Below are 56592 nucleotides of genomic sequence, written 5' to 3'. Positions count from 1 at the left end.
GGTTTCTACGGTCAAGCCCAGTACTACATGGGTGAAAACCTGAGCAACACGGCCAACAAGAAGGACGGCAACGGCCTGGCAGCTCGTGTTGGTTACGCTAACGGCCCCATCAACGCAGCTCTGGCTTTCTCTGAAACCAAGTACCTGGCTGGCAACATCAAGTCCTGGAACCTGGGTGGCCAATACGATCTGGGCATGGCCAAGATCATGGCTCACTACAGCGAAGACAAGATCAGCGGCGGCAACGACGGCAAGGGCTTCCTGATCGGTGGTCTGGTGCCCGTGGGCGCTGGCGAAATCCGCCTGGCTTACTCCACCTACAAGGTTGACACCGTCGGTGCCGATCCCCGTACCAACAAGATCGCTCTGGGCTACGTGCACAACCTGTCCAAGCGCACGGCTCTGTACGCTACGTACGCTCACGTGAACAACAAGAACGGCGCTGCTCAAGCTCTGAACGGTGCTGTGACCGGTGTGAACGACAACTCCAACGGTTACGACTTCGGTATCAAGCACAGCTTCTAATATCGATGGCTGGCTCACGCCAGCTGTGGATACCAAAGCTTCAAAAGCCGCCTTCGGGCGGCTTTTTTTATGGCCGTTTCATGGGTGATCGGAACGCAAGCCATGCTTCGGCGCGCTTGAGAGGGACTCTGTATGGATGTAACCCGGGAAACATGCGTGCAGCGGTGTGGGCACTTTTCCCTTCGGTGCGAGGGTTTGGCGGCGTTGTACGTTCGCCGCTTTGGTGCACGCCGCCTGGCACCATCCTTGCGTTCCCGGAAGCCCTGGCCGCCCTGGAGGGAGGCCCTTCGCACTGTCCGGGATTCAGGGATTTCCCGTTGGTTAGGGTGCAACGTTTACTGCATAGTAAAACTTTCAACCGAGAGGGCTCCATGAAACTCAAGTACAGCTTGCTGTCTGTAGCCGCAGCCGTGGCATTGCTCGCAACCCCGGTGGTTTATGCCAAGCCCTTCAAATGGGCCAGCCAGGGCGAAATTTCCACCTGGGACATCCATTCGCAGAACAATGCGCTGCAGAACGGCCTCCATGCCAACGTGTATGAGAGCCTGGTGTACTACAACAGCAAGACGTTTGAAGTGGAGCCGGTGCTGGCGACGGCCTGGAAGGAGATCAGCCCGACCCAGGTGCGCTTCACTCTGCGCCAGGGGGTGAAGTTCCACGACGGATCTGCGTTCACCGCCGACGATGCAGTGTTCTCCATCCAGCGTGCCATGGCCAAGACCTCCAATTTCACGCCCTACACCGTGGGCATCAGCAAGGTGGCGAAGGTGGACGCCAACACAGTGGACGTGTTCCTGTCCGCGCCCAACCCGGTGCTGCTGCGGCAGATGACCGAGCTGCGCATGATGAGCAAGGCCTGGGCCGAAAAGAACAAATCCGTGGAGCCCAAGGACATCAAGGGATCGGACGAAAACTTCGCGCACCGCAATACCATGGGCACCGGGCCGTACACGCTTGAATCGTGGCAGCCGGATGTGAAGATGGTCTTCAAGCGCAACCCCAACTGGTGGGGCAAGATGGACGGCAACGTCACGGAAATCGTCTACACCCCCATCAAGTCTGCCGCCACCCGCATCGCGGCTCTGCTGTCGGGCGAGGTGGACATGGTGCTGGACCCCACGCCCCAGGATCTCGGACGCTTGCGGTCCAACCCGGACCTGAAGGTGATTGACGGTCTTGAGAACCGCACCATCTTCCTGGGCATGGACCAGTTCCGCGAGGAACTACCCGGCTCCAACATCAAGGGCAAGAACCCGCTCAAGGACGTGCGCGTACGCAAGGCCCTGTACCAGGCCATCGATGCCGACACGATCTCGCGCAACATCATGCGCGGCCTGGGCAAGCCCACCGGCACCATCATTGCGCCGCAGGTCGCCGGCTACACCGAGGCCGTGGGCAAGCGGTTTCCCTACAGCGTGGACGCCGCGAAAAAGCTCCTGGCCGAGGCCGGCTATGCCGACGGGTTTGAAGTGGACTTCGCCTGCCCCAACAACCGCTACATCAATGACGAAGCCATCTGCCAGGCCGTCACGGCCATGTGGTCGCGCATCGGGGTGAAGGCCAAGCTGCGCACGCTGCCATTGGTCAACTACTTCCCGATGATTCAGCGCTACGAAGCGAGCATCTACATGCTGGGTTGGGGCGTGCCCACGTTTGATGCGCTGTACAGCCTGCAATCGCTGGTACGCTCCGTGGGCCAGGGTGGCGACGGCAACTACAACGTCGGGCGCTACAGCAACCCGCGCATGGACTACTTGGTGGACCGCATCAAGGTGGAAACGGATGCGCCGGTCCGCAGCCGCATGCTCACGGAAGCGCTTCAGCTGTCCAACGACACCGTGTCGCATATTCCGTTGCACGACCAGGTGATCCCCTGGGCCATGAAGAAGAACATCGAGGTCGTGCACCGGGCCGACAACCGCGTGGACATGCGCACGGTCAAGGTGAATTGACGGTTTCCAGACACACTGGCAATCTGTGCGGAGAGCAAGGGCGCACAACCTTTGCTCTCCTTGGTTTTTTTCAACCGTTTGACGTATCGTTGACTGGCGCTCCGCCATCACAAGTGGCACACACGCTTTTTCACCGAACCCTTAGCTGACTTTCCGAATGCTCGCCTTTATCCTGCGCCGCCTGATCCAGGCAGTGATTGTCATGGTCACGGTGGCCTTTATCTCCTTCATGCTGTTCCAGTACGTCGGAGACCCCGTGGTGTTCCTGCTGGGCCAGGATGCCACCCCCGACCAGATCCGCGAGTTGCGCACTGCGTTGGGGCTCGACAAGCCGTTCTTCGTCCAGTTCTGGCATTTCCTGGTGAACGCCGCCCAGGGCGAATTCGGCCTGAGCCTGCGCCAGGGCGCCAAGGTGTCCCGCCTCATCGCCGAGCGTTTCCCGGCGACGCTGGAACTCGCCCTGGTGGCCGCCGTGCTGGCCTTGGTGATTGGCGTGCCCATGGGGGTGTATGCGGCGCTCAAGCGCGGCACGTTCACCAGCCAGGTCTTCATGACCTTGTCGCTGCTGGGCGTGTCGCTGCCGACGTTCCTGATCGGCATCTTGCTGATTCTGGTGTTCTCCGTCACCTTGGGCTGGTTCCCCAGTTTCGGCCGTGGCGAGGTCGTGCAAGTGGGGTGGTGGAGCACCGGCCTGCTCAAGGCCAAGGGCTGGTACCACATTACGCTGCCAGCCATCACGCTGGCCATCTTCCAGCTCACGCTCATCATGCGGCTCGTGCGCGCGGAAATGCTGGAAGTGCTGCGCACCGACTACATCAAGTTCGCCCGTGCCCGCGGCCTGTCCAACCGGGCCATCCATTTTGGGCATGCACTCAAGAATACGCTGGTGCCGGTGATGACGATCACGGGGCTGCAGCTGGGCGGCCTGATTGCCTTTGCCATCATCACCGAGACCGTGTTCCAGTGGCCTGGCATGGGGCTGCTGTTCATCCAGGCCGTCACCTTTGCCGACATTCCGGTGATGGCGGCGTATCTGTGCCTGATCGCGCTGATCTTCGTGGTCATCAACCTGGTGGTGGACCTGTTGTACTTCGTGGTGGATCCGCGCCTGCGGGTCGGCAAGGCGGGAGGCCACTGATGCAGGCGCCTCGACTGAAAGCGGGCGGACGCGCCTTTGCGCACATCGCGCAGTTCCATCCGGAGTTGACCGCCCTGCGCCGGGACTTGCATGCCCACCCCGAGCTGGGCTTTGAAGAGATCTACACCGGCAACCGCGTGAAAGAGGCCCTCAAGGTGTGTGGCGTGGACGAGATCCACGACGGCATCGGACGCACGGGCATCGTGGCGGTGATCCGGGGCCGCAGCACCTCCAGCGGCAGCATGGTGGGACTGCGTGCCGACATGGACGCGCTGCCGCTAGCGGAGCACAACGATTTTTCCTGGAAGTCCTGCAAGTCCGGGCTGATGCACGGCTGCGGCCATGATGGCCACACCGCCATGCTGGTGGGCGCGGCCCGCTACCTGGCCGAGACGCGCAATTTCGACGGCACGGCCGTCCTGGTGTTCCAGCCGGGTGAAGAAGGGCTCGCGGGCGCGCGGGTCATGATGGAAGACGGCCTGTTCGAGCGCTTCCCGGTGCAGTCGATTTACGCCATGCACAACTGGCCCGCGATGAAACCCGGCACCGTGGGGCTGAACTCCGGGCCCATGATGGCCGCGGCAGACCGGTTCACCATCGAGATCACCGGCCGTGGCGGACACGGGGCCCATGCCTACCAGACGGTGGACGTGGTGCTGGTGGCGGCGCACATCATTACAGCCGCGCAGAGCATCGTGTCGCGCAACGTGCGGCCCATCGAGAGCGCCGTGCTCAGCATTTGCGCCGCGCAAGCGGGGGACCTGGGCGCCTTCAGCGTGCTCCCTGGCACCGCGACGCTGGTTGGCACCGTGCGCACCTTCGACCCGCAGGTGCAGGAAATGGTGGAAAAGCGCCTCAAGGAACTGTGCAACGCCATCGCCCTGGGTTTTGGCGCCACCGCCACGGTGCACTATGAGCGCATCTACCCCGCCACCATCAACAGCGAGAGCGAGGCGCTTTTCGCGGGCAACGTGGCCGAGTCGCTGGTCGGCGCCGACCATGTGGTGCGCGACCTGGAACCCAGCATGGGGGCCGAGGACTTTGCGTTCATGCTCCAAACCCGGCCGGGCGCCTACCTGCGCATCGGGCAGGGCACCGGCGCAAGCGGCAGTGCGTTGCACAACAGCCGCTACGATTTCAACGACGACATTCTGCCCCTGGGCGCGGCGCTGCACGCCAGCCTTGTCGAGCAGGCCATGCCGCTGCCGGCCGCGTGAGGGCGCGGCTTCGTCCTCATCGTTCTTTTCTTGCATTTCACCTTGCGTTGTCGCACCCGTTTTCACACCAGGAGAGTTCCATGAAGATCCAGAGAAAAGTTGCCGTTACCGCTTTGTTCGCCGCCATGGCCACGGCCAGTCTGGTGGCAGGCGCGCAGACCATTCGGGTGGCCAACCAAGGTGATGCGCTTTCCCTCGACCCCCATTCGTTGAACGAATCGCTGCAGCTGTCCGTGGACCTCAACGTCTACGACGCGCTGACCGAGCGCAACAAGGACCTGAGCCTGGCTCCGGGGCTGGCCACTTCCTGGAAGCAGACGTCGCCCACCGTGTGGCGCTTCGAACTGCGCAAAGGCGTGAAATTCCATGACGGTACGCCGTTCACCGCCGATGACGTGCTGTTCAGCATCACCCGCGCGGCGGGCGATGGCTCGGATGTGAAGGCCAAGGTCAACGACATCAAGGAAGTGCGCAAGGTCAACGACTACGCGGTCGACATTGAAACCAAGGGACCCTTCCCCATCCTGCCGGATGTGCTCTCCGACCTGGCCATCATGAGCAAGAAATGGTGCGAGGAAAACAAGGCGGAGAAGCCTGTCGACCGCCGCAAGGGCATCGAGAACACGGCTTCGTTCAAGGCCAATGGCACGGGCCCGTTCCGCGTGCGTGAGCGCCAGCCCGACGTGCGGACGGTGTTCGTGCGCAACCCCAGTTACTGGGGCAAGATCGAGGGCAATGTCCAGGAAGTGATCTTCACTCCGATCGCCAACCCCGCAACGCGGGTGGCGGCACTGCTGTCGGGTGAAATCGACGTGATGGAGCCCGTCCCCGTGCAGGACGTTGCGCGCCTGAACGCCAGTGGCAGCGCACGGGTGGTGACCGGCCCCGAGCTGCGCACCATTTTCCTGGGCATGGACCAGAAGCGGGACGAACTGCTGTACTCCAGTGTCAAGGGCAAGAACCCCTTCAAGGACAAGCGTGTGCGCCAGGCGTTCTACCAGGCCATCGACATCAACAGCATCCAGCGCACCGTCATGCGCGGCGCATCCCGCCCCACGGGCCTGATGGTCGGCCCCGGCATCAACGGCTGGACCGCCGAGCAGGACAAGCGCCTGCCCTACGACGTGGAAGCCGCCAAGAGGCTCATGGCGGAGGCGGGTTACCCCAACGGTTTCGAGGTGGCCATGAACTGCCCGAACGACCGCTATGTGAACGACCGCCAGATCTGCGAGGCCGTGGCCGCCAACCTTGCTCGTATCAACGTGAAGATCAACCTGCAGGCGGAAACCAAGGGCACGTACTTCCCGAAGATCCTGCGCCGCGATACGAGCTTCTACATGCTCGGCTGGACGCCCACCACCTATGACTCGCACAACGCCCTGGACGCGCTGATGCGCTGCCCCAACGACAAGACGGGCGATGGGCAGTTCAACCTGGGCTCGTATTGCAATCCGAAGCTGGACGAGGCGATTGCCAAGATCAAGTCCAACACCGACCCGGTGCAGCGCAATGCCTTGATCAAGGAAGCTTTTGCCATGCACGCGGACGACGTGGGCCACCTGCCGCTGCACCAGCAATCGCTGGCCTGGGGCGTCAGCAAGAAGGTGTCGCTGACCCAGCGCGCCGACAACTTCATGCCGTTCAAGTGGATGAGCATCACCAAGTAGGCGCCGCAAGCCAAGACGCTTCGAACGTGGGCCGCGCCCACCGGCGCGCCCCGCCCGTTCCTTGAAAGACGCCCCAGCGCGGGGCCACCCGCCCTGGGGCTTGTTCCCCTCCCACGATGAAAACTACCCTTGCCCGCTGGCTCGACAGCGACATTGGCCACAGCTTCCGCACCTCGCCAGTGGCGATCCTGGCCGCCGCGATTGCGCTGGTCTGCGTGTTTTGCGCCGCCTTTGCCGGATGGGTTGCTCCGCACAACCCTTTTGACCTTGCCACGCTGGAACTGAGCGATGCGCGGCTGCCGCCCGGCTGGAGCGCCGAAGGCTCCTGGAAATACCCCCTGGGCACGGACGACCAGGGGCGGGACATTCTCTCGGCCTTGATTTATGGGGCCCGCATCTCGCTGGTGGTGGGGGTGGCGTCGGTCGTGCTGTCGGTGGTTTTCGGCGTCGCATTCGGCCTGCTCGCGGGCTTTCGCGGTGGGTGGGTGGACGCAGTGCTCATGCGCCTGTGCGACGTGATGCTTTCCTTCCCCGCCATCCTGGTGGCCCTGCTGATCGCCGGCGTGGGCCGGGCGCTGTTTCCCAATGCCCACGAGTCGCTGGCTTTCGGGGTGCTGATTCTCTCGATTTCGCTGACCGGCTGGGTGCAGTACGCCCGCACGGTGCGCGGCTCCACGCTGGTGGAGCGCAACAAGGAATACGTGCAGGCCGCCCGCGTCACGGGCGTGTCGTCGCTGCGCATCATGCGCAAGCATGTGCTGCCCAATGTGCTGGGGCCGGTGCTGGTGCTCGCCACCATCCAGGTGGCCACGGCCATCATCACCGAGGCCACGCTGTCGTTTCTGGGCGTCGGGGCGCCGCCCACCTCGCCCTCACTGGGCACTTTGATTCGCATCGGCAACGACTACCTGTTCTCGGGCGAGTGGTGGATCACGGTATTTCCGGGCGCCATGCTCGTGCTGATCGCCTTGTCCGTGAACCTGCTGGGAGACTGGCTGCGCGACGCCCTGAATCCCAGGCTGCGCTGAACAAGAACCTGTGACTACCCCATGAGCCTTCTAGAAGTCAAAAACCTCGTTGTCGAATTCCCCGGCCGCCGCGGTACCCTGCGCGCCCTGGACGACATCTCCTTCTCCATTGCGCCCGGCGAGATCCTGGGCGTGGTGGGGGAGTCCGGCGCGGGCAAGTCGCTCACGGGCGCGGCCATCATCGGCTTGCTGGAGCCGCCGGGCCGGGTGGCTTCGGGCCAGATCGTGCTGGAGGGACAGCGCATCGACAACCTGGACCATGAGGCCATGCGCCACATCCGCGGCCGCCGCATTGGTGCCATCTTCCAGGACCCGCTGACCTCGCTGAACCCGCTGTACACCGTAGGCCGCCAGCTGACCGAGACCATCCTGACCCACTTGCCGGTCACCCCGGCCGAAGCGCGGCAGCGGGCCATTGACCTGCTCAAGGACACGGGTATCCCTGCCGCGGAAGAGCGCATCGACCATTACCCGCACCAGTTCTCGGGGGGCATGCGCCAGCGCGTGGTGATTGCCCTGGCTCTGGCGGCCGAGCCCAAGCTCATCGTGGCCGACGAGCCCACCACGGCGCTGGACGTGTCCATCCAGGCGCAGATCATCACGCTGCTCAAGAACATCTGCAAATCGCGCGGCGCTGCCGTCATGCTAATCACGCACGACATGGGCGTGATCGCCGAGACATGCGACCGTGTGGCCGTGCTGTACGCGGGCCGCGTGGCCGAGATCGGCCCCGTGCATGACGTGATCAACCATCCCGCGCACCCCTACACGGCCGGGCTCATGGCCTCCATCCCCGATATGGAGCAGGACCGTGAGCGCCTGAACCAGATCGACGGCGCCATGCCGCGCCTGAACGCCATCCCCCGCGGCTGCGCCTACAACCCGCGCTGCCCCAAGACCTTTGACCGCTGCATGAACGAACGCCCTGACCTGATGGACGCAGGCACCACCCGCGCTGCCTGCTGGCTGCACGCGGACCGCTCGGAAAACGCCGGGGTGCCCGCATGAACGCCGCCACTGCCATCGCCTCGGCAGCCCCCGTGGCTGCCGCTGCACGCCAGCCGCTGGTCCAGGCCCATGACCTGGCTAAGACGTTTGACGTCTCCGCCCCCTGGCTCAACCGCGTGCTGGAACGCAAGCCCCGCACGCTGCTGCACGCCGTGGACGGCGTGAGTTTCGAGATCGAGAAGGGCAAGACGCTGGCCCTGGTGGGCGAGTCCGGCTGCGGCAAGAGCACCGTGGCCCGCCTGCTGGTGGGCCTGTACGAGCCCACGCGGGGCGGGCTCACGTTTGACGGCCAGGACGCTCACGGTGCCTTCAAGGGCAGCAATGCCAAGGCCATGCGCCGCCGCATCCAGATGATTTTCCAGGATCCGTACGCGAGCCTGAACCCGCGCTGGCTCGTGGAAGACATCATCGGCGAGCCGCTGCGCGAGCATGGGCTCATCACCGACAAGGCGCAGCTCAAGCAGCGCGTGGGCGAATTGCTCCAGTCTGTCGGCCTTTCGCCGCTGGACATGGCCAAGTACCCCCACCAGTTCTCGGGCGGCCAGCGCCAGCGCATCTCCATTGCCCGCGCGCTGGCCACCGAGCCGGAATTCCTGGTGTGCGACGAGCCGACCTCCGCGCTGGACGTATCGGTGCAGGCCCAGGTCCTCAACATCATGAAGGACCTGCAGCGCCAGCGGCACCTCACCTACCTGTTCATCAGCCACAACTTGGCCGTGGTGCGCCACGTGAGCGATCAGGTGGGCGTGATGTATCTGGGCCGGCTGGTGGAACTGGCCGACAAGCACCAGCTCTTCGAGCGCCCCCGGCACCCGTACACGCGGATGCTGCTCGACGCCATTCCCAAGATGCACGACACGGGGAAGGCCCGCACGCCGGTCCAGGGCGAAGTGCCCAACCCCCTGAATCCCCCCGCCGGCTGCGCCTTCAATCCGCGCTGCCCCCATGCCAACGAGCGCTGCCGGGCCGAGCGCCCGCAACTGCTCAGCCTGGGAGGCATCCGCATCGCGTGCCATGCGGTGGAAGAGGGCCGCATCTGAACCCATGGGGATGCCTCTTCAATAAAGCAGAGAGATAGCGCCGGGGCCAGGACCCAAGCTCCGTGCGAAAGCCTGGCGGGTGGCGCTGGACTGAGGGTTGCAGCGCCGCCGGAACCCTCACCTCCGGTGACTGAGCTCGGCCGTGCATTTCAGTGGCTGCAGCGGCGGTGAGCCCGTGTTGCGCCGCTGTGGCGCCGCAGGCGCGCTGGCCAAAACTTCCTTGGTGAAAGTGCACCAAGTTTGTAATATCCGCCGTTACAACCGCAACGGGCCGCAACCGGCCCGGCTGTGCAGCCGCGAACCTTGGCGTGCTTGGCCGCGTCAGCCTCTTCTTCTTTGTGATCCATGCCTGCCCTTTCGATTCTGGAGAGCCTGGCTTCTCCGCTTTGCCTGTGTATCCGCCGCAGCGCCCTGGCGCTGGCCTGGGGCGTTCTTGGGCTGCTCCTGTCCACCACGGCCGCGCACGCGGCCGTCGAGTTGCGTACCCTGATTGACAGCGACAACAACCCGGCCACCGGCTGCTCCGTGGTGACCCCCGCGGGCGCCTTCGCTGGCGTCGACCAGGTGGCCGTCACCCGCGTCGACCTTACCGTGGCCGACCCCGTGGGCGACGTGTCGCGCGAGATCTGCCAGGGCGGCGTGCTGGTGCCCGACCCCAGCTTTGTCCCCCTGGCGCCGATGCGTTGGCCGGTGGGCGTGGCGGGAGCCGGCGTGCAGACCGATGTGGTGGAGAGCTACACGCAACTCCTCACGCCGCCGTCAGTGCTCCGGCTGGGGTTTGTTTCCCAGACGACGGATGGCAGCGCGCCCCCGAGCGCCGTGCTGACGCCGGATGGCAGCGGCAGTGGAAGCGGTGGCGGCAGTGGTATCCAGATCGTTGCCCCGACAGCACCGCCCGCCGCCTTGCCGGTGCCCGGGCTGGGCCGGGCAGGGCTGCTGCTGGTGGCCGCCCTGCTGGTGGCCGCCACCTACCGGTTTGCACGGCTGCGCCGCTATGTGGCGAGCTGCCTTGCACTGGGCCTGCTGTTGGCCGTCGGCTACGCCTGGGCGGCCATCGTGCGCGACGGGGTGCCTACCGATTGGGGCGGCACCCCGCCCATTGCCACCGCGCCCACCACGGGGCCCTTGCAAATCTCGGCCGTGTATGCGCAGCTGGAAGGCAACGTCTTGCACCTGCGGTACGACCTGGACCTGGGCGTGCGCGGCGGCTCCACGCAGGACGACGGCCCCTTCAATGCCACGGTGGGCAGCGCCCTGCCGGTGGCGGCGCCCGGCGTCCTGGGCAATGACACGCTCGGCACGCCACCGATGGAAGTGCGCGAGTTCCGCGCGCAGGGCGCTGCCACCAATACGCCAGCCGGCGGCACCATCGCGTTTGCGGGCAGCACGCTCACGGTGCGTCCCGACGGCAGCTTCCTGGTGGGCGCGCCGACGGCGGCGGGCTCCTTCAAGTTTGAATACCGGGCCCACAACCTCCTCACGCCCGGGGGCTGGAGCGTGGCCACCGTCGACGTGGCCCAGGCCCCGGTGTGCGGCGACGGCGTGCGTGCCGGCGCGGAAGTCTGCGATGACGGCAATACCGTCACGGAGACCGCCTGTCCCTACGGGCAGACCAGCTGCACCGCTTGCAATGCCACCTGCACCGAGGTCCTGCACCTGACCGGGGCTTTCTGCGGGGACGGCATCCGCAACGGGGCCGAGGTGTGCGACGACGGCAACACCGTGACCGAAACCGAGTGTCCCTATGGCCAGGCGAGCTGCACCCGCTGCAACGCCAGCTGCACGGCCACGTTGTCGCTCACGGGTGGGTACTGCGGCGACGGCGTGGTCAGCGGCTCGGAGGTGTGCGACGACGGCAATACCGTCACCGAAACCAGCTGCCCGTACGGCCAGGAAAACTGCACACGCTGCAACGCCACCTGCACCGAGGTCCTGCACCTCACCGGGGCTTTCTGCGGGGACGGCATCCGCACCGGGGCCGAGGTGTGCGACGACGGCAACACCGTGACCGAAACCGAGTGTCCCTATGGCCAGGCGAGCTGCACCCGCTGCAACGCCAGCTGCACGGCCACCCTGTCCCTGACGGGCGCGTACTGCGGCGACGGCGTGGTCAGCGGCTCGGAGGTGTGCGACGACGGCAATACCGTCACCGAAACCGGCTGCCCGTACGGCCAGGAAAACTGCACGCGCTGCAACGCCACCTGCACCGAGGTCCTGCTCCTCACCGGGGCCTTCTGCGGGGACGGCATCCGCAACGGGGCCGAGGTCTGCGATGACGGGAACACCGTCAACGAAACCAGCTGCCCCTACGGCGAGGCGAGCTGCACCCGCTGCAACGCCACCTGCACGGCCACGTTGTCGCTCACGGGTGGGTACTGCGGGGACGGCGTGGTCAACGGCGGGGAGGTATGCGACGACGGCAACGCCATCACCGAAACCGTCTGCCCGTCGGGCGAAGCGAGCTGCACGGTTTGCAACGCCACCTGTAGCGCCACGGTGCAGCTGAACAACTGACGCACCGGCTTGGCCGGTCGCGCCAGCCGGCCTCAGGCGTACCGTTTGGCGCGCAGGTTCTCTTTCATCTGCTGCAGGATGGGCTGCAGCGAGCTGCCGATGCGCAGCGCCACGCAGGTGGCCAGCACATCGATGATGAGCAGGTGCATCAGGCGCGACACCATGGGGCTGTAGCGGTCGTAGCCCTCAGGGTGGTCGGCCGCCAGGTGGATCTGGCACGTGCTCGCCAGGGGCGAGCCGCTGGCCGTGATGGCGATGGTGGTGGCGCCGTTCCGGCGCGCAATGTCGGCGGCGTCCATCAGGTCGCGCGTGCGGCCGGAGTTGGAGATGATCACCGCGCAGTCGCCCGGCCCCAGCAGGGTGGCGCTCATCACCTGCATGTGGCCGTCGCTGGTGGCGATCGACGTCACGCCCAGGCGGAAGAACTTGTGCTGGGCATCCTGCGCCACGATGCCGGAGTTGCCCACGCCGTAGAACTCGATGCGCTTGCCCTTTTTCCAGGTGTCTGCAATGGCCTCGGCCGCGCGCTCCAGCGCCACGGTGCTGGCGGCGTTGCGGTATTGCAAAAAGGCGGCCACGGCGTTGTCCACCACTTTCACCAGCACGTCGCCCGTCTTGTCGTCGGCATCCACGCTGCGGTGGATGAAGGGAACGCCCTCGCTCACGCTGCCCGCGAGCTTGAGCTTGAAGTCGGCCAGCCCGTCATAGCCCATGCTGCGGCAAAAGCGCACGACGGTGGGCTTGCTCACGTGGGCGCGCTCGGCCAGTTCTCGCACCGGCAGGCGCGCAAACGCGCGAGGGTCGCTCAGCACCAGCCGGGCGACCCGCTGCTCGGCGGGGGCCAGGGACGAAAGCGAAGCGGTGATGCGATCAAGCATGGAGCGGGTTTCCTGGCAGTGGCGCGGGGTGGCAAGGGCACGAAGGCAAGAAATGGTAACTGGGTTCCATCGCCGTGGCACCGGGCAGCCCCAGGGACCCTGCGCGTTATCCCCCTGGTCGGGCCGGCGGCGCCGAGGATAGGATGGTTGTAACTAAACTGTCATATTCAGAGCCTCCGGAAAGGACATCCCTTCATGCGCAAGCCCACAACGATCACCCTGGCCGCTGCCTTCCTGGCGCTGCTGTCCTCTGGCGTGCAGGCCCAGGGCCAAGTCAACATCATCTGCTCGGTGCAGGCCGAGTGGTGCAACCTGATGTCCACCGTGTATGCCAAGACCACCGGCACCAAGGTCAACATGACGGCCAAGGGCTCGGGCGAGGCGCTGGCGCAGCTCAACGCCGAAAAGGCCAATCCCAAGACCGACCTGTGGTTCGGCGGCACGGGCGATCCACACCTGCAGGCCGCGGAGCAGGGTCTGACGCTGGAATACAAGTCGCCCCAGTTGCCTCAGCTGTATCCCTGGGCACAAAAGCAGGCATCTGACTCCAAGTACCGTACCGTGGGCGTGTACCTGGGGCCGCTGGGTTTTGGCTACAACAAGGAGCTGCTAGCCAAGCGCAAGCTCAACCCGCCGCAGTCGTGGGCCGACCTGCTCAAGCCCGCGTTCAAGGGCGAGGTGCAGATGGCCAACCCTGCCTCCAGTGGCACGGCCTACACGATGATTGCCACGCTGGTGCAGCTGATGGGCGAAGAAAAGGCGTTTGACTACCTCAAGGCGCTGCACCCCAACATCAGCACCTACACCCGTTCGGGCACGGCACCGGTCAAGGCCGCTGCGCGCGGCGAGACCACGGTGTCCATCAGCTTCGTGCACGACGTGACCACCGAGGCCGTGAACGGCTTCCCCGTGGGCTCGGCCACGCCCTCCGAAGGCACGGGGGCTGAAGTGGGCTCGATGAGCATCGTCAAGAACGGCCCCAACACCGAGGCGGCCAAGAAGTTCTACGAGTGGGCGCTCACGCCCGGCGGCCAGCAGTTTGGCCTGGCGGCCAAGCAGTTCCAGCTGCCCAGCAACACGCAGGTGCCCAAGGACCCGCGCATGACCGACCCCGCCAAGATCAAGCTCATCAATTACGACTACGCCAAATACGGCGCCAGCGCCGAGCGCCGCCGCCTGATTGCGCGCTGGGAGAAGGAAGTCCAGAACGCACCGCGCTAGGCGTTGATTTTTTGATGATGGTTTCCGCACCGAACCGGCCTCTGTGGGCCTGGGTGGCCCTGGGCGTGCTGGGCTACCTCGCCTTTCCCTGGTATCTGCAGCAGGACGGCAACGGCCTGCTAGCGCTGGGCCAGGTTTTTGCGGACGCGCCAACGGCCAACGGGCTGCTGCAGGCCGCGGCGTACGGCCGCCCGTGGCTGTGGGCGGGCCTGCTGGGCCTGGCGTTGGCGGGCGTGGGGGCCGCGCTGCCCGCGGGCCGCCGGCAGGGCGCGGTGCTGGCCGCGGGCGGTGCGCTGGGGCTGGCCGGACTGCTGGCCAGCGGCTTTGCCATCGGCGCGCGCGGCTGGTCGTATGACTGGATGAACGCCGCCTGGGGCGAGCTGGGCGCGCGCCAGCCGGGCATGGGCTGGGGCGGCTTCGTGGCGCTGTCGGCGCTGCTGGTGCTGTTGTCGTTCGGCATCGCGCGGCGCGGCTTCTTCAAGGGCGACCTGTTTGTGGCCGCAGCCGCGCTGGGCTGTGGCAGCCTGCTGGGGCTGTTCATCGTGTTTCCGGTGCTCAAGGCCCTGTCGGCCGCCGTGTTCACCGAAGACGGCGCCCTGTCGCTGACCGTGCTGTGGGATCGCGTGGCGCACGAGCGCAACTTCGGCCTGGCCTGCCTGGGCGGGGGGCAGCGCTGCGGCGTGGCCTGGAACACCTTGTTCCTGGGCCTGATGACGGCCACCAGCACTACGGTGCTGGGCTCGTTCATGGCCCTGATAGCCGAGCGTGCCTCGCGCCGGTATGCGCGCCCGCTCAACGTGGTGGCCATGTTGCCCATCATCACGCCGCCCTTCGTGGTGGGGCTGGGGCTGATCCTGCTGTTCGGCCGCGCGGGCGTGTTCAACCAGTTCCTCGAGTACGCTTTCGGCATCACGCCCACCCGCTGGTTCTACGGCTGGCTGGGCGTGTGGGTGGCACAGACCTTTGCCTTCACGCCCATCGCCTTCATGATCATGCGGGGCGTGGTGCAGGGTGTGGCGCCCAGCCTGGAAGAGGCCGCGCAGACCCTGCGCGCCAGCCCGCACCGCACCTTCATGACGGTGACGCTGCCCTTGCTCAAGCCCGGCCTGGCCAACGCCTTTCTGGTGGGCTTCATCGAGAGCATGGCCGACTTCGGCAACCCCATCGTGGTCGGCGGGCAATTCTCGGTGCTCTCCACCGAGATCTTCTTCGCCATCGTCGGCGCGCAGTACGACCAGGGGCGTGCGGCCTCGCTGGCCTGCATCCTCACGCTGTTTGCGCTGGCCGTGTTCGCGCTGCAGCGCGGGCTGCTGGGCAAGCAGGGCTTCACCACCGTGTCAGGCAAGGGCGACGCGGGCCTGGCCATGCCGCTGCCCACTGGCGTGCGGCGCGTCGTGCAGGCGGTGGCGCTGCCCTGGATGGCCTTCACGCTCGTGGTCTACCTGTTCGCGCTGGCCGGCGGCTTTGTGCAGACCTGGGGGCGCGACTACACCGTGACGCTGCGGCACTTTCACACCGCGTTTGCCGTCGAGTGGGGGCCGTTCGGCATCGTGTGGGCGGGCACGGCATGGAATTCGTTCTTCACCACCCTCACGCTGGCGGCCATTGCGGCGCCCCTGACGGCCACGCTGGGCATCGCCATCGCGTGGCTGCTGGCGCGCACCGAGTTCCGGGGGCAGGGCGCCTTTGAATTTGCGGCGCTGCTGGCCTTTGCCATCCCCGGCACGGTGCTGGGCGTGAGCTACATCCTGGCATTCAATGTACCGCCCTTCGAGCTGACGGGCACGGCGCTGATCATCGTGCTGTGTTTCCTGTTCCGCAACCTGCCGGTGGGCGTGCGCGCGGGCACGGCGGCGTTCAAGCAGCTGGACCGCTCGCTGGATGAAGCCTCGCTGATGCTGCGCGCGGGCAGCGTGCAGACGCTGCGCCACGTGGTGCTGCCGCTGCTCAAGCCCGCCCTGGTGGCGGCGCTGGTGTACAGCTTCGTGCGCGCCATCACCACGGTGAGCGCGGTGATCTTCCTCGTTACGGCCGAGCACGAACTGGCCACCACCTACATCATCGGCCGCGTCGGCAATGGCGACTACGGCGTAGCGCTGGCTTATTGCACGGTGCTGATCGTGCTGATGTCCGCCGCCACCGGCCTGATCCAGTGGCTGGTGGGCGAGCGCCGCCTGGGCCGGCGGCCGGGCCATTGAACAAGAGACGCCTCTTCCTGACCATGCACACCAACCCTGCGGGCATCGAGTTCCGCCACATTACCAAGCGCTACGGCTCCGACCCCAAGGCGCCGCTGGCTGTCCAGGGCATCAGCTTTGAGGTGCCGCGCGGCACGCTCACCACCATCCTGGGCCCGTCGGGCTGCGGCAAGACGACCACGCTGCGCATGATCGCGGGCCTGGAGTCGCCCACCTCGGGCCAGATCCTCATCGGCGGGCGGGACGTGACCACCCTTGGCCCGGCGCAACGCAACGTGAGCATGATGTTCCAGAGCTACGCGCTGTTTCCGCACATGAACGTGGTGGAGAACGTGATGTACGGCCTGCGCATGTCGGGCCAGCCCAAGGAGGCTGCGCGGGCCAAGGCCGATGATGCCTTGCGCGGCGTGGGCCTGGTCGGGCTGGGCGAGCGCATGCCCAGCGAGCTGTCGGGCGGCCAGCAGCAGCGTGTGGCGCTGGCGCGTGCGTTGGTGCTGGAGCCCGAGGTGCTGCTGTTCGACGAGCCCCTGTCCAACCTCGACGCCCGCCTGCGCCGCGAGATGCGCGAGGAGATTCGTGCGCTGCAGCAGCGCTTGTCACTCACGGTGGCCTACGTTACGCACGACCAGGCCGAAGCCATGGCGGTGAGCGACCAGATCATCGTGATGAACCAGGGCCTGATTGCGCAGAAGGGCTCGCCCCGCGCGCTGTATGAAACCCCGCACAGCGAGTTTGTCGCAGGCTTCATGGGCGAGGCCCTGCTGTTCCCGGCTGTGGCCGGGCCTGATGGCACGGTCGCGCTGGGCCCGCTGGTGCTGCGCCCGCGCACGGCGGTGCGCAGCGGGCCGGTGCGGGTGGCGGTGCGGCCCGAGGCGTGGCGTATCACCCGGCAGGGCGAGGGGCTGCTGCCCGCGCGGCTGGTCAAATCGGCCTACCTGGGCGCGGTGCACGAGTACACGTTCGACACCGCGCTGGGCGCTGTCTTCGTTGTGTCGGCCGATCTGGATGACGTGCTGAGCGTAGGCGACGAGGTGCGCCTGGGCCTGGGAGCGCACGGCGTATCGGTGGTGGGTGGTGCCGAGGGCCCCGAGGCCGATGCGGAATAATGGCGCCATGAACCAACTCGACGCCCTCAAACAGTTCACCACCGTGGTTGCCGACACTGGCGACTTCAAGCAGCTGGCGCAGTTCCAGCCCCAGGATGCGACCACCAACCCGTCGCTGATTCTCAAGGCCGTGCAAAAGCCCGAGTACGCGCCGCTGCTGCAGGAAACCGTGGCCCGCTGGAAGGGCCGGGCCATGGACGAGGTCATCGACCGCCTGCTGGTGCGCTTTGGCTGCGAGATCCTGGCCACCATCCCCGGCCGCGTGTCCACCGAGGTCGACGCCCGGTTGAGCTTTGACACCGACGCTACCGTGGCCCGCGCCGAACGCATCATCGAGCTGTACCAAGCCGAGGGCGTGCACATCGACCGCGTGCTGATCAAGATCGCCTCCACCTGGGAAGGCATCCAGGCGGCCGAAAAGCTCGAGCGCAAGGGCATCCACACCAACCTCACGCTGCTGTTTGCCTTCTGCCAGGCCGTCGCCTGCGGCCAGGCCAAGGTGCAGCTGATCTCGCCCTTCGTGGGCCGCATCTACGACTGGTACAAGAAGCAGGCCGGTGCCAGCTGGGATGAGGCCGCCAGAAGCGGTGCCAACGACCCGGGCGTGCAGTCGGTCACGCAGATCTACAACCACTACAAGCGCTTCGGCATTGCCACCGAGGTGATGGGCGCGAGCTTCCGCAACGTGGGCCAGATCACGGCCCTGGCCGGCTGCGACCTGCTGACCATCGCCCCCGAGCTGCTGGCCCAGCTGGCCGCCAGCGACGCTCCGCTGGAGCGGGCCCTGCACGCCGATGCGGCCAAGTCCATGGACCTGCCGGCGGTGAACTACGACGAGGCGGGCTTTCGCTTTGCACTGAACGAAGACGCCATGGCCACGGAAAAGCTGGCCGAAGGTATCCGCGCCTTTGCGGCCGATGCGGTCAAGCTGGAAAAGCTGATCCTCGCCCTCTGAGCCAAAGCGCCCCGCGCATACCGCAGGGCGTGGGGTGCGCGCAAGAGTTGAGGGGTTTTCAGGCTACAGCGCCCATGCAATAAGCGCTGGCAGCTATAAAAAATGTAGCAAACTAGGCCGCGGGTGCGTCCCCCAGCGGCAGGCGCAGCCCCACGCGCAGCCCGCGCATGCCGTTCGGCTCGGCCACGGTTTCGCCCCCGTGGCGCAAGGCGATTTCCTCCACGATGGACAGGCCCAGGCCGCAGCCCCCGGCCTTGTCCGAGCCGCGCCAGAAGCGCGCGAACAGGTCGCCCAGGTGCTCGGCGGGCACGCCCGGCCCGTCGTCTTCCACCAGCAGCAGAGCCCAGGGGCGGGCGGGCGGGGCATCGCCGGGCGCGGCGGGCATGCGGGCGGCGCGTACCGTCACGTTGGCGCCCGGGCCTGCGTAGTGCAGGGCGTTGTCGATCAGGTTGTTCAGCGCCTCGCGCAGCAGCAGCGGATGGCCTTGCACGGGCAGGGCGTCCTCGCCCTCGTAGCCCAGGTCCATGCCCTGCGCCAGGGCCCGCGCGGCCCATTCCCGGGCCACCTCGCGTGCCAGCGCCGCCAGGTCCAGGGGCTGCATCTCCACGGTTGACTCCGACCGCGCCAGCTGCAGCAACTGGTGCACCAGGTGGGCGCTGCGCTGCGCCGCCGACAGCACCTTGAGCAGCCGGTCCTGCACGGCGGGCTCCCGGCTCTCGTGCAGCGCCAGCTCGGTCTGCCCGATCAGGCCCGCCAGCGGGGTGCGCAGCTGGTGGGCGGCGTCGTTGAGGAAGCGCTTTTCCTTCTGCTGCGCACGGGCCACCGTCTCCAGCAGGCGGTTGATGGTGCTGGCCAGCGAGTACACCTCCTGCGGCGCGGATGTCAGCTCGATGGGGCGCAGCGCAAAGTCGCCGCTGCGCTGGGGCGGGGCGCCCGCCCGGTCGATTTGCGCCTCCAGGCGCTTGAGGGGCTGCAGCCCGCGCAGCACGCCCGCGTACACCACGGCGCTCAAGGCCAGGCCCATGAGCCCCATGGGCAGCAGCATCTGCTCCAGCAGTTCCTGCGCAATGCGCTCGCGCACGGTGAGGCTCTGGGCCACCTGCACCCGCAGCGTCTGGCGCGACTGCGGGGTTCCGTAGTCCACGTCCAGCAAAGCCACGCGCACGGCCTTGCCGTCCAGCCGCGCGTGGTACAGGTAGGGGTCGCCCACCTGCACCGTGACGGGCGGGGGCGGCGGCAGTTGCGCATTGCCCAGCAGGAAGCGCCCGGGCGGCGACGACACCATGTAGGTCACGCGGTCGGTCGGGTCCTGCTCCAGGATGTCCTGCGCGGCTTTCGGAAAGTCCACCAGCAGCCCGTCGCCGATCGGCTTGATCTGCCGCGCCAGCGCGCGCACCGACTGCGTCAGCGTCTGGTCAATGCCCTTCTCGCCGTTTTGCAGCGCCACCCGCCACGCCAGGAACCCGCCCGACAGCCACAGCACCAGCTGCGGCAGCAGCAGCCACAGCAGCAGCTTGCGTTGCAGAGAAACACCTGGAACCTGGCGCATCTCAAGAATCCGACCGGCCCGGTGAGGCCCATGACGCCAGATACTGGCGCGGCCCACGCGGGGGGAAGGCGCGCAGCGCCGCAGGGGGGTGTCCCATCTACGGTCTGTTCAGCATGTACCCGAGCCCGCGGATGTTGCGGATGCTCAGGGGCGACGCGTCGAGCTTCTTGCGCAGCCGGTGCACATAGACCTCCAGTGCGTTGGAGTTGAGCGGTGCGGCGGTCTGGCCGGGCTCGGGCGGGCCGGCGCGCCACGCGGCCAGCACGTCGTCGCGGGTGACTACCTCGCCGCACCGCTGCACCAGCAGCTCCAGCAGTTCCCATTCGCGCTGCGTCAGGTCCAGCGGCGTGCCGTTGAGTGCCGCTGCGCGCGCCGTGTGGTCCAGCACCAGCGGGCCCAGCGCCGTGGGCAGGGACACCGCCGCGGTGCTGGGCTGGGTGAACGCGGGCTGGCGGGCGCGCCGCAGCATGGCCTGCAGCCGGGCCTGCAGCTCCTGCATGTTGAAGGGCTTGGTGAGGTAGTCGTCCGCGCCGGCGTTGAGGCCCCGCACGCGGTCGTCCACGCCGTCGCGCGCGGTGAGGATCAGGACCGGCAGGCCCGCGATCTGGCGGCGCACCCAGGTCAGCAGTTCCATGCCGTCCGCGCCGGGCAGGCCCAGGTCGAGAAGGATGCCGTCCACCGCCTGCGTCTGCAGCACCGCCATGGCGCCGGCCACCGTGGAGGCCGTGCAGACGCTGTACTGCTGCTGTTGAAGTTGGCCGGTCAGCGCGTCGAGCAAAAGAGCGTCGTCTTCGACAATCAGGATCGTGGCCATGCGAATGAGCATATCAAACAGCCCGGTTTTCCCGCCCCCCGTGAGTGAGGGAAAGCCCTGAGTGGAAAATTAATTATTGTAATTAAAGTACCGGCTTGCGTTGGTTGGGACCGGGAAGGCCGCGGCGTGCGAAGCCAATCGAGCCGTGGTTCATGACATCGAAGGAGACATGTGTATGTGGAAGATGAAACGAGTGGCCGCCGTGGTGGCGTTGGGCTGGGCGGCGGCGTTGTCGGCCAGTGCCGGCGAGGTGGAGGTGCTGCACTACTGGACTTCGGGCGGCGAGGCCAAGTCGGTTGCCGAGCTCAAGAAGATCATGCAGGCCAAGGGCCACACCTGGCGTGACTTTGCGGTGGCCGGTGGCGGCGGCGACAGCGCCATGACCGTGCTGAAAAGCCGTGTGATCTCGGGCAACCCGCCGTCTGCCGCCCAGACCAAGGGCCCGGCCATTCAGGAGTGGGCCTCCGAAGGCGTGCTGGCCAACATGGACGCCCTGGCCAAGGCCGAGAAGTGGGACGAGCTGCTGCCCAAGGTGGTCGCCGACGTGATGAAGTACAAGGGCGCCTACGTGGCCGCCCCGGTCAACGTGCACCGCGTGAACTGGATGTGGGGCAGCGCCGATGCGCTGAAGAAGGCGGGTGTGGCCGCCATGCCCAAGACCTGGGACGAGTTCTTTGCCGCCGCCGACAAGCTCAAGGCTGCGGGACTCGTGCCCGTGGCGCACGGCGGCCAGAACTGGCAGGACTTCACCACCTTCGAGTCCGTGGTGCTGGGCGTGGGCGGCCCCAAGTTCTACCAGGATGCGCTGGTCAAGCTGGACAACACCGCGCTCACCAGCGACACCATGAAGAAGTCGCTGGAGACCTTCCGCCGCATCAAGGGCTACACCGACCCCGGCGCTCCCGGCCGCGACTGGAACCTGGCCACGGCCATGCTGATCCAGGGCAAGGCGGGCTTCCAGTTGATGGGCGACTGGGCCAAGGGTGAGTTCCTGGCGGCCGGCAAGCAGCCGGGCAAGGACTTCCTGTGTGCGGCGGCACCGGGCTCGGCCAACGCGTTCACCTTCAACGTGGACTCGTTCATCCTCTTCAAGCTCAAGGACGCCGCGGCGCAGAAGGCGCAAAGCGACCTGGCCAGCGCCATCATGAGCCCTGCGTTCCAGGAGGTGTTCAACCTGAACAAGGGGTCCATTCCGGTGCGTGCCGGCATGCCCATGGACAAGTTTGACGATTGCGCCAAGGCGTCGGCCAAGGACTTCGTCGACACGGCCAAGAGCGGTGGGCTGGTGCCCAGCGCGGCCCACGGCATGGCCATCGCCCCCGCCACGGAGGGCGCCATCAAGGACGCCGTCAGCCAGTTCTGGAACGACGACAAGATCACTGTCGCCGATGCCATGAAGAAGATCGCGGCCGCCGCGAAAACCAAGTGAGACACGGCGCGTGCAGGCCGCGCAGGCGGCTGCAGCGCACGCGCTGAAACCAACAAGAGGGGACCCCATCATGAAGACAAGAAACCGCCTCACGGCGGTGGCTTTGGCCGCCGCATGCGCGAATGGCGCGTTTGCCATGGACGTGGCAGGCTTTGAGTTCAACGGCTACTCGCGTGGTGGCCCGGTGTTCAGGCACGAAGACGGCGTCAAGGGCAACCTGACGCTGGGCGGCGAGCTCCAGAAGTTCCGCCTGGGCAACGAGGGCGACAACGGCATCGAAGTCAACTTTGCCCGCGGCTTCGAGGCCGGCGGCATCCAGTGGAAGGTGAACTACATGCCGGCCAAGTGGGGCAGCGGCGACATCACCACCGAGCAGGCCTACGTGGAAATGAGCGGCTTCTCGTTCTCGCCCGAGGCCAAGTTCTGGGTGGGCCAGCGCCGCCTGCGGATCCAGGACGTGCACATCGTCGACTACTTCCTGCTGAACTACGGCGACAACATCGGGGCGGGTGTCACCGATATTCCGGTGGGCGGCATGAAGCTGGGGCTGGGCATGTTCACGGGCGACAAGTTCGACCACAACGAGCCCAACAACGTGAAAGCGCGCCGCTTCAACGCCGATCTGTCCGAAATCAACACCAACCCCGGCGGCAAGCTGCGGGTGCTGCTCACGGCCGTGGGCGGCTCGGGGCAGGTCAACGGCGGGTCGGGGTCGGGCATCTCGCTGATGCACACGCAAAAGGAGTTCCTCCTGCCCAGCATCACCAACACGCTGTACCTGCAGACATCGCGCGGCCACGCTCGCATCGACGGGGAGTTTGAATCCATCGACGGTACCAGCGCCGGCCGGCGGTCCACGCGGATTGCCGATGCCATCAACTGGCAAAGCGGCCCGTTTGGCGGCCAGGCCCTCATCGGCTACCAGACCAACAAGGCCGACCTGACCGGTGTGGAGACCAAGGACTTCTCGCTGGGCGGGCGCGGCTCGTACGCGTTCACCAAAAACTTCAAGGGCCTCCTGGAGTTGTCCACGACCACCCGCAAGGGCTCGGGCGCCGACCAGCGCCTGTCGAAGGTCACGCTGGCAGGCGCCCTGGCCCTGAACGAGGACTTCTGGTCCCGCCCCGAGCTGCGCCTGTACGTGACTAAGGCGAACTGGAATCAGGCGGCCGCGCTGGCCAACGCCAGCACCTTTGGCGCCAACGGCAAGACCTCGCGCACGCTGGTGGGCGTGCAGTACGAGGTGTGGTGGTGAGGGCCGGCAACGCCGGACCCGTGTAAATAGCGAGTTACTAGCGATTCAGAGGTTGCTTTGTTCTTGGGGGGCCTCCGCGCCCCCCTTTTTTTGTGGGGGCAGTGAGGCTGCTGCCCCGAGGTTTTCAACAGCCAACGATGACGATGAAGAAGAACACCTTGGAAGCACGGCTGCCCCAGCTGGTCGTGGCGCCGGCCTTTGTGCTGGGCTTTGCCTTCATTTACGGCCTGATGGTGTGGAACGGCGTGCTCAGCCTCACCGTCTCGCGCATGCTGCCCAACTACGAATGGGCGGGCCTGGCGCAGTACGAGCGGCTGTGGGAGATGGACCGCTGGTGGGTGGCCCTGAAAAACCTGGGCATCTTTGGCGCGGGCTACGTGGGCGGGTCGCTGCTGATCGGCGTGCTGCTGGCCGTGCTGCTGGACCAGAAGATCCGTGCCGAGGGTGCGCTGCGCACCATCTACCTGTACCCCATGGCACTGTCGTTCATCGTGACCGGCACGGCCTGGAAGTGGCTGCTGAATCCCGGCCTCGGCATCGAGAAAATGGTACGCGACTGGGGCTTTCCCCACTTTGAATTTGGCTGGCTGGTGGACACCGAGATGGCCATCTACTGCGTGGTCATTGCCGGCATCTGGCAAAGCGCGGGCTTTGCCATGGCGCTGTTCCTGGCCGGGCTGCGCGGCATCGACGACAGCATCATCAAGGCCGCGCAGGTCGATGGCGCTTCGCTGCCGCGCATCTACTGGCGCATCGTGCTGCCGGCGCTCAGGCCGGTGTTCTTCTCCACCCTCATGGTGCTGTCGCATCTGGCCATCAAGAGCTTCGACCTGGTGATGGCCCTCACGGCCGGCGGCCCGGGCTTTGCCACCGACGTGCCGGCCACCTTCATGTACACCATGTCGTTCTCGCGCGGCCAGATCGGCCTGGGCGCGGCCAGCGCCACCATGATGCTGGCCACCGTGGCGGCGCTGGTGGTCCCCTATCTCTACAGCGAACTGAAAGCCAAGCCCCATGACCGCTAAGCCCTTGTTGTTTCCGTCGCTGGGCCGCCTGCTGGTCTATGCCGTGCTGGCGCTGGCCACGGCGTTCTTTCTGCTGCCGCTGTACGCGATGCTGGTGACCTCCTTCAAGGACGCCGAGGAGATCCGCAACACCTCGCTGCTGGCGCTGCCCGGCAGCCTGAGCGGCGCGGCCTGGTCCACGGCCTGGCAGAGCGCGTGCACGGGCGTGGATTGCAACGGCCTGCGCCCGTTCTTCTGGAACTCGGTGGCCATGGCCGTGCCGGCGGTGCTCATCTCCACGGTGTGGGGCGCCGTCAACGGCTATGTGCTCAGTCTGTGGAAGTTCCGCGGCAGCGACGTGCTGTTCGGTCTGCTGCTGTTCGGCGTGTTCATGCCCTTCCAGGTGGTGCTGCTGCCCATGAGCCAAGTGCTGGGCTGGCTGGGGCTGTCCAGCTCCATCACCGGGCTGGTGCTGGTGCACTGCCTGGCGGGCCTGGCGGGCACCACGCTGTTCTTCCGCAACTACTACGCGGCCATTCCCAAGGAGCTGGTGAACGCGGCGCGCATGGATGGAGCGAGCTTCTGGCAGATCTTTTGGCGCATCGTGCTGCCGCTGTCCACGCCCATCGTCATGGTCACGCTGATCTGGCAGTTCACCAACATCTGGAACGACTTCCTGTTCGGCGTGGTGTTCTCGGGCACCGACTCCAAGCCGGTGACGGTGGGGCTGAACAACCTGGCCAACACCAGCTCCAGCGTGAAGGCCTACAACGTGGACATGGCGGCCGCCATCATCGCGGGCCTGCCCACGATGGTGATCTATGTGCTGGCGGGCAAATTTTTCGTGCGCGGGCTGACGGCCGGCGCGGTCAAGGGTTAAAGAGGTTAAGCAATCATGGCGTCTTCATTGGATATTGCCGGCATCAACAAGCGCTTCGGCAAGGGCGACAAGAGCGTGGAGGTGCTGCGCAAGGTGGACATCCACGTCGCCCCCGGCGAGTTCCTGATCCTGGTCGGCCCCTCGGGCTGCGGCAAGTCCACGCTGCTCAACATCATCGCGGGCCTGGACGAGCCCACCGAGGGCGAGATCCGCATCGGCGGCAAGAACGTGGTGGGCATGCCCCCGCGCGACCGCGACATCGCGATGGTGTTCCAGAGCTACGCGCTGTACCCCACGCTCAGCGTGGCCGACAACATCGGCTTTGCGCTGGAGATGCGCAAGATGCCCAAGGCCGAGCGCCAAAAGCGCATCGACGAAGTGGCGGCCATGCTGCAGATCAGCCATCTGCTGGACCGCCGGCCCAGCCAGCTCTCGGGCGGCCAGCGCCAGCGCGTGGCCATGGGCCGGGCGCTGGCGCGCCAGCCGCAGCTGTTTCTGTTTGACGAGCCGCTGTCCAACCTGGATGCCAAGCTGCGCGTGGAAATGCGCGCCGAGATCAAGCGCCTGCACCAGGCCAGCGGCATCACCAGCGTGTATGTCACGCACGACCAGGTCGAGGCCATGACGCTGGGCTCCCGCATCGCGGTGATGAAGGGCGGCGTGGTGCAGCAGCTGGGCACGCCCGACGAGATCTACAACCGCCCGGCCAACACCTACGTGGCCACCTTCATCGGCTCGCCCACCATGAACCTGCTGCGCGGGGGCGTGCTGGCGGGCGGGCAGTTCGGCATCCAGGGGGCGGCGCTGGATCTGCTGCCCCCGCCGGGCTCCCCCGACATGCTGCTGGGCGTGCGGCCGGAGCATCTGGTGCTGCGCGAGGATGCGCCCTGGCGCGGCCAGGTCAGCGTGGTCGAGCCCACCGGCCCCGACACCTATGTGATGGTGGACACCGCAGCCGGGCCGGTCACCCTGCGCACCGACGCGCAAACTCGCGTGCGTCCGGGCGACCGCGTGGGCCTGTCGGTGGCGCCCGCGCACGCCCACTGGTTTGACGCCCCTTCCGAAACGCGCATGGCCGCCTGAGCCCGGGCCGCATGCGGGCAAGCCGCCGGGCGAAGCCATTGCCGCCGTCCGGGACTTTGGTCTTTGCGTGGAGCGGCGGTTGCAGTAAAAAGAGGCTCCTGCGCTTGTGTAGCAAGCGCGATAAGCTATCAAAAACATAGCGGCAAACGCCGCCCCTCTGGAACCATGAACCACCCACTGCGCCTTCTCGCCGACATTGGCGGCACCAACATCCGCCTGGCCTGGCAGGCGGCGGCGGGCGCCCCGCTCAATGACACGCGCGTGCTGCCCTGCGCGCAATTCCCGACGGTGGACGCCGCGCTGTCCGCCTACCTGCACGAGGTGGGCCTGCCCACGCCGCAAGAGGCCGCCTTCGGCATTGCCAACCCGGTCACGGGCGACGCGATCCGCATGACCAACCACAGCTGGAGCTTCTCGCAGCGCGCGGTGCGCGAGGCGTTTGGTTTTGAGCGGCTGGTGGTCATCAACGACTTCACCGCGCTGGCCCTGGCATTGCCCCTGCTGACCCCGGACCTGCTGCGGCAGGTGGGCGGTGGCGAAGCCGTGCCGGGCAGCGCCGTCGCCTTGCTGGGGCCCGGCACGGGGCTGGGCGTGTCGGGGCTGGTGTTTCCGCCGGGGTCGCTGCAAGGCGTGCCGCTGTCGGGCGAAGGCGGGCATGTGACCCTGGCCGCGCAGACGCGCCGCGAGTTCGAGGTGCTGGCCATCCTGCAGGAGCGCTACGGCCACGTGTCCGCCGAGCGGGCCGTCTGCGGCGCCGGCCTGGTGGACCTGTACCACGCGCTGCGCCGGCTGGCCCAGCGGGGCGGCAAGGAGGTCAGCTCGGCCGCCGAGGTGACCGAACTGGCCCTGCAGTCGGGCGACGCGCTGGCGCTGGAGGCGCTGGAGCTGTTCTGCGGCTTTCTGGGCAATGTGGCCGGCAACCTGGCGCTCACGCTGGGCGCGCGGGGGGGCGTGTACATCGGTGGGGGCATCGTGCCGCGCCTGGGGGCGTGGTTCGACCGGTCGCCGTTTCGCGCGCGGTTCGAGGGCAAGGGGCGCTTCCAGCCCTACCTGGCCACCATTCCCTGCTGGGTGATCGACCCCAGCGCCACGCCGGCGCTGTACGGCGCCTCGCGCGCGCTGGACATCGCGGGTGCGGACGCATGACCGGCGCCTGCGAGCGTCCCATGCTCGGCGTGACGGGCCTGCACCATGTGGCCGTCATTGCCAGCGACTACGCCCGCTCGCGGCACTTCTACGTGGAGGTGCTGGGCCTGCGGGTCGTGAACGAGGTGTTCCGTGCCGAACGCCAGTCGCACAAGCTGGACCTGCAGCTCCCGGACGGGACGCAGGTGGAGCTGTTCTCGTTTCCCCACCCGCCGCCGCGGCCGTCCTACCCCGAAGCCTGCGGCCTGCGCCACCTGGCGTTGCGGGTGGCCGACCTGCAGGCGAGCCTGCACGCCCTGGCGGCCCACGGCGTGGCGGTGGAGCCGGTGCGCACCGATCCATTCACCGGCGCGCTGTTCACGTTCTTTGCAGACCCCGACGGCCTGCCCATCGAGATCGTGGCGCCGGCCTGAGCCTCAGTCGACGGCGATGCGGCGCTCGCGGATCAGCGCCGACAGGAGCTGCGTCTCGGCCGCGATGGTTTGCTGGAAGGTGGCGGCATCCTGCACGATGGGCTCGGCCCCCAGGTCGGCAAAGCGGCCCTTCACTTCCGGCAGGGCGACCGCCTTGGCGATTTCGCCCGCCAGGCGGTTGACGATCTCGTTGGGCGTGCCGGCGGGCGCGAACACGCCAAACCAGTTGCCCAGTTCCACGCCCTTGATGCCCAGCTCCGTCAGCGTGGGGGCTTCCGGAAAGAAGGCGGAGCGCTTGGTGCCGGTGACGGCCAGCAGCCGTGCCCGCCCTTCGCGGATGTGCTGGAAGCCCGTGGCGGGATCGAAGTAGTAATCCACCTGCCCGGCCAGCACGTCCTGCAGCGCGGGCGCGGCCCCGCGGTAGGGGACGTGCACCGCCTCGAAGCCGGCCTGCTGCTTGAACAGTTCACCCACCAGGTGCATCTGCGTGCCCGGGCCGCCCGACGCATAGCTGAGCTTGCCCGGCGCCGCCTTGGCCAGGGCCACCAGGTCGGTGGCGCTTTGCACGGGCAGGGATTTCTTGGCCACGAGATACAGCTGGGCGTAGCCCAGGCTGGCCACGGGGCGCAGGTCGCGTTCGGGGTTCAGCGCGGGCTTGAACAGGAACGGGTTGGCCGTCTGCACGGAGATAGGGGCCACCATCAGCGTGTGGCCGTCCGGGGCCGCCTTGCTGGTTTCCATCACGCCCAGGTTGCCGCTGGCGCCCGGCTTGTTGTCCACCACCACCGGCTGGCCCAGCGACCGCGCCAGTGCCGCGCCGGCCACGCGGGCCATCACGTCGGTGGTGCCCCCGGCCGGAAAGCCCACCACCAGCCGGATCGGCTTGCTGGGCCAGGCGTGCGGCTGGGCCAGGCCGGTGCCTGCGGCTGCGAACAGGCAGGCCGCCGCGCTGGCGCGCAGCAGGCTGCGGCGGGGGATGCGGGTGTGAAGAGGGGATGCGTGCATGGTGTGTCTCCTGGTGTTGATCTGCGTTTTTTTGCGGTGGGGAAATAAGGGAAGGGGGCTCAGGGGTGCGGCGGCATCCTCCAGCCCGGCATGGGGATGGCGCGCACCAGCCGGGTTTCCTGCGCGACGATCAGGTGCTCGGAGGCGGCCAGGTAGGCCGCAAAGTCCGGGTGGCTGTCGCGGGCCTGGCAGCGGCGCTCATAGTCGGCCAGGTCGTCGTAGGCCCACAGGTGCGTGAACTGGTTCAAGGGGCCGACATGGCTCACGTAGAAGCCCACGGGATGTGCGAGCGTCTGCATCAGCACGGGCATGGCCATGCGGTTGAAGACCTCCAGAAACTCCCCCATCTTGCGCAGCCGGATGGTGTAGACGCGGTGGTCCACCAGCGGCTTGGACAGCGGGCGGGACAGGTGCTCATGCGGCATGGCGCGCCTCCGGGGTGGCGGCCTGTGCCGGTGCCTGTGCCGCGCCGGGCGGCCATGCGCCTGCCACATGGCGGCCGGTGATCCAGCCGAAGGTCATGGCCGGCCCGAGGGTGATGCCCGCGCCGGGGTAGTTGCCGCCCATGATGCTGGTGCGGTCGTTGCCCACGGCGTAGAGCCCGGGCACGGCCTGCCCGTCGGCGCGAAGCACCTGGCCTTCGGTGGTGGTGCGCAGGCCCTCGAAGGTCCCCAGGTCGCCCATCACCACCTTCACGGCGTAGTAGGGCCCGGCGCCGATGGGGGCCACGCACGGGTTGGGCTGCTGGTCCGGGTCGGCCAGGTAGCGGTTGAACGCGGTGGTGCCGCGGCCAAACTGGCGGTCCTCGCCGGTGCGGGCGCCTTCGTTGTAGGCGCGCACGGTGGCCTCCAGCCCCGCGGGGTCGATACCGGCGGCCTGGGCCAGCGCGGCCAGCGTGCGGCCCTTGAAGAGGTAGCCTTTGCGGACCAGCCCGCCCACCGGCATGGGCGCGGGCTTGGCGTAGCCCAGCCCGTACTTGGAGAGCGTTGCCTGGTCGCAGAGCAGCCACATGGCAGTCTCGTCCTGGTCGCGGCAGGCGTCGATCATCGCCGCGCCCACGTCGTGGTACGAGTGGGATTCGTTGGTAAAGCGCCGGCCGTTGCGCAGCACGCCGATGATGCCGGGCTTGTAGCGGTCCAGCAGGTGCGGAAAGAGGCCCGTGCGGCCCGGCCCCATCGGCACCCGGGACACCGGCATCCATGCGGCGGTGCCCGTGCCTTCAAAGTGCTCGTCCACCCGCCCGCCCACCTGCTCGGCCAGGCGCAGGCCGTCGCCCGTGTTTTCTGCCGGCACGGGGGAATGGTGCTCACCGCCGCGGGCCAGGTGCGGATAGCGGCGCGTGGTGCGCGCCACGTCATGCGGGTAGCCGCCGCAGGCGAGCACCACGCCCCGGCGGGCCTGAATGCGCAGTTCGCCGTGGGGCGTGTGAACCCGCGCACCGTCCACCCGGTCGTCCGTGCGCAGCAGCTCGCGGGCCTCGGCCTCGGTGTGGATGGGAATGCCCAGGTCGAAGCAGGTCTTGGCCAGCCGGGCGGCCAGGGCGTTGCCGCTGGTCACCTGCACGCCGCGGCGGTAGCGCAGCAGATCCAGCAGATGTCCCCCCAGCCGCCGCGCCACATAGGCGGCCGACACCAGCGATTTGGTGGCGCGGAAGAAATGCTTGAGGTCGGCGTTGGACGAGTTGAACATCATGCCCACGAAGGTGATCGTGGCCAGCGGGGGGCGCAGCCGTGCCAGCTCCGGCCCCAGCTGGCCTGCGTCGTAGGGCGCGGCCAGGATGGAGCGGCCGACGGGCGCCCCGCCCGGTGCGTCGGGGTGGTAGTCGGGGTAGAGCGTGGGAACGAAGCGCACGGCGGTTTCGCGCTCGAACCAGGCCACCATCTCCGGCGCATGGTCCAGGAACGCCTCGATGGCGGCCGGTTCGTAGAAGGCGCCCGCCTGGTCCTTCAGGTAGGCCCGCTGGGCCTCGCGGCTGTCGGGCGCAGCGCATTGCGTGTTGCCGGGGATCCACAGCACACCGCCCGAGAAGGCGGTGGTGCCGCCGAAGCACGGCGCCTTTTCGATCACGACCACATCGAGGCCGTGCTTGCGGGCCGTGATGGCGGTCGACAGGCCGCCGGCGCCGGAGCCAACGACCAGCAGGTCGCACGTGAGATCCTGGCGGGCAAGAAGGGAAGAGGTCATGGGGCAGTCTCCTTGGTAGAGGGGGCGTCGCGAACAGCGCCGGGGGCGGCCCATGCGGCAGCCCGCACCGGGGGCGCGTGCGGCGGAGCGCGGGGGCGCGAGGTTGGGGGGCGGTGCGTCAGGCGGCCTGGGCCGCCAGCGTGTGGTTGAAGCCCGGGCGGGGCACCATGTCCATCAGCATGCAGCCCAGCCCGCCGTCCACCACCAGCTCCGCACCGTTCACATAGGCCGAGCGGTCGCTGGCCAGGAACAGCGCCGGCTCGGCAATGTCCTGGGGCTCGCCCACGCGGCGGCTTGCCGTGGCGGCGGCGCGGCGTGCTTCGAACCCGGGCTCTTCGTAGAAGCGGGCGGACAGCGCGGTGCGGATCATCCCGGGACAGATGGCGTTGCTGCGCACGCCGCGCGGGCCCCATTCCGCGGCCAGTTGCCGTGACAGCAGCAGCACCCCCGCCTTGCTGGCGCTGTAGGCGCCGCTGGCCGTTTGCGGATGCAGCGCCGACACCGAGGCCACGTGAACCAGCGCGCCGCGCCCGGCCTGCAGCATGTGCTGCCCGAATGCCCTGGCACACAGCAGGTAGCCCGTCAGGTTGACGGCCAGCACGGCGTTCCAGTCGGCCAGGGCGACCGTGTCGAGGTTGCCCGGACGAAGCAGGCCCGCGTTGTTCACCAGGACGGCCGCGGGGCCCAGGCTTTCGCGCACCTGGTCGGCGGCAGCGAGCACGGCCGGTTCATCGGCGATGTCGCAGGGCACGGCCAGGGCGCGGCCGCCCTGTGCCGCCAGCCGGTCGGCCACCTGCCGTGCGGCGTCCCCATTGCGATCGAGCACGGCCACCTGGGCGCCAGCGGCCGCAAAGGCCTCTGCCATGGCGGCGCCGATGCCGCTGCCGCCCCCGGTGACCACGCAGACGCGCTCCTGCAGGCCCAGCCAGTCCCGGCCGGATGGGGGCGCAGCACTGGCGTGCGCCGTGCGGGTGTCGGTGGAATGCATGGTCCGTTGTCTCCTTGTTCTTGATGGGGTGAAGCATCTCGCACAAGGCGGTTTCCCTCAATCGACAAAGCGGGCGATGAACAGGACAATTCGTGCATTGCTACCACCGCGGGGATCCGTACAAACCATGAGAATCGAACCAGGCACCGTGCGCCAGTTTGCGCTGTACGGCACCCAGGATGCATCGCCGGCCTGGGCGGACCTGGTGCATCTGGAACGCGTGCCGGAGCGCTCCAGCCTGTTTGGCTGGGAGATCGACCTGCACTTTCACGAGGGGCTGATCCAGGTGCTGTACCTCACCTCGGGCGGGGGCGGCGGCAGTGCGCTGATGGACGGAAAGCGCTGGCCCTTGCATCCGCCCTGCCTGGTGGTGGTGCCCGCGCGCACGGTGCACGGCTTCAGCTTCCACCCGGGCACGGACGGCCCGGTGATCACCGCGGCCCAGAAGCCCCTGGAGTCGCTGGCTGCGCTGGCGGCCCCGGAGCTGCTGGAACACATCCGCCGCCCGCTGGTGCTGCCCGTGGACCCCGACGGACGGCACGCGCAAGCGCTGCAGCCCTTGTTCCAGGTGATCGACCAGGAAGCCCATGTGGACGGTGGTGTGCGCGCTGCCGGTATGCCGCTGCTGGTGGCCCTGTTCGTGCAGATCGCCCGGCTGGCCCAGTCCGCCACGGCGCTGCCCGAAGCCATGCCGTCCCGCCGGGCCGGGCAGATCGAGCGGTTTCGCGCGCTGCTGGACGCCCAGGTGCGACAGCACACGCCGGTGCGGGACTATGCGCAGGCGCTGGGCATTTCGGTGGGGCAGCTCTCGCGCCTGTGCCGTGAGGTGCTGGGCGTGTCGGCACAGGAGGTGGTCAACGCCCGCGTGGTGCACGAGGCGCAACGCGAGCTGGTGTATTCCTCGCTCTCGGTCAAGCAGATTGCCGCAGAGCTGGGCTTTGGCGATGAAGCGTACTTCGGGCGCTTCTTCAAGCGGCAGACCGGCCAGCGCCCGACCGACTTCCGGCGGGAGGCGCGGGCCCAGTTGGCGAGTGCGTAGGCCGCAGGGCGGCCACAGAACCCGGCGCGCACGAAGCCCGGGCCTCGGCCAGTCACATTTCTTCGCTCCAGCAGTGGCCGTCGCGCGCAATCATCGCGCTGGCCGCGCGCGGGCCCCAGCTGCCGGCCGCATAGGGGCGGGGGCCGGCGGGGTCGTTCTTCCAGTACTGCAGGATGGGCTCCACCCAGCGCCAGGCTTCTTCCTGCTCGTCGCTGCGCACGAACAGGTTCAGGCGCCCGGCGATCACGTCGAGCAGCAGGCGTTCGTAGGCGCCCACGCGCTCGGTGCCGAAGCGCTGGTCGAAGTCCAGGTTCAGGTGCACCTGCGACAGGGCGGGCTCCGTCTGGTGCTGGGCCGCGCCCTGTGCCAGCAGGTGCAGCTCCAGCCCGTCCCGCGGCTGCAGGTTGATCACCAGGCGGTTGGCGGCGCCCGCGGGCGTCTTGAAGATGGGGTGGGGCACGGGCCGGAAGTTGACGACGATGTGCGCATCGCGCCCCGCCAGCCGCTTGCCGGTGCGGATGTAGAAGGGCACACCGGCCCAGCGCCAGTTGCTGATCTCGGTGCGCAGGGCCACGAAGGTTTCGGTGGCGCTGGCGGGGTTCACGCCCTTTTCCTGCAGATAGCCCGGCACTGGGTGGCCCTGGTGCGTGCCCGCAACATACTGGCCGCGGATCACATGCTGCCCGATAGTTTCCAGCGTCCAGGGCTTGAGCGCCTGCAGCACCTTGAGCTTTTCATCGCGGATGGCGTTGGCACCGGAGTTGATGGGCGGCTCCATGCCAATGGCGCACAGCAGCTGCAGCGCGTGGTTCTGCACCATGTCGCGCAGCGCGCCGGTCTGGTCGTAGAAGGCGCCCCGCGTTTCCACGCCCAGTTCTTCGGCAATGGTGATCTGGATGTTGGCAATGGTCTCGCGCCGCCACAGGGGCTCGAACAGCGTGTTGCCAAAGCGCAGTGCAAACAGGTTCTGCACCGAGGGCTTGCCCAGGTAGTGGTCGATGCGAAAGACCTGCTCTTCCTTGAGCACCCGCCGCAGCGTATCGTTGATGGCCTGGTTGGACGCCAGGTCGTGCCCCAGCGGCTTTTCCAGCACCACGCGGGTGTTCGGGCCGTTCAGGCCCACGGCCGCGATCTGCTCGCAGACGTTGGTGAACAGGCTGGGCGCGGTGGCCACGTACATCACCACCGAATCCGCATTGCGTTCGCGCAGCATGGCGGCCAGGCGCTCGTAGTCGGCGCTTTGCGACAGGTCCATGCGCAGGTAGTGCAGCAGCGCGCCAAAGCGCTCGAACTCATCGGGGGTGGGGCGCTTGGCCAGTTCCACACTGTCAAACCGCGACTGGATCAGGCTGCGGTATTGTTCATGGCTGTGCTCGTCGCGCGCGACGGCAATGATGCGGCCCCCCTCGGGCAGTGTCCCGTGGCGAAACGCCTGGAACAGGGCCGGCATCAGCTTGCGCCAGGCCAGGTCACCGGTTCCGCCAAACAGGACAAGGTCAAAACTCATGGGGGGTCTCCGTGCGTGGACTGAAGTTGTGTTGGGCTCAAAATTGTAATCTCGTTACATGATTTTTGGCGAGCTGTTGTCCTACAAAGATTTGATTCAGAGGATTGCAACAAAGTATCGGTGCTTTTTTGTAATCAAGTTACCATTGCGCGCTGCCGTTCTGTGATCCCATCTCCGTTAGCCATGCACCTTCGATGTGACCAAACTCCCGCGTGGGCTGCGCTGCAGGCCGCGTTTGACACCGCCGGGCGCGCGTTCGACCTGCGCCAAGCCTTTGCCCAGGAGGGTGGCGCCGGCCGCTTCGACCACTTCAGCCAGGCGGCACCCGGCGTGTTTGCCGACCTGTCGAAGAACCTGTGGGACGAACCCACCGAGGCCCTGTTGCTGGACCTGGCCCGCGCCTGCGATCTGCCCGCCCAGCGCGACGCCATGCTGGCCGGCCAGCCCATCAACAACACCGAAGGCCGCGCCGTGCTGCACACCCTGCTGCGCCGCCCCGCGGGCCTGGCACTGCCGGGCGATGCCCCCCAGGTGGCCGCCGACCTGGCCGCCGTGCACGCCACGCTGGATGCGATGCTCGCCTATGCCGAGGCCGTGCGCGCCGACGATGCCATTACCGACGTGGTGAACATCGGCATTGGCGGCTCCGACCTGGGGCCGCACATGGCGGTGCTCGCGCTGGAGCAGCAGCGCCTGCCCGGCAAGCGCTTTCACTTTGTGTCCAACGTGGACGGGCACGAGCTGCACAGCGTGCTGCAAGGCCTGCGGCCCGAGGGCACGCTGTTCCTGGTCGCGTCCAAGACCTTCACTACGGCCGAGACCATGACCAACGCGCGCTCGGCCCTGGCGTGGTTTGCCGCGCAAGGCGGGCGCTATGTGGCGCGCCACTTCGCGGCCCTCACCACCAACGTGCAGGCCGCGGGCGCATTGGGCATCACCACCACCTTCGGCTTCTGGGACTGGGTGGGCGGGCGCTATTCGCTGTGGTCCGCCATCGGCCTGCCCATTGCCATCGCCATCGGCGCGCAGGGCTTTCGCGAGCTGCTGGCCGGCGCGCACGCCATGGACGAGCACTTCCGCACCGCGCCGCTGCCCGCCAATCTGCCCGTGCGCCTGGGCCTGCTGGACGTGTGGTACCGCAACTTCCACGGCTTCACCAGCCGCTGCATCGCGCCCTACCACGCGGCGCTGCGCCGCCTGCCGGCCTACCTGCAGCAACTGGAGATGGAGAGCAACGGCAAGCGCGTGGCCCGGGACGGCACGCCGCTGGCGGTGGCCACGTCGCCCGTGCTCTGGGGCGAGCCCGGCACCAACGGCCAGCACGCGTTCTTCCAGATGCTGCACCAGGGCACGGACGTGATCCCGCTGGAGATCATTGCCGTGCGCGAGCCCACGCACCCGCTGCCCGGCCACCAGAGCAAGCTGCTGGCCAACGCGCTGGCCCAGGCCCAGGCGTTGATGGTGGGCAAGGCGGGCGAGGACGCGCACCGGCACTTCCCCGGCAACCGGCCCAGCACCTTCCTGCTGCTGGATGAACTGAGCCCCGCATCGCTGGGCGCACTGATCGCGCTGCAGGAACACCGCGTGTTCGTGAGCGGTGCCCTGTGGGGCATCAACAGCTTTGACCAGTGGGGCGTGGAGCTGGGCAAGGTGCTGGCCAAGGACATCGAGGGGCGTTTGGCGAGCGGTGATACAGCGGGGCTGGATGGCTCGACGGCGGGGTTGCTGGAGCGTCTTCGCACGCGCGGCTGATCGCAAGCCTGACACTGACCCGCTCTCAGCGATCCCCCGGCCGTTCGGCTGAGCCTGTCGAACCCGCGCGCAACGCCTCGCTCGGCACCCATAAAAACACAAGTCCGTTCACGCTGAGCGTGCCGAGGCGACGCGCCAGGCCACGGCCGGCTCAGCCGAACGGCTCAGGAGACCTCCACCATGACTGCGACCCTGCCGGACTTCCGCTCGCCCGCATTCCTGCGCGAGCATCTGCGCCAGACCCTGGCGTTCTATGACCCCGTCGCTACCGACCCGACCGGGGGCCAGTACCACTTCTTTCTGGACGATGGCACGGTTTACAACACCCGCACCCGCCACCTCGTCAGCGCCACGCGCTTTGTGGTCACGCACGCCATGCTCTACCGCTCCACCGGCGAGGCCCGCTACCAGGCGGGCATGCGGCACGCGCTCACGTTCCTGCGCACGGCGTTCTTGGACCGTGCCACGGGCGGCTACGCGTGGCTGATTGACTGGCACGAAGGCCAAGCCACGGTGCAAGACGCCACGCGCCACTGCTACGGTATGGCCTTTGTGATGCTGGCCTACGCCCGCGCCCACGAGGCCGGCGTGCCCGAAGCCCGTGCCTGGCTGGCCGAGGCGTTTGACACCGCCGAGCGGCACTTCTGGCAGCCTGCCGCAGGGCTGTATGCCGACGAGGCCAGCCCCGATTGGCAGCTGACGGACTACCGCGGCCAGAACGCCAACATGCACGCCTGCGAGGCCATGATTTCGGCCTTCCGCGCCACGGGTGAGCGCCGCTACATCGAGCGCGCCGAACAGCTCGCGCAAGGCATCTGCCGGCGGCAGGCGGCGCTGTCCACCACGGCCCAGGCCCCCGCCGCCGAAGGCTGGGTGTGGGAACACTTCCATGCCGACTGGTCGGTGGACTGGGACTACAACCGCCACGACCGCAGCAACATCTTCCGCCCCTGGGGCTATCAGATCGGCCACCAGACCGAGTGGGCCAAGCTGCTACTGCAGCTGGATGCGCTGCGGCCTGCCGATTGGCACTTGCCGTGCGCGCAGCGCCTGTTTGACGCCGCCGTGGAACGGGGTTGGGACGCCGAACACGGCGGCCTGTACTACGGCATGGCGCCGGACGGGAGCATCTGCGACGACGGCAAGTACCACTGGGTGCAGGCCGAATCCCTGGCCGCTGCGGCCGTGCTGGCCGTGCGCACGGGCGACGAGCATTACTGGCAGTGGTACGACCGCCTCTGGGCCTACTGCTGGGAACATTTTGTGGACCACGAACACGGCGCGTGGTTTCGCATCCTGCACCGCGACAACCGCAACACCACCCGCGAGAAGAGCAATGCGGGGAAGGTGGACTACCACAATATGGGGGCGTGCTATGACGTGCTGGGGGCCTTGCCGGGCGCCGCGGCGTGATCGCCAGCGGCGATGCGTCAGGCTGCGGCCGCCTCGGCATCCATCGCCGCGAACACCTCCCGCGCAGCGGCCAGCCCGTTGAGGGCCGCGGGGAAACCCGCGTACACGGCCATCTGCATGAGGACCTCGACGGTTTCCTCCCGTGTGACGCCGACGTTCAGCGCCGCCCGCAAATGCACCTTGAGCTGCGGCACGGCGTTGCCCAGCGCCGTGAGCGCGGCGACCACGGCGATCTCGCGGCTGCGCAGGTCCAGGCCGGGGCGGGAATAGATGTCGCCAAACGGGAACTCGATGAGGTAGCGGGCAAAGTCGGGCGCAATGCCGTCCAGACTGGCAACGACGTGCTCACCGGCCTGGCCGTCGATTTCGCGCAGCTTGGCGAGGCCTCGCTGGTAGCGTGGATTGGTTTCGGGGGACATGGGAACTTCCTTCGCGGTTGGGGGACGGGGTGGTGCGAAGGGAGGTTTCCAGGCCCTGGTAGTGCGCAATCTTGCTGCGCAGCACCTGTGCGGCTTGCGCCATGGTGGCGATCGTTGCCTCCACGTCCGCCAGATGCTGCTCCAGCAATTCGCGCCGCTCGGAAGTGGTGGCGCTCCCTTCGCTGCGCAGCCGTGCAAACATCTGCATCTGCCCGATGGGCATCCGCGTGTCGCGCAGGCGCAGCAGGAATCCGATCCACTCCATGTCCGAAGCTGCATAGCGGCGCTGGCCGCCCGCAGCGCGCGGCACCGGCGCGATCAGGCCCGCGCGCTCGTAGTAGCGCAGCGTGTGCGCCGTCAGGCCCGTGCGCTCGGCAACTTCGGCAATGGTGAGGAGAGAATCCATGGGAGTGATTCTGAAAGTTTGAGCGCACTCTAAGTCAAGCACCTTGCAGCCCTCTGCCGCCGCCGGTGCCCCCAGTCCCCGCCGCCCCGCCCGGGGGTGCACCGCGCAGGCGTTCAGCCGCGGAAGAAATTCACGGGCAGCCCCGCCACCGCCACCGGGGTGCTGAACAGCGACCCCGCCGGAACCGCCGCCTGCTGTTCCGCCTCCGGCCTTCCGGCCCGCGCCGATGTGATGTACAGCGTCCGCAAATCCTCGCCCCCGAAGCACACCATGGTCGGGCACTGCACCGGCACGGCAATGCGCTGCAGCACCTCACCGGCGGGCGACAGCTGCAGCACGCACGCCCCTTCGTACATCGCCACCCAGTAATTCCCCTCCACATCCACCGCCGCCCCATCGGGCCGGCCGCCGTAGGGCTGGCCTTCCACCTTGCGGTCGAACTGCACCCAGGGGCGGCGGTTCGTGATCTCGCCCGTGGCCACATCAAAGTCGAACCGGTCGATGCGGTGCTCGGGCGTGTTCGCCCAGTACAGCGTGCGGTTGTCGGGGCTGAAGGCCAGGCCGTTGGCGGTGAAGCAGTCGCCCGCCTTGTGGCGCACCGCGTAGCCCGCCGCGCTGGCCGGGTCGGCCTCCAGGCACCACAGGGCCGCGCGCGGTGCCGTGCGGGGCGTGATGACGGAGCCCGCCCAGAAGCGGCCCGCGGTGTCGCAGCGGCCATCGTTCAGGCGCAGCACGGCGGGGTCGTGCTGGTCGGCGGGCAGGGGCGCCAGGCAGGTGAGGGTGCCGGTGGCGGTGTCCAGTTGGTAAAAGCCGTTGCGTAACCCGATTACAAGACCTCCGCCTGCCACCGGAGCGCAGCAGCCCGGCTCGCTGGGCATGGGCCACTGCCGGTGCCGCCCGCTAGCGGGATGCCACGCGTGCACCGCTTGTCCCTGAATGTCACACCAGTACAGGGACTTTTCCGCCAGATGCCAGAACGGCGATTCGCCCAGTTCAGAGGGCGGAAGGGGCAGGACTTGCAAGGTCATGGGTTGAAGCGAAGTGGTTATCGAGTTACATTCTAGGGCCTCATACCACGGGGCCCCGGCGCCATGCTGCACGGGGTCCTGCCCCCACCGATGGAGACCTCTTCCATGCATCCAGTCGTCGCGCGCGTCACCGAGCGCATCCTCCAGCGCAGCGCGGACACCCGCGGCGCCTATCTTGCAACCGTGGACGCCATGATCGCCCGCAAGCCTGCGCAAGACCGCATGGGCTGCGCCAACCTGGCCCATGCCTACGCGGCGCTGCCGGGGAGCGACAAGTTCAAGGTCACGGTCGAGAAGGCGCCCAACATCGGCGTCGTCACGGCCTACAACGACATGCTGTCGGCCCACCAGCCGTACCAGGGCTACCCCGCCATCCTGCGCGACGAGGCGGCCAGGCAGGGCGCCACGGTGCAGGTGGCGGGCGGCGTGCCGGCCATGTGCGATGGCGTGACGCAGGGTACGCCCGGCATGGAGCTGTCGCTGTTCTCGCGCGATGCCATTGCCATGGCCACGGCGGTAGCGCTGTCCCACGATGTGTTCGACGGCGCGCTGCTGCTGGGGGTGTGCGACAAGATCGTGCCGGGCCTGCTGATCGGCGCGCTGCACTATGGGCACCTGCCCTGCGTGTTTGTGCCCGCGGGGCCGATGGGCTCGGGTTTGTCGAACAAAGACAAGGCCAAGGTGCGCGAGCAGTACGCACAAGGGCTGGTGGGGCGTGACGAGCTGCTCCAGGCCGAATCGGCGGCGTACCACAGCCCCGGCACTTGCACCTTTTACGGCACGGCCAACAGCAACCAGATGCTGCTCGAAGCCATGGGCCTGCACGTGCCCGGCGCGGCGTTTGAAAATCCCGGCACCGAGGCGCGCGAGGCCTTCACGCGCCAGGCGCTGCGCACGGTGCTGGACATCGGCAAGCGCGGCAGCCGCTTCACGCCGATTGGCAAGCTGGTGGACGAGCGCTGCATCGTCAACGCCATGGCGGCCCTGCTGGCCACGGGCGGCTCCACCAACCACCTGATCCACTGGGTGGCGATTGCGCGCAGCGCGGGCATTCTGATCGACTGGTCGGACTTTGACGAACTCTCTTCCGTGGTACCCCTGCTGGCGCGCGTGTACCCCAACGGCGATGCCGACGTGAACCAGTTCCAGGCCGCGGGCGGGCCGCCGTGGATCCTGCGCGAGCTGCTCGCCAACGGCCTGATGCACCCCGATGTGCTGAGCGTGAACGCGGGCGGCATTGCCGAGGGCGGCCAAAGCGCGCCGGCCGTGTCGGGCGACACCGCCGTGCTGCGGCCGGTGAGCACGCCGTTCTCGCCCACGGGCGGCCTGCGCCTGCTGCAGGGCCGCTTGGGCCGCGCCGTGATCAAGGTGTCGGCCGTGCCGGAAGACCGCCACATCATCGAAGCGCCTGCGCGCGTGTTTGATTCGCAAGAAGCGCTGCTCGCGGCCTTCAGCGCGGGCGAGGTGAACCAGAACATGGTGGCCGTGGTGCGCTTCCAGGGCCCGCAGGCCAACGGCATGCCCGAGCTGCACAAGCTCACGCCGCCGCTGGCCGTGCTGCAGAACCAGGGCTTCAAGGTGGCCCTCGTGACGGATGGCCGCATGAGCGGCGCATCGGGCAAGGTGCCCGCCGCCATCCACGTCACGCCCGAGGCACTGGCCGGCGGCCCGCTGGCCAAGGTGCTGGACGGCGACATGGTGCGCGTGGACGCGGTGGCCGGCACGCTCGATGTGCTGGTGGATGACGCCACCTGGGCCGCCCGCACCCCGGCGCCGTACAACGCGCCTGCGCAGACCGGCTTTGGCCGCGAACTCTTCGCCAACTTCCGCCGCCATGCCGGCGGTGCCGAACAAGGCGCTTGCACATGGCTGTAAAGGCTGCCCCCCTGAGCCGCTTCGCGTCATCCCCCCAAGGGGACGCCACCAGTGGCCTGGCGAAGTCCGTTCCACGGTGGCCCCAGACTTGCCTCGCGCCCGTTGCATACGCCGCGTGCGGTATCCCACATCAAGGAGTACTCCCATGAATCCTCTCGACATCGCCAGCCATGGCCCGGTCGTCCCTGTCATCGTCATCGACCGCGTTGAAGACGCCTTGCCCCTGGCCGAGGCGCTGCTGGCCGGCGGCGTGAAGGTGCTGGAGGTGACCCTGCGCACGCCGGCCGGCCTGCCTGCCATCGAAACCATTGCCCGCCACCTGCCCGAAGCCGTGGTGGGCGTGGGTACGGTGCTGAATGGCGACGATGCGCGCCGCGCCAGCGAAGCCGGGGCGCGCTTTGCCGTGAGCCCCGGCTACACGCCCGAGGTGGGCGCCGCCTGCAAGGCGCTCCACCTGCCTCTGCTGCCCGGCGTGGCCACGTCCAGCGAGGTGATGGCCGCGTTGGCCGATGGCTTCAGCTTTCTCAAGCTCTTCCCGGCCGAGGCGGCGGGCGGCATGCCGCTGCTCAAGGCCTGGGCCAGCCCGTTTGGTGCGGTCAGCTTCTGCCCCACGGGCGGCATCACCCAGGCCACCGCGCCCCACTATCTGGCGCTGCCCAATGTGCGCTGCGTGGGCGGCTCCTGGCTGACGCCGGCCGACGCGGTGCGCGCGGGCGACTGGGCGCGCATCACCGAACTGGCCCGCGCCACGCAGGCCTTGCGCACGGGCGGTTGACGGGACGGCCGAGCCGGGGTCTATCGCAAGATCAAGTGCAAAAAGAGGCCCCAGCGCCCGTGTGATCTGCGCAAGGCGCTATCAAAAAAGGAGTTCTGTTCCTGGCAAGACCCGTGGCGCACCGGGTCGCACCCGCCGGGCGCACGCAGCAAAACCTCTTGGGCTTTGCCATGCTGTCCCTCTATCATGGCGCGGGGCCCTTGGGGCTCCGTCACCCTGCAACGTTCAACGTTTCAAAGAGAGGGAGTTTGGTATGGATTTTGTGTCGGCTGTGAAAAGCTGCCTGGGGCAGTACGCCACCTTTTCGGGCCGTGCTGTGCGGTCGGAGTTCTGGTGGTTTTTTCTCTTCCAGATCATCGTGGTGGTCGTCGCCAGCTTTGTGGGGGATCTGGTAGCCAACCTGGCGTCGCTGGCCTTGCTGCTGCCGGCGCTGGCGGTGGGCGCGCGCCGGCTGCATGACATCGGCCGCTCGGGCTGGTGGCAGCTGCTGACCCTCACCGGGATCGGCTTTCTGGTGCTGATCTACTGGTGGGTGCAGCCCAGCGGCGAATAAGCGAAGCACCGGTTCGCAGCGCTGCAAAAAGGAAAATAAAAAACCCGCCGGCCGTGAGGCCTGCGGGTTTTTTTGTGGGGGACCTGCGCAGCCCGGGGACTGCGCAGAGGCCGGGCCGTCTTACATGCCCATGCCGCCCATGCCACCCATGCCGCCCATGTCGGGCATGCCGCCGCCGGCAGGAGCGTCGTCCTTCGGAGCCTCAGCCACCATGGCTTCGGTCGTCAGCAGCAGCGAAGCCACGGAAGCGGCGTTCTGCAGGGCCGTGCGGGTCACCTTGGTCGGGTCCAGGATACCCATTTCGATCATGTCGCCGTAGGTGTCGTTGGCGGCGTTGAAGCCGTAGTTGCCCTTGCCGTTCAGCACGGCGTTCACCACCACCGAGGGCTCGCCGCCGGCGTTGTAAACGATCTCGCGCAGAGGGGCTTCGATGGCCTTCAGGATCAGCTTCACGCCGGCGTCCTGGTCGGCGTTGTCGCCCTTGATGTCACCAGCAGCCTGGCGTGCACGCAGCAGGGCCACGCCACCGCCGGCCACGATGCCTTCTTCCACAGCAGCGCGGGTAGCGTGCAGGGCGTCTTCCACGCGGGCCTTCTTTTCCTTCATTTCGACTTCGGTCGCAGCGCCGACCTTGATCACTGCCACGCCGCCGGCCAGCTTGGCCACGCGCTCTTGCAGCTTTTCACGGTCGTAGTCGCTGGTCGCTTCTTCGATCTGGATGCGGATTTGCTTGACGCGGGCTTCGATGTCGGCAGCAGCGCCAGCACCGTCGATGATGATGGTGTTTTCCTTGCCCACTTCGATGCGCTTGGCTTGGCCCAGGTCGGCCAGCGTCACCTTCTCCAGCGACAGGCCCACTTCTTCAGCGATGACCTTGCCGCCCGTCAGGATGGCGATGTCTTCCAGCATGGCCTTGCGGCGGTCGCCGAAGCCAGGGGCCTTCACAGCCACGACCTTCAGGATGCCGCGGATGGTGTTGACCACCAGCGTAGCCAGGGCTTCGCCTTCGACTTCTTCGGCAATGATCAGCAGGGGACGGCCAGCCTTGGCGACTTGCTCCAGCGTGGGCAGCAGGTCGCGGATGTTGCTGATCTTCTTGTCGAACAGCAGCACGAAGGGGTTGTCCAGCAGGGCAGCCTGCTTTTCGGGGTTGTTGATGAAGTAGGGCGACAGGTAGCCGCGGTCGAATTGCATGCCTTCCACGACATCCAGCTCGTTTTGCAGGGACTTGCCGTCTTCCACGGTGATCACGCCTTCCTTGCCGACCTTGTCCATGGCGTCAGCAATGATCTTGCCGATGGATTCGTCGGAGTTGGCGGAGATCGAACCCACTTGGGCGATTTCCTTGGAGGTGGTGGTGGGCTTGGAAGCCTTCTTCAGCTCTTCGGTCAGGGCCAGCACGGCCTTGTCGATACCGCGCTTCAGGTCCATGGGGTTCAGGCCAGCGGCCACGTACTTGGAGCCTTCGCGCACGATGGCTTGGGCCAGCACGGTAGCGGTGGTGGTGCCGTCACCTGCGTTGTCGCTGGTCTTGGAAGCCACTTCCTTCACGAGCTGGGCGCCCATGTTCTGCAGCTTGTCCTTGAGTTCGATTTCCTTGGCCACGGACACACCGTCCTTGGTCACGGTGGGGGCGCCGAACGAGCGCTCCAGCACCACGTTGCGGCCCTTGGGGCCCAGGGTCACCTTGACCGCGTTGGCCAGGATGTTCACGCCTTCAACCATGCGTGCGCGGGCTTCGCCGCCGAAAACTACGTCTTTTGCTGCCATGTTTGGAGCTCCTGAAAGTTTGAGTCAAATGGGCCGCTAGCGCTGATCCAGCAAGCGCAAGCAGCTATGAAAATGGGAGTGCTTACTTCTCGACGACTGCGAACAGGTCGTCTTCCTTCATCACCAGCAGTTCGTCGCCATTGACCTTGACGGTCTGGCCCGAGTACTTGCCGAACAGAACGCGGTCGCCGACCTTCACGTTCAGGGCGAGCAGTTCGCCCTTGTCATTCTTCTTGCCGGGACCCACGGCTAGCACTTCACCTTGATCGGGCTTTTCAGCAGCGTTGTCAGGGATCACGATGCCCGAAGCGGTCGTGGTTTCGCTTTCGATACGCTTGACGATCACGCGATCGTGCAGAGGGCGAAGGTTCATTGCATTGCTCCTGTGTGAGAAAAAAGCCTGGAAAATGGGGCGCCCGGAAAGCCCAGGCACCATCAAAAAGCGACAGCAGGTGTCGTGTTGTTAGCACTCTACCGCAGCGAGTGCTAATGATACGGGCATTTGTGGCAGTTTCAAGACCATGCAGCGGGCGGCCGGCCAAACTGCGGCGCGACCTACAGCCCCATGAGGCCATGCCGCCACCCCGGCTGGCTTGCGCGCCGGGTGGCGGCACCCCTTCGGCGCTGGCAGCAGGGGCGCAACGAGGTGCGCGGTTGCCGCTGTTCCCTGTGCATCAAATCGTGCTGCAGCGCTTGCGCAGCAAGCGCTGGCTGCTATCGTTGCGAGAGCGCCCGGCGGCGCGCCGCCGCCAGACCCGCCGCCAGCAGCGAAAGCAGCGCCAGCGCCCAGGGGCCGAGCGCGGGGACGGCCTGCGGGGCCGGCAGCACGGGCAGGCCGGGGTCGGTGATCTGGTGGGGCACGGAGTCGCTGTCGCCCACGCCGCCATCGGCCAGGGTGAAGGTCACGCTCAGGCCGTCGGACGCAAACTGCGCGCCGGGCAGCGCATACCAGTGCGGCTGCGCGCAGGCAGCGCCGGCGCAGCCCAGCCCGTCGGGGCTGGGGCCGTATTTGTAATACATGGCTCCCTGCGGCACGGGTGTGGTGAAGTGCACGGTCACCAGCGCATCGCCATGGCCAGCGATACGCCCTAGCACCAGCCCCAGCGGCGCGTGCACCGCCCGCACATGGGGCGGCAAGGGTGTGGGCAAGGCGGAGGCAAAGGCGGCGCTGCGAATCTCCCAGCCGTTCGCGCTGTCCACCTCCACCGCCCCCAGATTGCCGTTGCCACCCGCGCCCTGCCACGGTGCGCTGCACTGCTGCGCCGCACCGCCATATTCACCGCTGCACTGCCACGTGTATTGGCCGCTGGCGGATAGCACGGCACCTGCCGTGCCTGTGGCGCACAGATTCGCGCTGGGCTTGAAGGCGACAGCGCCGTTGGCCGCCGAGCCGCAGGTGGCATCGAGCGGATCGCGGGTGAAAGTGGCGCTCACGCTGCGCGGGCCGGCCACATGGGTGAGCTGGCATGCACCCGTGCCCGCGCAATCGCCTGACCAGTTGGTGAAGTGATAGCCCGTGTCGGGCGTGGCGGTGCAGCTTGCATCCTGCCCATGGGACACGGGGTTGGGTGCGCAGGTGACCGTGCCGTGGGTGGTGGCGGGGGTGATGCTGATGGGATAGGTGTTCAGCGCGAAGGTGGCGCTCACGCTGCGCGGCGCGGCCACGTTGGTGAGCTGGCAGGAGCCCGTGCCCGTGCAATCGCCCGTCCAGCCGGTGAAGTGGTAGCCCGTATCGGGCGTGGCCGTGCAGCTTGCGTCCTGGCCGTGCGTGACGGGGTTGGGCGTGCAGGTGACTGTGCCGTTGGCGGGGGAGGGGGCGATGCTGATGGCGTAGGTGTTGAGCGTGAAGGTGGCACTCACGCTGCGCGGCGCGGTCACGTTGGTGAGCTGGCAGGTGCCCGTGCCCGAGCAATCGCCCGACCAGCCGGTCAAGTGGTAACCCGCATCGGGCATGGCGGTACAGCTGGCGCTTTGCCCATGGGGCACGGGGTTGGGGCTGCACGCCACGCTTCCGCCGGCGGCGGCGGGGGTGGCGACGGCATAAGTGTTCAGAGCGAAGGTGGCGCTCACGCTGCGCGGGCTGGCCACGTTGGTGAGCTGGCAGGTGCCCGTGCCCGCGCAATCGCCCGTCCATCCCGTGAAGTGGTAGCCCGCGTCGGGCGTGGCGGTGCAGCTTGCATCCTGCCCATGGGTGACGGGGTTGGGTGCGCAGGTGACCGTGCCGTTGGCGGCGGCGGGGGTGGCGATGGTGTGGGTGTTGGGCGTGAAGGTGGCCGAGACGCTGCGCGGCCCGGTCACGTTGGTGAACTGGCATGCACCCGTGCCCGTGCAATCGCCCGACCAACTGGTGAAGTGGTAGTTGGCATCAGGCGTGGCGGTGCAGCTTGCATCCTGGCCGTGGGTGACGGGGTTGGGCGTGCAGGTGATCGTGCCGTTGGCGGGCGCGGGGGCGATGCCGATGGAATAGGTGTTGAGCGCAAAGTTGCCAATCATGCTGCGCGGGCCGGTCACGTTGGAGAGCATGCACGCGCTGGCGGTGCCCGTGCAATCGCCCGACCAATGGGTGAAGTGGTAGCCCATGGCGGGCGAGGCGACGCAGATCGTGTCTTGCCCATGGGCCACGGGGTTGGGCGTGCAGTTCACGCTGCCGCCGGTGACGGCAGGGGTGGCGATGGCGTAGGTAATGGGCGCGAAGGTGGCCCCCACGCTGTGCGCGCTGGTCACGTTGGTGAACTGGCATGCACCCGTGCCCGCGCAATCGCCCGTCCAGCCCGTGAACTGAAAGCCCGTTTGCGGCGTGGCAGTGCAGCTGGCGCTCTGGCCGTGGGGCACGGGGTTGGGCGTGCACGACGTGCTTCCACCCGTGGTGGCTGTGGTGGTGATGGCGTAGGTGATGAGCGTCGTGCTGGCAGAGACGGTGGTCGGCCCGAGAACCACCGGCTGGCAAGCCCCCGTGCCGCTGCATGCGCCGCCCCAGCCGCTGAAGGGGCGGGCGACAGGGTCGTGCACCGAGGCCGTGCAGGTGGCGCTGGAGCCATGGGTCACGGGGTTCGGGGTGCACTGTGCGCTGGCGATGCCCGCATCCGTGTTGACTGTCACCATGTATTGGCGCGGCGCCTGGCAGGTGGCCGTGGTGCCACCGCTGATGCCCGCGCAATCCCAGCGGAAGGCATCGGCCGCGGCCGACTGGTGGGTGGCCGAACCGGCGCTGCACAAGGCGGCGGGCCAGGTGAGCGAGGGCGCAGTGCTGCCGCAGGCGCCGTTGGTGGGCGGCGGCGCGAAGGCGGCGCTGATGGTGCATGGCCCGGTAATGGCTGCGGTGGTGTAGGTATTGCCCGCAAGCGATCCGCCGCAGCCGCTGACCAGCACCGTGTAGCCCGGCGGCGTGGTGAGCGTGAAGCCGGCCTGCTGCCCCGCAGTCACCTCGCGCCCCGCCTCGATGCCGCCGCCGCCCGTGGCCTGGGTGGCGACGAAGTGGGCGCGGGGTGCGGAGCATTGCGGCGAGGGGTTGCCGCCGTAGCCGCCCTGGCACACCCAGGTGAAGCTGTAAGTCTCACCCATCACGCCGTTGGCCGTGCCTGCGCTGCACAGCAAGGTGGAGTCAGGCGGGAAGCGATAAGGCGTATTGCCGCTGGCACTGCCGCACACGCCATCGAGCTGCACGGAACTGGCCTCGACCGCCATGCCGATGGAGGTCTGCGGCTCGGCCACCCAGGCTGGGTTGTGGCTCGCGCCCGAATACCAGGTCAGCCCGTCGTTGGTGGCCGTGGTGATCTGGCGGCGGATCATGGTCTGGCCGATGCTGCGCACCACCACCCAGGCAAAGTCGCCCGCCGCCACGATGCGGTCGCCCGTGAACACGCGCACGCCTGGCGTGGCCGCGTCGGCGGTGAAGGGCGCGCAGGCCGCCATGTTCCCGAACGGCGTGGCGGCGCTGGCGTCAGTTGCGCACACTTGCAGCTCGAACTGGTCGATCTGGGTGAGATTCATCTTCACCTGCGTGATGCGCTGCGACTGGCTGCCAATCGGGATGCGGTTGGCCACCCACAGGTTGGTGTGGTAGCTGGAGTTGTACTGGATGAGCCACGGGTCAGTGGCAGCTGCCAGGTTGTCGAACACCGTGACTGCGCCAGCAGACACGGAAGCCGCCGCCGTCAGCAGCAGCGTGGCAATCCGAAAGGCAAGGGTTTTCATGGCGATGGAATGGGTGGGCGGAACTGCGTTCCACCCAGCTGCGATCAGCCATGAAAAATGCTTCCAGCGCTTGTGTATCAAGCGCTGGAAGCTATCTTTATGGAAGCATGCGGCACGGGTGGGTGCGCACTGCCGGCGATCTTGCGGGCGCGCAGCCCTGGCGGCTTGACTGTGCGTTCGTGCAGCGCTTGACTGGACGTTTCAGACGTACAGGCTGAGCAGCCCGTCGGCGTGCTCGGCCGGCGCGGGTGGGGGGGGCGTGGGCGGCGCCATGCGGCGTCGCCGGCTGAGCGCTACTGGCACGCGCTCTGGCATCAGGCCGCGCCACCCAGCATCAGATCCAGGTTCTGCACCGCCGCCCCCGAGGCGCCCTTGCCCAGGTTGTCAAACACGGCGCTCAGCAGCACCTGGCCGTGCCGGGCGTTGCTGAACACGCCCAGCCGCAGTTGGTTGGTGCCGTTCAGGGCCTGTGGGTCCAGGTGCTCGGCTGCTGCCGTGGTGGCGGGGGGCATCACCTCGACAAAGGCGGCGTCGGCATAGTGCTGCTGCAGGCAGGCGTGCAGGTGCTCGCCTTGCGTGCCGGGCGGGAGCTGCCGCAGGTGCAGCCCGATGGTCAGCACGATGCCCTGGCGGAAGGCACCGTACGAGGGCAGAAAGAACGGCCGCTGCGACAGCCCGGCGTGCTGTGCGATCTCGGGCGTGTGTTTGTGCTCCAGCTGCAGCCCATAGACCTGGAAGGCGGGCGCATGGGCTGCCTCGGGGCCTTCGTGGGCTTGCACGCGGGCACGCCCACCGCCGGAGTATCCCGACACCGCATGGATGTTGAGCGCGTGGTCGGCAGGCAGCAAGCCGGCCTGTACCAGGGGCCGCAGCAGGGCGATGGCGCCGGTGGGGTAGCAGCCGGGGTTGCTGACGCGGTGCGCGTTGGCGATGCGCGCGGCCTGCGCCGCATCCATTTCCGGAAAGCCATAGACCCATTGCGCGTCCGTGCGGTGGGCCGAGCTGGCGTCGATCACGCGCACGGCGGGGTTGCGGAGGGCGGCCACGGCGTCGCGGGCTGCGGCGTCGGGCAGGCACAGGATGGCGATGTTGCAGCTGTTGATGGCTTCGGCGCGGCGCGCGGGGTTCTTGCGGTCGGCCTCGGGCAGTGTCAGCAGCTGCAGGTCGGTGCGGCCGTGCAGGCGCTGGTGGATTTGCAGGCCGGTGGTGCCTTGGTCGCCGTCAATGAAAACGAGGGGCTGGGTGGTCATGGTGCGGATTCCTGGCGTGGGGGGATGTGGAATCTTCGGCGCCGGCCTAAACTTTGAAAAGTTGAATTTCACAAACATCAAGATCAGCCCTGCTGAACGTCATGCGCGAACTCAATCTCGACCGGCTGCGCACCCTGGTCACCGTCGCCGACCTCGGGTCTTTTGCCGAAGCTGCCCGCACGCTGCACCTGGCGCCGCCCACGGTCAGCCTGCACATTGCGGACCTGGAGGCGTCGATCGGTGCGCCGTTGCTGGTGCGCAAGCGGGGCGAGGTGCGGCCGTCCGGCGCGGGGGAGGTGCTGGTGGAGCGGGCCCGGCGCCTGCTGGCCGATGCCGACGAGGCCATGGACCTGGTGCGGCGCCAGGTACAGGGGCTGGAGGGGCGGGTGCGGCTGGGCGCGTCCACCGGCGCCATCGCGCACCTGCTGCCCCAGGCGCTGGAGGTGCTGGGCCAGCACCACCCCGGCATCGATGTGCAGGTGGTGGTGCTCACGTCGCAGGAGACCGTGTCGCGGCTGGCCCAGGGGACGCTGGACGTGGGCCTGGTGGCCTTGCCCATGGCCTCGGTGCGCGGGGTGGCGGTGATGCCCTGGCGGCGCGACCCGGTGATGGCGTTTGTCCCCTCGGCCTGGGCCGCGCCCCGCAGGGTCACGCCCCAGTGGCTGGCGGGGCAGCCGTTGATCCTGAATGACGACGGCACCAGCCTGTCGCGCCTGACGAGCGAATGGCTGGCCCTGGGGGGCGAGCAGCCCAAGGCGCGCATCCAGCTCAACTACAACGATGCCATCAAGAGCCTGGTGGCGGCCGGCTATGGGGCCACGCTGCTGCCGCACGAGGCCTCCACCGCCACGCCGCTGGACCCGCGCATCCGCATGCTGCCGGTGCAACCCCGGCTGTGGCGGCCCTTGGGCATCGCCCACCGCGCGGGCCCGGTGGAGCGCGCCACCCAGCATGTGCTGGATGTGCTGTGGCAACAAAAGCAGGTGTGACGCGACCCGCGCCTCAGTAGCTGCGCCCGCCCTTGTACATGGCGTGCTGGCGCCGGTTCAGCGTGGCCACCTCGCTCACGCGGCCCATGGCCGCGCCGGCGTGCGCGTGGGTGATGGCCAGGCCCAGGCCGTCGGCGGCGTCCGTGCCGGGCAGGCCCGGCAGGCGCAGCAGGCGGCGCACCATTTCCTGCACCTGGCTTTTGGCCGCGCGCCCGTGGCCGACCACGGCCTTCTTCATCTGGAGCGCGGTGTATTCGGCCACGGGCAGGTTGCTGGCCACCAGGGCCGTGATGGCGGCGCCCCGCGCCTGGCCCAGCAGCAGCGTGGACTGGGGGTTCACGTTGACGAACACGATTTCCACCGACGCCACATCCGGCTGGTAGCGCGCCGCCACCTCGGTAATGCCGTCAAACAGGATCTTGAGCCGGCCCGGCAGGTCGCCGAGTGCGAGGCTGGTGGTGCGGATGGTGCCGCTGGCCACGTAACTGAGCTGGTGGCCCTCCACATCCACCACGCCGAAGCCGGTGGTCTGCAGGCCGGGGTCGATCCCTAGAATGCGCATTTGCTATTTATTTGATAGCTGCTTGCGCTTGATGGTAGAGCGCTAGCGGCCAATTTTGTTCAAAGTCCAAAGTACCAGCGTGCCGAGTGGAAGAACACGGGGGCGGCAAAGCACAGCGCGTCCACGCGGTCCAGCAGCCCGCCCGCGCCGGTGACCGACAGGCCCTGCATGCCCCAGCTGGTGATGCCGCGGTCGCGCTTGAGCGCCTTCATTACCAGGTGTCCGAGGCTGCCCGCCAGACAGGCCAGCAGCGCCATGCCCAGGGCCTGGCCGGGCTTGAACGGGGTGATGAAGGTGAGCAGCGCGCCCACCAGGCCCCCCACGCCCACGCCCGCCAGCCAGCTCAGCCACTGGAAGCTCTGGCTGACCTGCGGGGCCACGGGCTTGTGCGGGAATCGCCGGCCCAGCAGGTGCTGCACCACCATGCAGGTCTGCACCACGAACACCAGGAAGAACACCAGGAACGCCCCCTTGTCCCGGTACCCCGGGAAGTCCAGCAGCAGCAAGGCGGGCACATGGCTCATGCCGTAGACGCAGACCATGATGCCCCACTGCAGCTTGGCGTTGCGCTCCAGGAAACGCTCGGGGTCGTTGGCCAGGGCGCTCACCACCGGGATGGCCAGAAACACGTACACCGGGATGAACACGGTGAACAGGTCGAACATCCTGCTGCCCACGATCCAGAACTGCAGGGGCAGCACCACGAAGAACGCGAGCACCAGGCTGCGGTGGTCCCCGCGGCGCGTGGGCGAGAGGGTGATGAATTCGCGCAGTGCAAAAAACGCGACGATGGCAAACAGCACCGTGGCCACGGTCTCGCCCAGCACCCAGCCCACCCAGAAGACGGTGGCCATCACCCACGAGGTCTTGAGCAGGCCCCAGAAGCGCTTGGCTTCCAGTGCGCGGGCTTCAGCGCCGGGTTCCTGGCTGGCGGGCTCGCGCAGGGTGCGCGCAAAGGCCCAGACGGTCACCGCCGACAGGAGGCCGAACACCGCCAGGAAGAGGGCGCCGATCTGCTGCGTGGCCGTGAGGTTGCGAAGAAAGTCGTTCATGCGGGGCCTACCTGCTGCTCACACGTCGCGCAACGCGATCACCGCCCGGCGCGCGCGGTCGAGGAAGGGGCGGCGCTCTTCGCCCGGCTCCAGCCGCACAGGGGCGCCAAAGGTCACCGAGCACAGGATGGGCACCGGCACCACTTCGCCCTTGGGCATCACGCGCTGCACGTTGTTGATCCACGCCGGCACTAGCACCACCTGCGGAAACATCTGCGCCAGCTTGAACAGGCCGGACTTGAACGGCTGCGGCTCGCCGCCATGGCCGCGGGTGCCTTCGGGGAAGATCACGATGGAGTCGCCGCTTTCCAGCGCGCGCACCAGCGGCACCAGGGGATCGGTTTCGGGCAGGGCGGCGCGCAGCGCCTCGGGGCTGGGCGGGGGCGGCGGCGTGTCGGGGGACGGATCGGGACCCCCCGCCGTGGCGGTGCCGGGCTCGGCGGAGGTGGCCGCCAGCGTGTCCGCCACGTCGGCGGCCGGCGCCGGAGCCCGTGCGGGCGTGGCCTGCCGGTCCACATAGACGGCGTTGAACACGGCGGTGGTGATCCACTGCCGAAACGGCGTCTTGGTCCAGTAATCCTTGGCCGCGATGGGCCGCGTGATGGAGCGCAATTCCTCGGGCAGCGCGGCCCAGATCAGCACCATGTCCGCGTGGCTCTGGTGGTTGGCGAAGTAGATGCGCTGCTCGGCCTTGGGCGGGCAGCCATACCAGCGCGCCTGGGAGCCCGTGAGGAACCGCACGATTCCCAGCAGGAGAAGACTCATCAACTTGGCAAGCATGGCGGGGATGATACGGACATGGCAGGCGGCGCCTGGCACGGCTTTGCCGGCAACCCGCCCGCGCCAGGCCTTGGCCCGACCTCCCGCGCCTGCGTCTTCCCCGGTTGAAGAAGCCCTCTTGCCGAGGCGCGCGCGCCCGGCGCATCACGCACGCACGGCTATTTGCACACGAAGCTGTCCGCGCTTTCCATGTCTTGCGCGCCGGGAATCAGGCTGGCCTGCTGGGGGTAGGCGCACAGCGGGCGGGTGCGCTTGGCGGGCCAGTTGCGCTGGCGCACGTCGGGGTCCGCGGGGTTCACGCCGGCGACGATCTTGTCGGGCGCCTGGCCTTGCTCCACCCAGCGTTCCAGCGCGGCCAGCGTGTCGAAGCGGTCCGTGGCGGGCCCGCCGCTGCAATGGTTCATGCCGGGTACCAGGAAGAGGCGGGCATACGCGCCGGCATTCGCATCGCTGCTGGCCAGCGCCTGGTACCACTCGATGGACCGGTGGGCCGAGAACACGGGGTCGGCGGTGCCGTGGTACACGATGAGCTTGCCGCCGCGGCCCTTGAGGGCGGAGAGCTTGGGGTCGGGCGGGTTCATGAACTCCAGCGCGCTTTCCTTGTAGACGCTGGAGCGGCCGAAGATCTTGGGGGCGTCCGTGTCCATGCTGAACTGCAACTGGTAGCCCACCCCGGCGTCCGCAAGCGGCGGGGCATCCGGCGGCGTGGTGAACACATAGCCCACGGCTCCCGCACCGATCAGCGTGTTGAAGGGCAGCGGTGCCACCGGCGCGGCCTCCAGCTTCCAGAAGCGCCAGTTCCCGCCTGAGACGCCCGGGTCCCACGGGAAGCTGGTGTACAGGGGCTGGCCCGCGCTGTTCTTGACGCCGTCAAACACCTTTTGCAGGGCGCTCTTCTGCACCGGGGGCAGGCAGCCGGACGTTGCGCCGCCCGTGCACGCAGGCACATCGCGCGCGAAGTCAAACGCCGCCTGGCAGGCGGTGCGGTTGTGCACGATGCCGTCCTCTGCGCCGTCCAGGGCATCGCATCGGGCCAGGATGCGGCTGGCGACGAAGTCCATGGACGCCTGCGGGAACGCGTCCTTGGGCAGTTGGCCTGGTCCGGCTGCCTGCATGAACTGCTGCGTGTCCCACACCTGCTGCAACGCCGCCTTGGGCAGGTCGTAGCCCGGGTCGCCCGCCACCAGTCCGTCGAACTGGTCGGCAAACCGCGACGCTGCCACCATCGCCCCGCGGCCGCCGTTGGAGCAGCCCAGAAAGTAAGAGCGCTCCGGCGCCCGGCCATACGCCAGTTTCACGATTTGCTTGGCGGCCGGGGTGACGCTGCCCACGGCGTTGTAGCCGTAGTCGGTGCGGGCCTGCGGGTCCAGCCCGAAGGTGGCATCGGCCTGGCCCGTGGCGTGCCCGCCATCGCTGCTCACCACGGCATAGCCCCGGCGCAGCGCATTGCTGTCGGTGTTCCAGAGCTTGCCCAGGGCCGGCGCCAGCACGCCGTCGGTGCCTTCGCCGCCCTGGTACAGGAATTTGCCGTTCCAGGCCTTGGGCAGGCGCACCTCATAGCCGATGGCGTAAGGCTTGCCGTCCATTCCGGTGCGCTCGTTGAGCGTGCCGGTGACCTTGCAGTGGGCCGGGTAGCTTTCGGTGGCGGCGCCGTCCGTTTTCTCGGGCACCGTGGTGGAACTGCTCACCCTGATGCCGGGCAGGTGCAGGGATTCCGTGGTGATCGATTCGCAGGCCACGGGCGCGTTGCCGCCGCCGCTGCCGCCGCACGCCGACAGCAAAGCGGCCGCGGCCACGGTGATGGACGTTCGGCGGATGCCGATGCGATGAAGGGGGGTGTTGGTCATCCGTTGTCTCCTCCCCGGTCTACTTGCCGAGGCGAAAACAACTTTAGGGAGGCGGTGCGGGAGCGTCTTGGCGCTTCACGCCATCCTTGCGCAATCAGGACATGGAGGACGGGGCAACGGTGTGGCGCTGGCTGCGAAACGCGGTCGGAGAGCGGCCGGTGAACCTTCGGAAAGTCCGCGAAAGCTGGCTCTGGTCCGAAAACCCCACTTGCTGCGCGACCGCTGCCAACGGAACGCCTTGCGACACCAGCACCCGTGCGCGCTCCACCCGCTGGCGCAGGATGTACTGGTGCGGCGGCATTCCGGTGGTGGCGCTGAACGCCCGGCTGAAGTGCCGCACGCTGACGCCGGCCTCTTGGGCCAGTTCGGCCAACGTCAGCGGCGTGTCCAGGCGGGCTTCAATGCATTCCAGCACGCGCCGCCGTGCCGCCGGGGGCAGGCCACCGGCGGCCACGGCCGGGGCGCCTTCCCGCGGGCGCACATGCGAGAGCAATGCGGCCACGAGCAAATCCCCGGCCACGGCACCGGCGGGGCTGTTCTCCAGGATGTCCATGCGCATCGCATCCATGAGCGCTTCCGCGGAGGGGCCCAGCAGAAGCGGTGCGCCTTGCCGCAGGGTGCGCCAGGGCTTCTCCAGCAGCGTTTCGACATGGCCCGGCTGGACAAAGAGAAACTGCCGCGCGCCCCCGCCCGACCATTCAAACCGCTGCTCGTCGCCGGGCGCCCACAGCCTCAACCCGGGCAGTTCGGTGCTCCAGGCGTGGTGCGGCGCGCCGGCCTTGCGAAACCGGAAAGGCACCAAGGTCCGCTGAAAACAGAACCGCTGGTGCCCATGGTCCACCACGCCGTGTTCCGCCGCGACCAGATCGGTAAAAAACGCGCCCTGCCACGGCGCGGCGCTGCTGTCCGCGATGAACCGCGGCATCTCCGAGACGTTGAACAGCCCGATAGGGCCCTGGATCCGGTCCATACCGAAGGGGTTGAGCAGAGGGCGGCCCATTATTGAGGGGGACAGCCCTTCGGCCCGCTGGCGCTTTCCCTAAGGACCCTCTGCACAAATCACCGCGCCGTGTGCATCTGCGGTCTCGGGCAGTCTGCTGCGTTGCAAATCCTCGCAATAGCTGCGGCTATTGCTGCGTTTTGCGCCTTGCAGCCCCTCCCGATCCGCAGCGCACACTTGCCGC

General features: G+C 67.7%; 47 protein-coding genes (1 of these 47 only partly in view). 27 read left to right on the top strand and 20 right to left on the bottom strand.

Annotated elements, in window-relative coordinates; genetic code table 11:
• From LWW96_RS02020 to LWW96_RS01980, 9 genes are all read left to right on the top strand, one after another.
• On the top strand, positions 1-525 hold the 3' portion of the coding sequence (locus tag LWW96_RS02020) for a porin (protein ID WP_291484000.1). It extends 522 nt beyond the left edge of the window; the window shows 525 of its 1047 coding nt (coding positions 523-1047); its start codon lies off the left edge, out of view; its stop codon occupies positions 523-525.
• Positions 526-896: 371 nt separating this feature from the next.
• On the top strand, positions 897-2477 hold the full coding sequence (locus tag LWW96_RS02015) for an ABC transporter substrate-binding protein (RefSeq protein ID WP_291483999.1): 1581 nt from the start codon (positions 897-899) through the stop codon (positions 2475-2477).
• A 157-nt stretch (positions 2478-2634) separates the two neighbouring features.
• The gene (locus LWW96_RS02010; RefSeq protein WP_291483998.1) at positions 2635-3615 is read left to right on the top strand and encodes an ABC transporter permease; all 981 of its coding nucleotides are present in this window, start codon (positions 2635-2637) and stop codon (positions 3613-3615) included.
• Complete coding sequence (locus tag LWW96_RS02005; RefSeq protein ID WP_291483997.1) at positions 3615-4832, top strand: M20 aminoacylase family protein; 1218 nt, start codon at positions 3615-3617, stop codon at positions 4830-4832. Before LWW96_RS02010 ends, LWW96_RS02005 begins: the two co-directional genes overlap by 1 nt.
• 80 nt (positions 4833-4912) lie before the next feature.
• The gene (locus tag LWW96_RS02000) at positions 4913-6499 is read left to right on the top strand and encodes an ABC transporter substrate-binding protein (RefSeq protein WP_291483996.1); all 1587 of its coding nucleotides are present in this window, start codon (positions 4913-4915) and stop codon (positions 6497-6499) included.
• A gap of 116 nt (positions 6500-6615) precedes the next feature.
• Complete coding sequence (locus LWW96_RS01995) at positions 6616-7527, top strand: ABC transporter permease (protein ID WP_291483995.1); 912 nt, start codon at positions 6616-6618, stop codon at positions 7525-7527.
• Positions 7528-7548: 21 nt separating this feature from the next.
• Entirely contained in the window at positions 7549-8535 is a 987-nt protein-coding gene (locus LWW96_RS01990) for an ABC transporter ATP-binding protein (protein ID WP_291483994.1), read from the top strand.
• Positions 8532-9575, top strand: coding sequence for a dipeptide ABC transporter ATP-binding protein (locus LWW96_RS01985; protein ID WP_291483993.1), 1044 nt, complete (start codon positions 8532-8534; stop codon positions 9573-9575). The genes LWW96_RS01990 and LWW96_RS01985 overlap by 4 nt, the downstream gene beginning before the upstream one ends.
• A 345-nt stretch (positions 9576-9920) precedes the next feature.
• Positions 9921-12089: a hypothetical protein gene (locus LWW96_RS01980; protein ID WP_291483992.1), complete on the top strand. Its 2169-nt coding sequence runs from the start codon at positions 9921-9923 to the stop codon at positions 12087-12089.
• Positions 12090-12121: 32 nt separating this feature from the next.
• On the opposite strand, the gene LWW96_RS01975 is transcribed toward LWW96_RS01980, so the two are convergent.
• A complete protein-coding gene (locus tag LWW96_RS01975) occupies positions 12122-12967 on the bottom strand; it encodes an SIS domain-containing protein (protein WP_291483991.1) in 846 nt (281 codons plus the stop codon).
• 195 nt (positions 12968-13162) lie between these two features.
• Between LWW96_RS01975 and LWW96_RS01970 the strand changes: the two genes are divergently transcribed.
• The 4 genes from LWW96_RS01970 to tal are packed head-to-tail and all read left to right on the top strand — an operon-like array spanning position 13163 to position 18447.
• Positions 13163-14188 (top strand): ABC transporter substrate-binding protein, encoded by a 1026-nt coding sequence (locus LWW96_RS01970; RefSeq protein ID WP_291483990.1) that lies wholly within the window; start codon positions 13163-13165, stop codon positions 14186-14188.
• A gap of 14 nt (positions 14189-14202) precedes the next feature.
• On the top strand, positions 14203-16386 hold the full coding sequence (locus tag LWW96_RS01965; protein WP_291483989.1) for an iron ABC transporter permease: 2184 nt from the start codon (positions 14203-14205) through the stop codon (positions 16384-16386).
• A 23-nt stretch (positions 16387-16409) separates the two neighbouring features.
• A complete protein-coding gene (locus LWW96_RS01960) occupies positions 16410-17492 on the top strand; it encodes an ABC transporter ATP-binding protein (protein WP_291483988.1) in 1083 nt (360 codons plus the stop codon).
• Between the two features lie 7 nt (positions 17493-17499).
• Entirely contained in the window at positions 17500-18447 is a 948-nt protein-coding gene (tal, locus tag LWW96_RS01955) for a transaldolase (protein ID WP_291483987.1), read from the top strand.
• A gap of 112 nt (positions 18448-18559) precedes the next feature.
• Here the strand turns inward: tal and LWW96_RS01950 are convergent, their stop codons facing one another.
• Both LWW96_RS01950 and LWW96_RS01945 read right to left on the bottom strand, forming a co-directional pair.
• Entirely contained in the window at positions 18560-19996 is a 1437-nt protein-coding gene (locus LWW96_RS01950; RefSeq protein ID WP_291483986.1) for a sensor histidine kinase, read from the bottom strand.
• Between the two features lie 97 nt (positions 19997-20093).
• Positions 20094-20810 (bottom strand): response regulator transcription factor, encoded by a 717-nt coding sequence (locus LWW96_RS01945; protein ID WP_291483985.1) that lies wholly within the window; start codon positions 20808-20810, stop codon positions 20094-20096.
• A gap of 175 nt (positions 20811-20985) precedes the next feature.
• On the opposite strand from LWW96_RS01945, the gene LWW96_RS01940 reads away from it, so the two are divergent.
• The 7 genes from LWW96_RS01940 to LWW96_RS01910 all read left to right on the top strand — a co-directional run bounded on the left by LWW96_RS01940 (position 20986) and on the right by LWW96_RS01910 (position 28020).
• A complete protein-coding gene (locus LWW96_RS01940; protein ID WP_291483984.1) occupies positions 20986-22239 on the top strand; it encodes an ABC transporter substrate-binding protein in 1254 nt (417 codons plus the stop codon).
• A 136-nt stretch (positions 22240-22375) separates the two neighbouring features.
• The gene (locus LWW96_RS01935) at positions 22376-23494 is read left to right on the top strand and encodes a carbohydrate porin (protein ID WP_291484020.1); all 1119 of its coding nucleotides are present in this window, start codon (positions 22376-22378) and stop codon (positions 23492-23494) included.
• A gap of 137 nt (positions 23495-23631) precedes the next feature.
• Complete coding sequence (locus tag LWW96_RS01930; protein ID WP_291483983.1) at positions 23632-24519, top strand: sugar ABC transporter permease; 888 nt, start codon at positions 23632-23634, stop codon at positions 24517-24519.
• The gene (locus LWW96_RS01925) at positions 24509-25378 is read left to right on the top strand and encodes a carbohydrate ABC transporter permease (protein WP_291483982.1); all 870 of its coding nucleotides are present in this window, start codon (positions 24509-24511) and stop codon (positions 25376-25378) included. The genes LWW96_RS01930 and LWW96_RS01925 overlap by 11 nt, the downstream gene beginning before the upstream one ends.
• A 15-nt stretch (positions 25379-25393) precedes the next feature.
• Positions 25394-26461: an ABC transporter ATP-binding protein gene (locus tag LWW96_RS01920; protein ID WP_291483981.1), complete on the top strand. Its 1068-nt coding sequence runs from the start codon at positions 25394-25396 to the stop codon at positions 26459-26461.
• 165 nt (positions 26462-26626) lie between these two features.
• Complete coding sequence (gene glk, locus LWW96_RS01915; RefSeq protein WP_291483980.1) at positions 26627-27607, top strand: glucokinase; 981 nt, start codon at positions 26627-26629, stop codon at positions 27605-27607.
• Complete coding sequence (locus LWW96_RS01910) at positions 27604-28020, top strand: VOC family protein (protein ID WP_291483979.1); 417 nt, start codon at positions 27604-27606, stop codon at positions 28018-28020. Before glk ends, LWW96_RS01910 begins: the two co-directional genes overlap by 4 nt.
• 3 nt (positions 28021-28023) lie before the next feature.
• On the opposite strand, the gene LWW96_RS01905 is transcribed toward LWW96_RS01910, so the two are convergent.
• The 4 genes from LWW96_RS01905 to LWW96_RS01890 all read right to left on the bottom strand — a co-directional run bounded on the left by LWW96_RS01905 (position 28024) and on the right by LWW96_RS01890 (position 32197).
• Positions 28024-29025, bottom strand: a complete 1002-nt coding sequence (locus tag LWW96_RS01905; RefSeq protein WP_291483978.1) for a tripartite tricarboxylate transporter substrate binding protein — start codon at positions 29023-29025, stop codon at positions 28024-28026.
• A gap of 59 nt (positions 29026-29084) precedes the next feature.
• Complete coding sequence (locus LWW96_RS01900) at positions 29085-29450, bottom strand: NIPSNAP family protein (protein ID WP_291483977.1); 366 nt, start codon at positions 29448-29450, stop codon at positions 29085-29087.
• A complete protein-coding gene (locus LWW96_RS01895) occupies positions 29440-31209 on the bottom strand; it encodes an FAD-dependent oxidoreductase (protein WP_291483976.1) in 1770 nt (589 codons plus the stop codon). The genes LWW96_RS01900 and LWW96_RS01895 overlap by 11 nt, the downstream gene beginning before the upstream one ends.
• A 118-nt stretch (positions 31210-31327) precedes the next feature.
• On the bottom strand, positions 31328-32197 hold the full coding sequence (locus tag LWW96_RS01890) for an SDR family oxidoreductase (RefSeq protein ID WP_291483975.1): 870 nt from the start codon (positions 32195-32197) through the stop codon (positions 31328-31330).
• Between the two features lie 127 nt (positions 32198-32324).
• On the opposite strand from LWW96_RS01890, the gene LWW96_RS01885 reads away from it, so the two are divergent.
• Complete coding sequence (locus tag LWW96_RS01885; RefSeq protein WP_291483974.1) at positions 32325-33236, top strand: helix-turn-helix domain-containing protein; 912 nt, start codon at positions 32325-32327, stop codon at positions 33234-33236.
• Between the two features lie 52 nt (positions 33237-33288).
• Here LWW96_RS01885 and zwf read toward each other — a convergent pair whose 3' ends face one another.
• Positions 33289-34743 carry a glucose-6-phosphate dehydrogenase gene (zwf, locus tag LWW96_RS01880; RefSeq protein ID WP_291483973.1) on the bottom strand — a complete coding sequence of 485 codons (1455 nt, stop codon included), beginning with the start codon at positions 34741-34743 and terminating at the stop codon, positions 33289-33291.
• Between the two features lie 183 nt (positions 34744-34926).
• Between zwf and pgi the strand changes: the two genes are divergently transcribed.
• Both pgi and LWW96_RS01870 read left to right on the top strand, forming a co-directional pair.
• Entirely contained in the window at positions 34927-36495 is a 1569-nt protein-coding gene (gene pgi, locus LWW96_RS01875; protein WP_291483972.1) for a glucose-6-phosphate isomerase, read from the top strand.
• 180 nt (positions 36496-36675) lie between these two features.
• Entirely contained in the window at positions 36676-37908 is a 1233-nt protein-coding gene (locus LWW96_RS01870; RefSeq protein WP_291483971.1) for an AGE family epimerase/isomerase, read from the top strand.
• Between the two features lie 17 nt (positions 37909-37925).
• On the opposite strand, the gene LWW96_RS01865 is transcribed toward LWW96_RS01870, so the two are convergent.
• The 3 genes from LWW96_RS01865 to LWW96_RS01855 all read right to left on the bottom strand — a co-directional run bounded on the left by LWW96_RS01865 (position 37926) and on the right by LWW96_RS01855 (position 39761).
• On the bottom strand, positions 37926-38327 hold the full coding sequence (locus LWW96_RS01865; RefSeq protein ID WP_291483970.1) for a carboxymuconolactone decarboxylase family protein: 402 nt from the start codon (positions 38325-38327) through the stop codon (positions 37926-37928).
• On the bottom strand, positions 38254-38733 hold the full coding sequence (locus tag LWW96_RS01860) for a MerR family transcriptional regulator (protein ID WP_291483969.1): 480 nt from the start codon (positions 38731-38733) through the stop codon (positions 38254-38256). The genes LWW96_RS01865 and LWW96_RS01860 overlap by 74 nt, the downstream gene beginning before the upstream one ends.
• A 113-nt stretch (positions 38734-38846) precedes the next feature.
• Positions 38847-39761, bottom strand: coding sequence for an SMP-30/gluconolactonase/LRE family protein (locus tag LWW96_RS01855; protein WP_291483968.1), 915 nt, complete (start codon positions 39759-39761; stop codon positions 38847-38849).
• A 105-nt stretch (positions 39762-39866) separates the two neighbouring features.
• Between LWW96_RS01855 and edd the strand changes: the two genes are divergently transcribed.
• The 3 genes from edd to LWW96_RS01840 all read left to right on the top strand — a co-directional run bounded on the left by edd (position 39867) and on the right by LWW96_RS01840 (position 42964).
• Positions 39867-41636, top strand: a complete 1770-nt coding sequence (edd, locus tag LWW96_RS01850; protein WP_291483967.1) for a phosphogluconate dehydratase — start codon at positions 39867-39869, stop codon at positions 41634-41636.
• Between the two features lie 145 nt (positions 41637-41781).
• The gene (gene eda, locus LWW96_RS01845) at positions 41782-42411 is read left to right on the top strand and encodes a bifunctional 4-hydroxy-2-oxoglutarate aldolase/2-dehydro-3-deoxy-phosphogluconate aldolase (RefSeq protein ID WP_291483966.1); all 630 of its coding nucleotides are present in this window, start codon (positions 41782-41784) and stop codon (positions 42409-42411) included.
• A 253-nt stretch (positions 42412-42664) separates the two neighbouring features.
• A complete protein-coding gene (locus tag LWW96_RS01840) occupies positions 42665-42964 on the top strand; it encodes a DUF805 domain-containing protein (protein ID WP_291483965.1) in 300 nt (99 codons plus the stop codon).
• Between the two features lie 120 nt (positions 42965-43084).
• Here LWW96_RS01840 and groL read toward each other — a convergent pair whose 3' ends face one another.
• The 4 genes from groL to argC all read right to left on the bottom strand — a co-directional run bounded on the left by groL (position 43085) and on the right by argC (position 50178).
• Positions 43085-44734 carry a chaperonin GroEL gene (groL, locus tag LWW96_RS01835; RefSeq protein ID WP_291483964.1) on the bottom strand — a complete coding sequence of 550 codons (1650 nt, stop codon included), beginning with the start codon at positions 44732-44734 and terminating at the stop codon, positions 43085-43087.
• Between the two features lie 82 nt (positions 44735-44816).
• On the bottom strand, positions 44817-45107 hold the full coding sequence (locus tag LWW96_RS01830; protein WP_142148309.1) for a co-chaperone GroES: 291 nt from the start codon (positions 45105-45107) through the stop codon (positions 44817-44819).
• Between the two features lie 341 nt (positions 45108-45448).
• Positions 45449-48928, bottom strand: a complete 3480-nt coding sequence (locus LWW96_RS01825) for an IPTL-CTERM sorting domain-containing protein (protein WP_291483963.1) — start codon at positions 48926-48928, stop codon at positions 45449-45451.
• A 314-nt stretch (positions 48929-49242) separates the two neighbouring features.
• A complete protein-coding gene (gene argC, locus LWW96_RS01820; RefSeq protein ID WP_291483962.1) occupies positions 49243-50178 on the bottom strand; it encodes an N-acetyl-gamma-glutamyl-phosphate reductase in 936 nt (311 codons plus the stop codon).
• A gap of 101 nt (positions 50179-50279) precedes the next feature.
• Here argC and LWW96_RS01815 point away from each other — a divergent pair, with 101 nt between their 5' ends.
• On the top strand, positions 50280-51167 hold the full coding sequence (locus LWW96_RS01815; protein ID WP_291483961.1) for a LysR family transcriptional regulator: 888 nt from the start codon (positions 50280-50282) through the stop codon (positions 51165-51167).
• Between the two features lie 13 nt (positions 51168-51180).
• On the opposite strand, the gene ruvC is transcribed toward LWW96_RS01815, so the two are convergent.
• From ruvC to LWW96_RS01790, 5 genes are all read right to left on the bottom strand, one after another.
• Complete coding sequence (gene ruvC / locus LWW96_RS01810) at positions 51181-51729, bottom strand: crossover junction endodeoxyribonuclease RuvC (protein ID WP_291483960.1); 549 nt, start codon at positions 51727-51729, stop codon at positions 51181-51183.
• Between the two features lie 59 nt (positions 51730-51788).
• Positions 51789-52781 carry a phosphatidate cytidylyltransferase gene (locus tag LWW96_RS01805; protein ID WP_291483959.1) on the bottom strand — a complete coding sequence of 331 codons (993 nt, stop codon included), beginning with the start codon at positions 52779-52781 and terminating at the stop codon, positions 51789-51791.
• Between the two features lie 18 nt (positions 52782-52799).
• Complete coding sequence (locus tag LWW96_RS01800; protein ID WP_291483958.1) at positions 52800-53561, bottom strand: lysophospholipid acyltransferase family protein; 762 nt, start codon at positions 53559-53561, stop codon at positions 52800-52802.
• Positions 53562-53719: 158 nt separating this feature from the next.
• Positions 53720-55408, bottom strand: a complete 1689-nt coding sequence (locus tag LWW96_RS01795; protein ID WP_291483957.1) for a tannase/feruloyl esterase family alpha/beta hydrolase — start codon at positions 55406-55408, stop codon at positions 53720-53722.
• A 94-nt stretch (positions 55409-55502) separates the two neighbouring features.
• On the bottom strand, positions 55503-56378 hold the full coding sequence (locus tag LWW96_RS01790) for an AraC family transcriptional regulator (RefSeq protein WP_291483956.1): 876 nt from the start codon (positions 56376-56378) through the stop codon (positions 55503-55505).
• Positions 56379-56592: the final 214 nt, after the last annotated feature.

It is taken from the genome of Acidovorax sp. (genome assembly GCF_021287135.1).
In the GTDB taxonomy this organism is placed as follows: Bacteria; Pseudomonadota; Gammaproteobacteria; order Burkholderiales; family Burkholderiaceae_C; genus Acidovorax.
Note: the sequence above shows the minus strand (reverse complement) of the source record. Positions and strands in the feature narration are given on the sequence as shown.

Excerpts from the sequence above, each read along its gene's own strand:
- LWW96_RS01970 (WP_291483990.1), top strand. The coding sequence starts at position 13,163 with ATGCGCAAGCCCACAACGATCACCCTGGCCGCTGCCTTCCTGGCGCTG.
- LWW96_RS01830 (WP_142148309.1), bottom strand. The coding sequence starts at position 45,107 with ATGAACCTTCGCCCTCTGCACGATCGCGTGATCGTCAAGCGTATCGAA.
- LWW96_RS02005 (WP_291483997.1), top strand. The coding sequence starts at position 3,615 with ATGCAGGCGCCTCGACTGAAAGCGGGCGGACGCGCCTTTGCGCACATC.
- tal (WP_291483987.1), top strand. The coding sequence starts at position 17,500 with ATGAACCAACTCGACGCCCTCAAACAGTTCACCACCGTGGTTGCCGAC.
- LWW96_RS01870 (WP_291483971.1), top strand. The coding sequence starts at position 36,676 with ATGACTGCGACCCTGCCGGACTTCCGCTCGCCCGCATTCCTGCGCGAG.
- LWW96_RS01940 (WP_291483984.1), top strand. The coding sequence starts at position 20,986 with ATGTGGAAGATGAAACGAGTGGCCGCCGTGGTGGCGTTGGGCTGGGCG.
- LWW96_RS01980 (WP_291483992.1), top strand. The coding sequence starts at position 9,921 with ATGCCTGCCCTTTCGATTCTGGAGAGCCTGGCTTCTCCGCTTTGCCTG.
- argC (WP_291483962.1), bottom strand. The coding sequence starts at position 50,178 with ATGACCACCCAGCCCCTCGTTTTCATTGACGGCGACCAAGGCACCACC.
- LWW96_RS01800 (WP_291483958.1), bottom strand. The coding sequence starts at position 53,561 with ATGCTTGCCAAGTTGATGAGTCTTCTCCTGCTGGGAATCGTGCGGTTC.
- LWW96_RS01945 (WP_291483985.1), bottom strand. The coding sequence starts at position 20,810 with ATGGCCACGATCCTGATTGTCGAAGACGACGCTCTTTTGCTCGACGCG.
- LWW96_RS02000 (WP_291483996.1), top strand. The coding sequence starts at position 4,913 with ATGAAGATCCAGAGAAAAGTTGCCGTTACCGCTTTGTTCGCCGCCATG.
- LWW96_RS01825 (WP_291483963.1), bottom strand. The coding sequence starts at position 48,928 with ATGAAAACCCTTGCCTTTCGGATTGCCACGCTGCTGCTGACGGCGGCG.
- edd (WP_291483967.1), top strand. The coding sequence starts at position 39,867 with ATGCATCCAGTCGTCGCGCGCGTCACCGAGCGCATCCTCCAGCGCAGC.
- LWW96_RS01795 (WP_291483957.1), bottom strand. The coding sequence starts at position 55,408 with ATGACCAACACCCCCCTTCATCGCATCGGCATCCGCCGAACGTCCATC.
- LWW96_RS01865 (WP_291483970.1), bottom strand. The coding sequence starts at position 38,327 with ATGTCCCCCGAAACCAATCCACGCTACCAGCGAGGCCTCGCCAAGCTG.
- zwf (WP_291483973.1), bottom strand. The coding sequence starts at position 34,743 with ATGAGTTTTGACCTTGTCCTGTTTGGCGGAACCGGTGACCTGGCCTGG.
- LWW96_RS01995 (WP_291483995.1), top strand. The coding sequence starts at position 6,616 with ATGAAAACTACCCTTGCCCGCTGGCTCGACAGCGACATTGGCCACAGC.
- LWW96_RS02010 (WP_291483998.1), top strand. The coding sequence starts at position 2,635 with ATGCTCGCCTTTATCCTGCGCCGCCTGATCCAGGCAGTGATTGTCATG.
- groL (WP_291483964.1), bottom strand. The coding sequence starts at position 44,734 with ATGGCAGCAAAAGACGTAGTTTTCGGCGGCGAAGCCCGCGCACGCATG.
- LWW96_RS02015 (WP_291483999.1), top strand. The coding sequence starts at position 897 with ATGAAACTCAAGTACAGCTTGCTGTCTGTAGCCGCAGCCGTGGCATTG.
- LWW96_RS01920 (WP_291483981.1), top strand. The coding sequence starts at position 25,394 with ATGGCGTCTTCATTGGATATTGCCGGCATCAACAAGCGCTTCGGCAAG.
- pgi (WP_291483972.1), top strand. The coding sequence starts at position 34,927 with ATGCACCTTCGATGTGACCAAACTCCCGCGTGGGCTGCGCTGCAGGCC.
- LWW96_RS01815 (WP_291483961.1), top strand. The coding sequence starts at position 50,280 with ATGCGCGAACTCAATCTCGACCGGCTGCGCACCCTGGTCACCGTCGCC.
- glk (WP_291483980.1), top strand. The coding sequence starts at position 26,627 with ATGAACCACCCACTGCGCCTTCTCGCCGACATTGGCGGCACCAACATC.
- LWW96_RS01805 (WP_291483959.1), bottom strand. The coding sequence starts at position 52,781 with ATGAACGACTTTCTTCGCAACCTCACGGCCACGCAGCAGATCGGCGCC.
- LWW96_RS01910 (WP_291483979.1), top strand. The coding sequence starts at position 27,604 with ATGACCGGCGCCTGCGAGCGTCCCATGCTCGGCGTGACGGGCCTGCAC.
- LWW96_RS01895 (WP_291483976.1), bottom strand. The coding sequence starts at position 31,209 with ATGACCTCTTCCCTTCTTGCCCGCCAGGATCTCACGTGCGACCTGCTG.
- LWW96_RS01885 (WP_291483974.1), top strand. The coding sequence starts at position 32,325 with ATGAGAATCGAACCAGGCACCGTGCGCCAGTTTGCGCTGTACGGCACC.
- LWW96_RS01790 (WP_291483956.1), bottom strand. The coding sequence starts at position 56,378 with ATGGACCGGATCCAGGGCCCTATCGGGCTGTTCAACGTCTCGGAGATG.
- LWW96_RS01935 (WP_291484020.1), top strand. The coding sequence starts at position 22,376 with ATGGACGTGGCAGGCTTTGAGTTCAACGGCTACTCGCGTGGTGGCCCG.
- LWW96_RS01950 (WP_291483986.1), bottom strand. The coding sequence starts at position 19,996 with ATGCGCCAGGTTCCAGGTGTTTCTCTGCAACGCAAGCTGCTGCTGTGG.
- LWW96_RS01900 (WP_291483977.1), bottom strand. The coding sequence starts at position 29,450 with ATGCCGCATGAGCACCTGTCCCGCCCGCTGTCCAAGCCGCTGGTGGAC.
- LWW96_RS01965 (WP_291483989.1), top strand. The coding sequence starts at position 14,203 with ATGATGGTTTCCGCACCGAACCGGCCTCTGTGGGCCTGGGTGGCCCTG.
- LWW96_RS01985 (WP_291483993.1), top strand. The coding sequence starts at position 8,532 with ATGAACGCCGCCACTGCCATCGCCTCGGCAGCCCCCGTGGCTGCCGCT.
- LWW96_RS01975 (WP_291483991.1), bottom strand. The coding sequence starts at position 12,967 with ATGCTTGATCGCATCACCGCTTCGCTTTCGTCCCTGGCCCCCGCCGAG.
- LWW96_RS01960 (WP_291483988.1), top strand. The coding sequence starts at position 16,410 with ATGCACACCAACCCTGCGGGCATCGAGTTCCGCCACATTACCAAGCGC.
- LWW96_RS01890 (WP_291483975.1), bottom strand. The coding sequence starts at position 32,197 with ATGCATTCCACCGACACCCGCACGGCGCACGCCAGTGCTGCGCCCCCA.
- LWW96_RS01855 (WP_291483968.1), bottom strand. The coding sequence starts at position 39,761 with ATGACCTTGCAAGTCCTGCCCCTTCCGCCCTCTGAACTGGGCGAATCG.
- LWW96_RS01840 (WP_291483965.1), top strand. The coding sequence starts at position 42,665 with ATGGATTTTGTGTCGGCTGTGAAAAGCTGCCTGGGGCAGTACGCCACC.
- LWW96_RS01905 (WP_291483978.1), bottom strand. The coding sequence starts at position 29,025 with ATGCACGCATCCCCTCTTCACACCCGCATCCCCCGCCGCAGCCTGCTG.
- LWW96_RS01925 (WP_291483982.1), top strand. The coding sequence starts at position 24,509 with ATGACCGCTAAGCCCTTGTTGTTTCCGTCGCTGGGCCGCCTGCTGGTC.
- ruvC (WP_291483960.1), bottom strand. The coding sequence starts at position 51,729 with ATGCGCATTCTAGGGATCGACCCCGGCCTGCAGACCACCGGCTTCGGC.
- LWW96_RS01990 (WP_291483994.1), top strand. The coding sequence starts at position 7,549 with ATGAGCCTTCTAGAAGTCAAAAACCTCGTTGTCGAATTCCCCGGCCGC.
- eda (WP_291483966.1), top strand. The coding sequence starts at position 41,782 with ATGAATCCTCTCGACATCGCCAGCCATGGCCCGGTCGTCCCTGTCATC.
- LWW96_RS01860 (WP_291483969.1), bottom strand. The coding sequence starts at position 38,733 with ATGGATTCTCTCCTCACCATTGCCGAAGTTGCCGAGCGCACGGGCCTG.
- LWW96_RS01930 (WP_291483983.1), top strand. The coding sequence starts at position 23,632 with ATGACGATGAAGAAGAACACCTTGGAAGCACGGCTGCCCCAGCTGGTC.